This is a genomic window from Bowmanella sp. JS7-9 (genome assembly GCF_004329715.1).
Lineage (GTDB): Bacteria > Pseudomonadota > Gammaproteobacteria > Enterobacterales > Alteromonadaceae > Pseudobowmanella > Pseudobowmanella zhangzhouensis.
Map to the genome: position 1 here is coordinate 344474 of NZ_JXSY01000018.1, position 57671 is coordinate 402144.

54 protein-coding genes (2 of these 54 running past the window's edge) are annotated in these 57671 nt (G+C 51.2%); 37 read left to right on the forward strand and 17 right to left on the reverse strand.

The genetic code is table 11. The features are described from left to right. From TK45_RS11045 to TK45_RS11105, 13 genes are all read left to right on the forward strand, one after another. Positions 1-130, forward strand: partial view of a TRAP transporter large permease subunit gene (locus TK45_RS11045; RefSeq protein ID WP_131258714.1) — the 3' end only. 1241 nt of this gene lie to the left of the window's left edge; only the last 130 of its 1371 coding nucleotides appear in the window; its start codon lies beyond the left edge, outside the window; it ends in the stop codon at positions 128-130. Positions 131-144: 14 nt separating this feature from the next. After that, on the forward strand, positions 145-1236 hold the full coding sequence (locus tag TK45_RS11050; RefSeq protein WP_131258715.1) for a TRAP transporter substrate-binding protein: 1092 nt from the start codon (positions 145-147) through the stop codon (positions 1234-1236). A gap of 72 nt (positions 1237-1308) precedes the next feature. Continuing rightward, a complete protein-coding gene (fabV, locus tag TK45_RS11055) occupies positions 1309-2484 on the forward strand; it encodes an enoyl-ACP reductase FabV (protein ID WP_131258716.1) in 1176 nt (391 codons plus the stop codon). A gap of 466 nt (positions 2485-2950) precedes the next feature. Continuing rightward, on the forward strand, positions 2951-4285 hold the full coding sequence (locus TK45_RS11060; RefSeq protein WP_131258717.1) for a Na(+)-translocating NADH-quinone reductase subunit A: 1335 nt from the start codon (positions 2951-2953) through the stop codon (positions 4283-4285). 3 nt (positions 4286-4288) lie between these two features. Next, complete coding sequence (locus tag TK45_RS11065; RefSeq protein ID WP_131258718.1) at positions 4289-5494, forward strand: NADH:ubiquinone reductase (Na(+)-transporting) subunit B; 1206 nt, start codon at positions 4289-4291, stop codon at positions 5492-5494. Beyond that, positions 5484-6242, forward strand: a complete 759-nt coding sequence (locus tag TK45_RS11070) for a Na(+)-translocating NADH-quinone reductase subunit C (RefSeq protein WP_131258720.1) — start codon at positions 5484-5486, stop codon at positions 6240-6242. The genes TK45_RS11065 and TK45_RS11070 overlap by 11 nt, the downstream gene beginning before the upstream one ends. 3 nt (positions 6243-6245) lie before the next feature. Then, the gene (locus TK45_RS11075; protein ID WP_131258722.1) at positions 6246-6878 is read left to right on the forward strand and encodes an NADH:ubiquinone reductase (Na(+)-transporting) subunit D; all 633 of its coding nucleotides are present in this window, start codon (positions 6246-6248) and stop codon (positions 6876-6878) included. A gap of 3 nt (positions 6879-6881) precedes the next feature. Beyond that, positions 6882-7490, forward strand: coding sequence for an NADH:ubiquinone reductase (Na(+)-transporting) subunit E (gene nqrE, locus TK45_RS11080; protein WP_131258724.1), 609 nt, complete (start codon positions 6882-6884; stop codon positions 7488-7490). Positions 7491-7505: 15 nt separating this feature from the next. Then, positions 7506-8744, forward strand: coding sequence for an NADH:ubiquinone reductase (Na(+)-transporting) subunit F (nqrF, locus tag TK45_RS11085; protein WP_131258726.1), 1239 nt, complete (start codon positions 7506-7508; stop codon positions 8742-8744). A 54-nt stretch (positions 8745-8798) separates the two neighbouring features. Further along, positions 8799-9812, forward strand: coding sequence for an FAD:protein FMN transferase (locus TK45_RS11090; protein WP_131258727.1), 1014 nt, complete (start codon positions 8799-8801; stop codon positions 9810-9812). Positions 9813-9815: 3 nt separating this feature from the next. Further along, the gene (nqrM, locus tag TK45_RS11095) at positions 9816-10049 is read left to right on the forward strand and encodes a (Na+)-NQR maturation NqrM (RefSeq protein ID WP_131258729.1); all 234 of its coding nucleotides are present in this window, start codon (positions 9816-9818) and stop codon (positions 10047-10049) included. 85 nt (positions 10050-10134) lie between these two features. Beyond that, entirely contained in the window at positions 10135-11199 is a 1065-nt protein-coding gene (gene dinB / locus TK45_RS11100) for a DNA polymerase IV (RefSeq protein ID WP_131258731.1), read from the forward strand. 72 nt (positions 11200-11271) lie between these two features. Beyond that, positions 11272-12825: a leucyl aminopeptidase family protein gene (locus TK45_RS11105; RefSeq protein WP_131258732.1), complete on the forward strand. Its 1554-nt coding sequence runs from the start codon at positions 11272-11274 to the stop codon at positions 12823-12825. On the opposite strand, the gene TK45_RS11110 is transcribed toward TK45_RS11105, so the two are convergent. Next, a complete protein-coding gene (locus TK45_RS11110) occupies positions 12822-13613 on the reverse strand; it encodes an acyl-CoA thioesterase II (protein ID WP_131258733.1) in 792 nt (263 codons plus the stop codon). The two genes, TK45_RS11105 and TK45_RS11110, sit on opposite strands and share 4 nt — an antisense overlap. 174 nt (positions 13614-13787) lie before the next feature. Between TK45_RS11110 and TK45_RS11115 the strand changes: the two genes are divergently transcribed. The 3 genes from TK45_RS11115 to TK45_RS11125 all read left to right on the forward strand — a co-directional run bounded on the left by TK45_RS11115 (position 13788) and on the right by TK45_RS11125 (position 17440). Next, the gene (locus TK45_RS11115; protein ID WP_131258735.1) at positions 13788-15188 is read left to right on the forward strand and encodes a sugar porter family MFS transporter; all 1401 of its coding nucleotides are present in this window, start codon (positions 13788-13790) and stop codon (positions 15186-15188) included. A 5-nt stretch (positions 15189-15193) separates the two neighbouring features. Next, on the forward strand, positions 15194-15847 hold the full coding sequence (locus tag TK45_RS11120; protein ID WP_131258737.1) for a lysoplasmalogenase: 654 nt from the start codon (positions 15194-15196) through the stop codon (positions 15845-15847). 93 nt (positions 15848-15940) lie between these two features. Next, entirely contained in the window at positions 15941-17440 is a 1500-nt protein-coding gene (locus TK45_RS11125; RefSeq protein ID WP_131258890.1) for a S10 family peptidase, read from the forward strand. Here TK45_RS11125 and TK45_RS11130 read toward each other — a convergent pair. After that, positions 17437-17817, reverse strand: coding sequence for a GFA family protein (locus tag TK45_RS11130; RefSeq protein WP_131258739.1), 381 nt, complete (start codon positions 17815-17817; stop codon positions 17437-17439). The genes TK45_RS11125 and TK45_RS11130 overlap by 4 nt on opposite strands. A gap of 130 nt (positions 17818-17947) precedes the next feature. Between TK45_RS11130 and TK45_RS11135 the strand changes: the two genes are divergently transcribed. Beyond that, positions 17948-18751 carry a class III extradiol ring-cleavage dioxygenase gene (locus TK45_RS11135; protein WP_254426594.1) on the forward strand — a complete coding sequence of 268 codons (804 nt, stop codon included), beginning with the start codon at positions 17948-17950 and terminating at the stop codon, positions 18749-18751. A gap of 36 nt (positions 18752-18787) precedes the next feature. Beyond that, complete coding sequence (locus TK45_RS11140; protein WP_131258741.1) at positions 18788-19006, forward strand: DUF1653 domain-containing protein; 219 nt, start codon at positions 18788-18790, stop codon at positions 19004-19006. Here TK45_RS11140 and TK45_RS11145 read toward each other — a convergent pair whose 3' ends face one another. Continuing rightward, positions 19007-19996, reverse strand: a complete 990-nt coding sequence (locus tag TK45_RS11145; RefSeq protein WP_131258743.1) for a serine/threonine dehydratase — start codon at positions 19994-19996, stop codon at positions 19007-19009. Positions 19997-20077: 81 nt separating this feature from the next. Here TK45_RS11145 and TK45_RS11150 point away from each other — a divergent pair, with 81 nt between their 5' ends. Next, positions 20078-20776, forward strand: a complete 699-nt coding sequence (locus TK45_RS11150) for a tRNA1(Val) (adenine(37)-N6)-methyltransferase (RefSeq protein ID WP_131258745.1) — start codon at positions 20078-20080, stop codon at positions 20774-20776. A 46-nt stretch (positions 20777-20822) separates the two neighbouring features. On the opposite strand, the gene TK45_RS11155 is transcribed toward TK45_RS11150, so the two are convergent. The 3 genes from TK45_RS11155 to fldB all read right to left on the reverse strand — a co-directional run bounded on the left by TK45_RS11155 (position 20823) and on the right by fldB (position 23170). Then, positions 20823-21236, reverse strand: a complete 414-nt coding sequence (locus TK45_RS11155) for a phosphate ABC transporter substrate-binding protein (protein ID WP_217350826.1) — start codon at positions 21234-21236, stop codon at positions 20823-20825. A gap of 10 nt (positions 21237-21246) precedes the next feature. Beyond that, entirely contained in the window at positions 21247-22416 is a 1170-nt protein-coding gene (locus tag TK45_RS11160) for a hypothetical protein (RefSeq protein WP_131258746.1), read from the reverse strand. Positions 22417-22651: 235 nt separating this feature from the next. Beyond that, complete coding sequence (gene fldB, locus TK45_RS11165; RefSeq protein WP_217350831.1) at positions 22652-23170, reverse strand: flavodoxin FldB; 519 nt, start codon at positions 23168-23170, stop codon at positions 22652-22654. 188 nt (positions 23171-23358) lie between these two features. Here fldB and TK45_RS11170 point away from each other — a divergent pair, with 188 nt between their 5' ends. The 6 genes from TK45_RS11170 to TK45_RS11195 all read left to right on the forward strand — a co-directional run bounded on the left by TK45_RS11170 (position 23359) and on the right by TK45_RS11195 (position 30853). Next, entirely contained in the window at positions 23359-24606 is a 1248-nt protein-coding gene (locus TK45_RS11170; protein ID WP_131258750.1) for an EAL and HDOD domain-containing protein, read from the forward strand. Positions 24607-24776: 170 nt separating this feature from the next. Then, the gene (gene xerD, locus TK45_RS11175) at positions 24777-25706 is read left to right on the forward strand and encodes a site-specific tyrosine recombinase XerD (protein WP_254426595.1); all 930 of its coding nucleotides are present in this window, start codon (positions 24777-24779) and stop codon (positions 25704-25706) included. 81 nt (positions 25707-25787) lie between these two features. Further along, positions 25788-26504 carry a thioredoxin fold domain-containing protein gene (locus TK45_RS11180; RefSeq protein WP_165490764.1) on the forward strand — a complete coding sequence of 239 codons (717 nt, stop codon included), beginning with the start codon at positions 25788-25790 and terminating at the stop codon, positions 26502-26504. A 25-nt stretch (positions 26505-26529) separates the two neighbouring features. Next, on the forward strand, positions 26530-28242 hold the full coding sequence (recJ, locus tag TK45_RS11185; protein WP_131258753.1) for a single-stranded-DNA-specific exonuclease RecJ: 1713 nt from the start codon (positions 26530-26532) through the stop codon (positions 28240-28242). An 86-nt stretch (positions 28243-28328) separates the two neighbouring features. After that, positions 28329-28742 carry a hypothetical protein gene (locus TK45_RS11190; protein ID WP_131258763.1) on the forward strand — a complete coding sequence of 138 codons (414 nt, stop codon included), beginning with the start codon at positions 28329-28331 and terminating at the stop codon, positions 28740-28742. A 65-nt stretch (positions 28743-28807) separates the two neighbouring features. After that, entirely contained in the window at positions 28808-30853 is a 2046-nt protein-coding gene (locus tag TK45_RS11195) for a TonB-dependent copper receptor (RefSeq protein WP_131258765.1), read from the forward strand. A gap of 41 nt (positions 30854-30894) precedes the next feature. On the opposite strand, the gene TK45_RS11200 is transcribed toward TK45_RS11195, so the two are convergent. From TK45_RS11200 to TK45_RS11230, 7 genes are all read right to left on the reverse strand, one after another. Further along, positions 30895-33702 carry an insulinase family protein gene (locus TK45_RS11200; protein WP_131258767.1) on the reverse strand — a complete coding sequence of 936 codons (2808 nt, stop codon included), beginning with the start codon at positions 33700-33702 and terminating at the stop codon, positions 30895-30897. A gap of 74 nt (positions 33703-33776) precedes the next feature. Then, positions 33777-34442, reverse strand: coding sequence for a glutathione S-transferase family protein (locus TK45_RS11205; RefSeq protein WP_131258769.1), 666 nt, complete (start codon positions 34440-34442; stop codon positions 33777-33779). Between the two features lie 10 nt (positions 34443-34452). Then, positions 34453-35313 (reverse strand): TraB/GumN family protein, encoded by an 861-nt coding sequence (locus tag TK45_RS11210; protein WP_131258771.1) that lies wholly within the window; start codon positions 35311-35313, stop codon positions 34453-34455. Between the two features lie 76 nt (positions 35314-35389). After that, positions 35390-35806, reverse strand: coding sequence for a Holliday junction resolvase RuvX (ruvX, locus tag TK45_RS11215; protein WP_131258774.1), 417 nt, complete (start codon positions 35804-35806; stop codon positions 35390-35392). A 10-nt stretch (positions 35807-35816) separates the two neighbouring features. Continuing rightward, positions 35817-36371 (reverse strand): YqgE/AlgH family protein, encoded by a 555-nt coding sequence (locus tag TK45_RS11220; protein ID WP_131258902.1) that lies wholly within the window; start codon positions 36369-36371, stop codon positions 35817-35819. 53 nt (positions 36372-36424) lie between these two features. Further along, positions 36425-37375 carry a glutathione synthase gene (gshB, locus tag TK45_RS11225; RefSeq protein WP_217350827.1) on the reverse strand — a complete coding sequence of 317 codons (951 nt, stop codon included), beginning with the start codon at positions 37373-37375 and terminating at the stop codon, positions 36425-36427. A 91-nt stretch (positions 37376-37466) separates the two neighbouring features. Next, a complete protein-coding gene (locus TK45_RS11230) occupies positions 37467-38213 on the reverse strand; it encodes a hypothetical protein (RefSeq protein WP_131258776.1) in 747 nt (248 codons plus the stop codon). A gap of 139 nt (positions 38214-38352) precedes the next feature. On the opposite strand from TK45_RS11230, the gene TK45_RS11235 reads away from it, so the two are divergent. The 10 genes from TK45_RS11235 to TK45_RS11280 all read left to right on the forward strand — a co-directional run bounded on the left by TK45_RS11235 (position 38353) and on the right by TK45_RS11280 (position 49303). Continuing rightward, a complete protein-coding gene (locus TK45_RS11235) occupies positions 38353-39471 on the forward strand; it encodes a sensor histidine kinase (RefSeq protein WP_165490765.1) in 1119 nt (372 codons plus the stop codon). Next, positions 39468-40109, forward strand: a complete 642-nt coding sequence (locus TK45_RS11240) for a response regulator transcription factor (RefSeq protein ID WP_131258782.1) — start codon at positions 39468-39470, stop codon at positions 40107-40109. The genes TK45_RS11235 and TK45_RS11240 overlap by 4 nt, the downstream gene beginning before the upstream one ends. A gap of 78 nt (positions 40110-40187) precedes the next feature. Continuing rightward, positions 40188-41414, forward strand: coding sequence for a hypothetical protein (locus tag TK45_RS11245; RefSeq protein WP_131258785.1), 1227 nt, complete (start codon positions 40188-40190; stop codon positions 41412-41414). Between the two features lie 62 nt (positions 41415-41476). Next, positions 41477-42862 (forward strand): SH3 domain-containing protein, encoded by a 1386-nt coding sequence (locus tag TK45_RS11250; RefSeq protein WP_131258788.1) that lies wholly within the window; start codon positions 41477-41479, stop codon positions 42860-42862. After that, complete coding sequence (locus TK45_RS11255; protein ID WP_131258791.1) at positions 42859-43962, forward strand: dipeptide epimerase; 1104 nt, start codon at positions 42859-42861, stop codon at positions 43960-43962. The genes TK45_RS11250 and TK45_RS11255 overlap by 4 nt, the downstream gene beginning before the upstream one ends. Further along, on the forward strand, positions 43950-44711 hold the full coding sequence (locus TK45_RS11260) for a L,D-transpeptidase (RefSeq protein ID WP_131258794.1): 762 nt from the start codon (positions 43950-43952) through the stop codon (positions 44709-44711). The genes TK45_RS11255 and TK45_RS11260 overlap by 13 nt, the downstream gene beginning before the upstream one ends. A gap of 2 nt (positions 44712-44713) precedes the next feature. Beyond that, complete coding sequence (locus tag TK45_RS11265; RefSeq protein WP_131258797.1) at positions 44714-46300, forward strand: sodium:solute symporter; 1587 nt, start codon at positions 44714-44716, stop codon at positions 46298-46300. Beyond that, complete coding sequence (locus tag TK45_RS11270) at positions 46297-47190, forward strand: BadF/BadG/BcrA/BcrD ATPase family protein (protein WP_131258800.1); 894 nt, start codon at positions 46297-46299, stop codon at positions 47188-47190. The genes TK45_RS11265 and TK45_RS11270 overlap by 4 nt, the downstream gene beginning before the upstream one ends. Continuing rightward, a complete protein-coding gene (gene murQ / locus TK45_RS11275) occupies positions 47190-48128 on the forward strand; it encodes an N-acetylmuramic acid 6-phosphate etherase (RefSeq protein ID WP_254426596.1) in 939 nt (312 codons plus the stop codon). The genes TK45_RS11270 and murQ overlap by 1 nt, the downstream gene beginning before the upstream one ends. Continuing rightward, the gene (locus tag TK45_RS11280; RefSeq protein ID WP_131258802.1) at positions 48125-49303 is read left to right on the forward strand and encodes an exo-beta-N-acetylmuramidase NamZ domain-containing protein; all 1179 of its coding nucleotides are present in this window, start codon (positions 48125-48127) and stop codon (positions 49301-49303) included. Before murQ ends, TK45_RS11280 begins: the two co-directional genes overlap by 4 nt. On the opposite strand, the gene TK45_RS11285 is transcribed toward TK45_RS11280, so the two are convergent. Beyond that, positions 49277-50122 carry a MurR/RpiR family transcriptional regulator gene (locus tag TK45_RS11285; protein ID WP_131258805.1) on the reverse strand — a complete coding sequence of 282 codons (846 nt, stop codon included), beginning with the start codon at positions 50120-50122 and terminating at the stop codon, positions 49277-49279. The two genes, TK45_RS11280 and TK45_RS11285, sit on opposite strands and share 27 nt — an antisense overlap. Before the next feature lie 163 nt (positions 50123-50285). Next, positions 50286-52115, reverse strand: coding sequence for a glycoside hydrolase family 3 protein (locus TK45_RS11290; protein ID WP_254426597.1), 1830 nt, complete (start codon positions 52113-52115; stop codon positions 50286-50288). Positions 52116-52618: 503 nt separating this feature from the next. Here TK45_RS11290 and pbp4b point away from each other — a divergent pair. Together pbp4b and TK45_RS11300 are read left to right on the forward strand one after the other, a co-directional pair. Further along, positions 52619-55201 (forward strand): penicillin binding protein PBP4B, encoded by a 2583-nt coding sequence (pbp4b, locus tag TK45_RS11295; protein ID WP_371414272.1) that lies wholly within the window; start codon positions 52619-52621, stop codon positions 55199-55201. Beyond that, complete coding sequence (locus TK45_RS11300; RefSeq protein WP_131258808.1) at positions 55191-56759, forward strand: serine hydrolase; 1569 nt, start codon at positions 55191-55193, stop codon at positions 56757-56759. Before pbp4b ends, TK45_RS11300 begins: the two co-directional genes overlap by 11 nt. Before the next feature lie 36 nt (positions 56760-56795). Here TK45_RS11300 and TK45_RS11305 read toward each other — a convergent pair whose 3' ends face one another. Further along, the gene (locus tag TK45_RS11305; protein WP_131258811.1) at positions 56796-57524 is read right to left on the reverse strand and encodes a 16S rRNA (uracil(1498)-N(3))-methyltransferase; all 729 of its coding nucleotides are present in this window, start codon (positions 57522-57524) and stop codon (positions 56796-56798) included. Positions 57525-57527: 3 nt separating this feature from the next. Continuing rightward, positions 57528-57671, reverse strand: the final stretch of a protein-coding gene (locus TK45_RS11310; protein ID WP_131258814.1) for a M48 family metallopeptidase. Its footprint extends 639 nt past the window's final position; only the last 144 of its 783 coding nucleotides appear in the window; the start codon falls outside the window, past its right edge; its stop codon occupies positions 57528-57530.

The window sequence follows — 57671 nt, forward strand, 5'->3', positions numbered from 1 at the left end:
GGACGTTAAGACCGCGGATATCTATCGCGGTGTTGTACCCTTTGTTGTTATTCAATTGCTGTTACTGGTGGGCCTAGCGGTTTGGCCCGAACTTGCCACCTGGCTGCCGGACTATCTGCAGCAAGGCTAGATGGAGATATCAATATGAAATCCTGGATTGTAAAACTTACCGCAGTCACCTCCCTGCTAGGATTGGTTGCTTGTGGGCCGCAAGCAACGGAAAAAGCGGCACAAGCAACGCCGCAGCAAACCTATGAATGGAAAATGGTCACGACCTGGCCAAAAAACTTTCCCGGTCTCGGACGTGGGCCGGAAACGTTCGCTGAATATGTAGACAAAATGTCAGGTGGTCGCCTTAAAGTAAAAGTGTATGGCGCAGGTGAGGTAGTGCCCTGGGATCAGGTATTCGATGCGGTATCCGCCGGTACCGTGGAAATGGGGCACTCTGCCGGTTACTACTGGAAGGGTAAAGCGCCGGCCGCGCAACTTTTCGCGGCGATTCCGTTTGGCATGAATGTGCAGGAAATGAATGGCTGGTTTCATTATGGTGGCGGGATCGAACTGTGGCGGGAAACCTATAAACCATTTGGCGTAATCCCATTCGCAGGTGGCAATACCGGCGTGCAGATGGCGGGCTGGTTTAAAAAAGAAATTAACAGTATTGAGGATTTACAGGGTCTGAAAATGCGTATTCCCGGTCTCGGTGGTGAAGTACTGAAAAAGCTCGGTGGGGTGCCGGTCGCCATGTCGGGCGGGGAACTGTTTACCGCGCTGCAAACCGGTGCCCTAGATGCAACGGAGTGGGTAGGTCCATATAATGACCGCGCCTTTGGCCTGTATAAAGCAGCCAATTATTACTATTACTCCGGTTGGCATGAGCCGGGCACGGCGCTGGAATTTATCGTCAACGAAAAAGCCTACAACAGCCTGCCGGATGATCTGAAAGCCATCGTAGAAGTCGCCACCAAAGCCGTCAATCAGGATATGCTGGATGAATACACCGCACGCAACAGTGAAGCGATGCACAGCCTGCAAACTGAACACAATGTAGATATGCGTCCTTTACCTGCAGAAGTCATGGCGCAATTGAAAGCTGCCAGCGATGAGGTGTTGCTGGAACAGGCCGCAGCTGATGCGCAATTTGCCAAAGTGTTGGCGTCTTATCAGGCATTTCAGCGTTCAGCGTCGGCTTATCACAAGATTTCAGAGCTTGAATATTACAAAAATCGCGAGTAATTCTGCTCGTCCGAGTTGTTATCAGCTAGTGCGCCGATAGAATGGGCGCACTTTTTTTTCAGGAAGAACTAAATGATTATCCAACCGAAGATCCGAGGTTTTATTTGTACCAACGCGCATCCGGTGGGTTGTGCCGCCAATGTGGCCGAACAAATTGCCTATGTTAAGCAACAGGGCGAAGTGGCAGGCCCTAAGCGTGTGCTGATTCTGGGCTGCTCGACCGGTTATGGTCTGGCTTCCCGCATTGTGTCTGCATTTGGTTGTGGTGCTGATACCCTCGGGGTGTGCTTTGAAAAAGAGCCGTCCGAGCGCAAAACCGCCACGGCCGGTTGGTACAATGTGGCTGCGTTTCACCAGGAAGCAAAAGCAGCAGGCTTGTATGCACGCACTCTTAATGGCGATGCCTTCTCTAATGAAATGAAAGCCGACGTCATTGAGGCGATCAAACAGGATATGGGGCAGGTAGATCTGGTGATTTACAGCCTGGCAGCCCCGCGCCGTACCGACCCGGTGAGCGGCGAAGTGTATAAATCTACCCTGAAACCTGTGGGTAAGGCTTACACCACCAAGACCTATGACACAGACAAAGATCTGGTGCATGAGATTTCTCTTGAGCCTGCGAACGAAGAGGAAATCTTCAATACCGTTAAAGTCATGGGCGGGGAAGATTGGGAGTTGTGGTTACAGGCTCTGAATGACGCCGGTGTCCTGGCCGAAGGCTGTAAAACCACAGCTTATACCTATATAGGTAAAGAATTGACCTGGCCAATCTATGGTCACGCTACGATCGGTAAAGCGAAAGAAGATCTGGACCGTGCTGCGGCACAAATTAATCAGCGTTATGCGGATAAAAAGGTGCAGGCTTATGTGTCGTCGCTGAAGGCACTGGTTACTCAGGCCAGTTCCGCAATTCCGGTGATGCCGCTGTATATCTCGCTGATTTATAAGGTGATGAAGCAGGAAGGTACCCATGAAGGCTGTATAGAGCAGATTTATGGATTGTTTAACGACAAGTTGCTTGCCGATGCGCCAGAAACTGATGAAGCCAAGCGCTTGCGGATGGATGGTAAGGAGACCAACGATGCGACTCAGGCAAAAATCAAAGCACTGTGGGATCAGGTCACGCAGGACAATTTCCACGAGTTAAGCGATTACGCAGGGTATCACCATGAATTTCTGCGTTTGTTCGGTTTTGATGTGGCAGGTGTTGACTACGAAGCCGATGTATCACCGTTGGCCGATTGGTAAAAACTCAGAAGTCATCTATTACTTCTTTACGAAAAGCAGGCTTAGGTCTGCTTTTCATTTATTTACCAGCTTTTTACATAAAAAAGCGTTTAAACAACAATTTGCGTAGCGAACAGGCGAGCATTGATGCTAAAATTCCGTGCTTAAGTCAATCCTTATAAAACTATCGGGCGATGGAATGCTGAGCGATTTTATGCGCACGGTGTCGCCGATTAAAAACATCAGCACCAAGGAATTACGAATAACACAAGGCGTGTCACATGACCCGACCTGATGTTGTTGTGAGTGGTGGGTAAGGATTGAGTATCCCCCGACGCACCGCCAGACGTGCATCGCACTGAATGGCCGGACGGCGCGGGAGACGCTGAAATGCGGAGAACCTGTAGACGTATTCCGGTAGCGCCGGAATAAAGCAGGCCTGAACAGAATTCGGTTCTTTTTTATTTTCAGAGTAGTGCAATTGCATATGATAAAAATCAAACATGGCTTAGACCTCCCAATTCAGGGAGCGCCTCAACAGGCCATCCAGGACGGTAACGCGGTCACCCGTGTTGCAGTGTTGGGTGAAGAATATGTTGGTATGCGCCCCACCATGCACGTGCAGGTGGGTGATGTAGTGAAAAAGGGTCAGGTTCTTTTTGAAGACAAAAAGAACCCTGGCGTGAAATTCACTGCACCAGCAGCCGGTACCGTAACTGAAGTCAATCGCGGTGAGAAACGCGTTCTGCAATCAGTGGTCATTGAAATCAGCGGTGATGAACAGGAAGTATTTCCTGCGTTCGCCGATGTAGCCAATGCTGATGCTCAAGAACTGCGTACTGCGCTGGTAAACAGTGGTCTTTGGACCGCACTGCGTACCCGCCCGTTCTCAAAAGTAGCTGCGGTTGATGGCAACCCTCACTCAATCTTTGTGAACGCCATGGATACTAATCCTCTGGCGGCGGATCCTGCGGTCATTATCGCAGCGCGCAAAGACGACTTTGAGCGTGGTTTGCAGGTACTGAACAAACTGACCAGCGGAAAAGTGTTCGTCAGCAAAGCCCCGGGCGCGTCTGTGTCAGTCGGTCAGGCGAAGGTTGATGTAAACGAATTCGCGGGCCCACACCCGGCCGGATTGGTTGGCACACATATCCATTTCCTCGACCCGGTTGGTGCGAAGAAAGTTGTTTGGCATATCGGTTATCAGGATGTGATTGCATTCGGTGCATTCGTTGCGACCGGTAAGATTGACTCAAGCCGCGTTGTTGCGCTGGCTGGCCCAATGGCGAAAAACCCACGTTTAGTGAAAACCTTGCTGGGTGCCTCATTGGAGCAACTGACGGCGGGTGAACTACAGGACGGTGACGTGCGCGTTATCTCTGGTTCTGTACTGCACGGTCAAAAATCTGCAGGTGTGCACGCCTATCTGGGTCGTTATCACACTGCGGTTGCTGCACTTGCCGAAGGTTATGAGAAAAAGCTGTTTGGTTGGTTAGCGCCTGGTTCAGATATGCACTCGGTAACACGTGCTTACTTAGGCCACCTGAGCCCTAAACGTTTGTTTAATATGACTACCAGCACTAATGGTTCTGATCGTTCAATGGTACCAATCGGTAACTATGAGCGTGTTATGCCGTTGGACATCCTGCCGACTCTGTTGTTGCGTGACCTGATTGCCGGTGATACCGACAGCGCGCAAGCCATGGGGTGTTTAGAGCTGGATGAAGAAGATTTAGCACTGTGTACCTACGTTTGCCCGGGCAAATATAACTACGGCCCAATTCTGCGTAGCGTGCTGACCACCATCGAGAAAGAGGGGTAATCCATGAGTTTAAAAGATTACTTAGAGCGTATTGAGCCGAACTTTGAGCCAGGTGGAAAATACGAAAAGTGGTATGCCCTGTATGAAGCGGCAGCGACCATTTTCTACACCCCGGGTAAAGTGAATAAATCCACTACCCATGTAAAAGACAGTATCGATCTGAAACGCATCATGATTATGGTGTGGTTGGCGACGTTCCCGGCCATGTTCTATGGCATGTTCAACGTGGGTCAACAGGCAAATCTGGCGGTATTGCAAGGCTTTGGTCTGCCAGATATGTGGCAGGCTGGTTTGTTTACTGCGCTGGGCGGTAGCCTGGGAGCAGAGGCAGGCTGGGCCAGCATGTTCCTGTATGGTGCGTGTTTCTTCCTGCCGATCTATGCCGTAACCTTTATCGTCGGTGGTTTCTGGGAAGTGTTGTTTGCGTCTGTGCGCAAGCACGAAGTTAACGAAGGTTTCTTCGTGACCTCAGTGCTGTTTGCCCTGACATTACCGGCTACCATTCCGCTGTGGCAGGTTGCGCTGGGTATTACTTTCGGTGTGGTGATTGCCAAAGAAGTATTCGGTGGTACCGGACGTAACTTCTTAAACCCTGCACTGGCAGGTCGTGCATTCCTGTACTTTGCTTACCCTGCACAAATCTCTGGTGACGCTATCTGGGTTGCCGCAGATGGTTTCTCTGGCGCCACTATGCTGGGTCAGGCGGCCGCTGGCACGATGGACTATGCGAACATGGATCTGTGGTGGAACGCCTTTATGGGTAACATCCAGGGTTCAGTGGGTGAAGTCTCTACCCTGATGCTGGCAATCGGTGGCTTGTTCATCATTTATCAGCGCATTGCTTCATGGCGTATCGTGCTGGGTACCTTCTTCGGTATGGTGCTGTTTGCTTCATTGCTGAATATGTTTGCGTCTGAGACAGGTAACCCGATGCTGGCAATGCCTTGGTACTGGCACTTAGTCGTAGGTGGCTTTGCCTTTGGTATGTTCTTTATGGCGACTGACCCGGTATCTGCATCATTTACCAATTCAGGTAAATGGGCATACGGGCTGCTGATTGGTTTCATGACCGTGATGATTCGCGTACTGAACCCGGCATTCCCTGAGGGCATTATGTTAGCCATTCTGTTTGCTAACCTGTGGGCCCCGTTATTCGACTACTTCGTCGCGCAGAGCAATATCAAGCGGAGGATCGCTCGTGTCAGCTAAGAAAGAAACGTTCGCAAAAACCCTTGGTGTGGTGCTGGGGGTGTGTCTGGTCTGTTCGGTAGTCGTTGCTGGTTCGGCTGTTGGACTGCGCTCTGTGCAGGAAAAAAATGCTCAGCTGGATAAGCAGACCAATATACTTGAAGCCGCAGGTTTACTGGCACAAGCCAAGGGCGACATCGCTGCTACGTATAACAAGTATGTAGAAGAGAAGTTTGTTGATCTGGAAACTGGTGAATATGTTGATGCGCCATACCCGGATTACGACATGTTTGGTCCAAAGGCGCGTAAGCAGGAAAACAGTATTAAGCCATTGCCTGACACTGCTGGAATCAACCGACGCCCTAATGTGGCCAGTGTGTATTTGGTTAAATCCGATCAGGGTGAACTGCAACGCATAGTATTGCCTGTTTATGGTAGTGGCCTGTGGGATCTAATGTATGCATTTTTATCATTAGATGCCGATGCACAAACCATTCGCGAGCTGGTCTATTATCAGCAAAAGGAAACCCCTGGACTGGGGGGCGAAGTGCTTAACCCTAGCTGGAAAGCGAAATGGGACGGTAAGCAAATTTTTAACGGTGACGAGGTTGCTATTACCGTCAAGAAGAATGCCGGTGAGAATAATCCTTATGCAGTAGATGGACTCTCAGGCGCTACATTGACCAGCAATGGAGTGGATAACCAGTTGCAATATTGGCTGGGCGAAAATGGCTTTGGTCCATACCTGAAAAAGATGAAGCGAGGCTAAGTGATGGCTGATACTAAAGAAATGAAAAAGGTATTGTTCGGGCCGATCCTGGACAATAACCCGATTGCCCTGCAAATTTTGGGTGTGTGTTCTGCCTTGGCAGTAACCACAAAGCTGGAAACAGCGTTGGTTATGTCGCTGGCACTGACTTCAGTGACGGCGTTTTCTAACCTGTTTATTTCATTGATTCGCAACATCATTCCATCAAGCGTACGAATCATCGTGCAGATGACCATTATCGCGTCGCTGGTAATCGTTGTTGACCAAATCCTCAAAGCCTACAGCTATGAAATCTCTAAGCAATTATCGGTGTTTGTTGGCCTGATCATCACTAACTGTATCGTAATGGGTCGTGCGGAAGCCTTTGCAATGAAGTCGCCACCTATGATGAGCTTCCTGGATGGTATCGGTAACGGTTTAGGTTATTCATTCGTGCTGGTGATCGTAGGTATCGTCAAAGAACTGTTCGGTTTCGGTACTTTGCTGGGCTTTGAAATTCTGCCTTTGGTACAAAACGGCGGCTGGTATCAGGCTAACGGTTTGTTGATTCTGCCATTCAGTTCTTTCTTCCTGATCGGAGGCCTGATTTGGGTTATCCGTACCTTCAAGAAAGAGCAGGTTGAGGCGAAGGAGTAATCAATGGAACATTATATTAATCTGCTGGTACGTGCCGTTTTCGTCGAAAACATGGCACTGACCTTCTTTCTGGGTATGTGTACTTTCCTAGCCGTGTCCAAGAAAGTAAAAACTGCCATGGGTCTGGGTATCGCGGTTGTGGTGGTATTGACCATCTCTGTACCGGCAAACCAGGTTATCTACTCTACGTTCCTGGCGCCGGGTGCACTGGAATGGGCTGGCTTTCCTGATACTGATCTGAGCTTCCTGAACTTCCTGACCTTTATCGGCGTTATTGCTGCATTGGTACAGATTCTGGAAATGGCACTGGATAAGTATTTCCCTGCTTTGTACAACGCGTTAGGGATCTTCTTGCCACTGATCACGGTAAACTGTGCCATCTTCGGTGGTGTTGCGTTCGCGATTCAGCGTAATTACGATTTTACTGAAAGTATTTTCTATGGTTTCGGCAGCGGTATGGGCTGGGCAATTGCTATTGTTTTGCTTGCTGCAGTGCGTGAAAAACTCAAATATGCCGACATGCCGGATGGCATTCGCGGCCTGGGCTCAGTATTTATTACTGCTGGCCTGATGGCACTGGGCTTCCAGTCATTCTCTGGCATTTCTCTGTAAGCGAGGCGAGTTAATATGTTTGATAACCCAACTGAGATTTACCTGGGCGTTGGCATGTTCATCGCCATCGTTGTGGTGTTGGTGATGATTATCGCTTTCGCCAAGTCCAAACTGGTCCCTACCGGTGATGTGACTATCCTGATCAACGACGATCCAAATAAAGCCATTACCGCGCAACCTGGCAGTAAGCTGCTGGGCGCACTGGCCAATGCTGGCATCTTCGTATCCTCTGCCTGTGGTGGCGGTGGTTCATGTGGTCAGTGTCGAGTACATATTCATGAGGGCGGCGGTGAAATCCTGCCAACCGAGCTGGACCACATCTCTAAGCGTGAAGCCCGTGAAGGCTGTCGCTTAAGCTGTCAGGTCGCTGTGAAGCAAGATATGAAGATTGAGCTAGAAGAAGAAATCTTCGGCATCAAGAAGTGGGAATGTACCGTTATCTCTAACGACAACAAGGCCACCTTCATTAAAGAGCTGAAATTAGGCATCCCGGAAGGCGAAGACGTACCTTTCCGTGCCGGTGGTTACATTCAGATCGAAGCGCCAGCGCACCATGTTAAGTACAAAGAGTTCGATATTCCTGCCGAATATCGTGGTGACTGGGAACGTTTTGGTTTCTTCAACATTGAGTCAAAAGTTGATGACGAAACCATCCGTGCTTACTCCATGGCCAACTACCCGGAAGAGAAAGGTATTATTATGCTGAACGTGCGTATCGCTACGCCGCCGCCTAATAATCTGAGCCTGCCAGCCGGTAAGATGTCGTCTTATATCTGGAGCCTGAAGCCCGGTGACAAGGTGACAATTTCTGGTCCATTCGGTGAATTCTTTGCCAAAGACACTGACGCAGAAATGGTATTCGTCGGTGGTGGTGCGGGTATGGCGCCAATGCGTTCACACATTTTCGACCAGCTGCGTCGTCTGAAGTCCTCTCGTAAGATGAGCTTCTGGTACGGTGCCCGTTCTAAGCGCGAAATGTTCTATGTAGAAGATTTCGATATGCTGGCGGCCGAAAATGACAACTTTGAGTGGCACGTGGCCTTGTCTGATCCTCAGCCAGAAGATAACTGGGAAGGTTACACAGGTTTCATCCACAATGTGTTGTTTGAAAACTACCTGAAGGATCACCCGGCACCTGAAGACTGTGAGTTCTACATGTGTGGACCTCCTATGATGAACGCTGCGGTTATTAACATGTTGAAAAACCTGGGTGTTGAAGACGAAAACATCCTGTTGGACGACTTTGGCGGCTAATCAGTCGTGTTAGAAAAAGGGCAGTTAACTGCCCTTTTTTAATGGAAGTAAAAAATGAAAACCTTGTTGAGTGTTTTATTCATTGTTTTTTTTGCGGGCTGCACACCGGCCCAGCAGGCTCAGGTCAGTATTGAAGGGCGAACAATGGGCACGACCTACCATATTAAGTGGGTCGCAGAACCTGACTCACCAGCACAAAGCGTATTACACGCAGAAATCGATGCGGCGCTGGTGCAGGTAAACAAAGAAATGTCCACCTACGACCCGACCTCCGAGCTGTCGGTATTCAATCAACGTCCTGCGTTTGAACCTATGCAGGTGTCTGACGGGACGGCCACGGTGATTCGCGAAGCGATTCGTCTCGGTGAGTTAACCGGTGGGGTATTGGATGTGACGGTTGGCCCGTTAGTTAATCTGTGGGGGTTTGGCCCCAACGCGAAGCCTGAGAAAGTACCCAGCGATGAACTCATCGCAGAAACCAAGGCGCGCACTGGCCTGCAGTTTCTGCAATTAGACGATCACACGCTGACTAAGCTGCATGACGATTTGTATGTGGACTTGTCTACCATCGCCAAAGGCTGGGGAGTGGATGTGGTGGCGGAGATCCTTGCCAGCCACAATATCCACAATTATCTGGTAGAGATAGGCGGTGAAATGCGTCTGGCAGGGCGTAAAGCCGATGGCAGTGAGTGGCGCGTAGCGGTGGAAAAGCCGGTTACGGCAGAGCGTGCGGTACAGGAAATTATCAGTGTGGGCGATAATGGCATTGCCACCTCAGGGGATTACCGTAATTACTTTGAAGAAGACGGACTGCGATATTCACACCTGATCGACCCCACTACGGGCAAGCCAATTCAGCACAATCTGGTTTCCGTCACGGTGGTGCACCCGTCGTGTATGACGGCAGATGGTCTGGCAACCGCTCTGATGGTGATGGGCTTTGATCGGGCGCTGGAATTCGCCGCACAACAAGATCTCGCGGTATTGTTGATAAAGCGGGAAAATGGCGAATTTCACGCGTATAATAGCCCCCGATTTGAGCCCTATTTACGTAAGCCAGGTAGTTAACCCGTGAGTACTTTTGTTCTGACCTTTGTTGCCTTTGTCGTTGTGATTGTGATTATGGCCGTTGGCTATATGATTCAACGTAAATCTATCTCCGGAAGTTGTGGTGGGTTAGGCGCACTGGGCATCGAAAAGGCCTGTGATTGCCCTGAGCCTTGTGACCGCAAGAAAGCCCGTCTCGCCCGTGAGCAGGCTCGTGCCGCCAAACTCAAAGAGTGGCAGGACAATAAAATTATTTAACTAAAAAGCCGCCATCAGGCGGTTTTTTATTGATTATTTTTCAGCACCCTGCAAAATAACTGTATGTAAAAACAGTGTTTGTCCAATGCGCAAGATTATCCACATCGATATGGATTGCTTCTACGCCGCGGTAGAAATGCGCGACGATCCCTCGTTGCGTAATGTGCCTATTGCGGTGGGCGGTTCGCGCGAAAAACGTGGCGTGATCAGTACCTGTAATTATCAGGCAAGAGCCTTTGGGGTGCGCTCGGCGATGCCGACCGGACAAGCACTCAAATTATGTCCGCAGCTGGTACTGGTGAAAGGCCGGATGGACGTGTATCAGCAGGTATCTCGCCAGATTCGCGCTATCTTCGCCGACTATACCGATAAAATCGAGCCCCTGAGCCTGGATGAAGCGTATCTGGATGTCACAGACTGTACGCGACATCAGGGCAGTGCCACCCGCATTGCCGAGGAAATCCGCCAGCGTATCTTTCATGAGACCCAATTGACTGCCTCGGCTGGGGTCGCTTCCTGTAAGTTTGTCGCCAAGATCGCCAGCGATGAAAACAAACCCAATGGCCTGTGTGTCATCACCCCGGCCATGCATGATCAGTTTGTGCGCCAGCTCCCACTGAAAAAAATTCCCGGAGTGGGAAAGGTCACGGCGGATAAGCTGGCATCCATGGGCTTGCACACGTGTCAGGATGTCCGTGATTACCCACTGGAAAAACTCCTGCAACGATTTGGGAAATTTGGACCTGTGCTGTGGGAGCGTAGCCATGGGATTGATCAGCGCAGCGTCAATAATCAGCGCCAGCGCAAATCGGTCGGCGTTGAAACCACGCTGGCGGAGGATATTGCCAGTTTTGAGGAGTGTTGGCAGGTGGTGGAGCGCTTGTTTCCTAAGTTACAGCAACGTCTGCAAAAGGCCACCGGCTCTGCTGCCATCCACACCCAGGGATTGAAATTAAAATTTTCTGATTTTCAGCAAACCACGGTAGAGCATCGCCAGACACAGCTAAATCAGGGCTTTTTTGATGGGCTGTTGCATGAAGCCCTGACCCGTCAACAGGGGCGACGTATCCGATTGGTCGGTATCACCGTAGGGCTGCCGACACAGCACGCCAGTGTGCAGTTGGATTTACCTTTGGATTCAGATAATTAAACGCATAGTGGAGCAGATTTTGCTACTTTATGCGTACACTACATGCCGCTTTTATCCTTGCAGGAGATTCCTATGCCATTTCCCCGCGCGCAAGCCTTTGATTCGAACGCTCATTGGTCGACGCTGATTGAACAATATGATGCCGTCATTTACCTTGGGCCCGAAGGGCTGCTTAGTCAACACCCGCAACTGACGGAAACCTTCGCCACTGTGGCACAGATCGATCAACGCGTTGGCAAGCAGGTTGTGCTGGTGCATGCCGCGGCAGCACCTGGGCAGCGTCTGGTGATCGCCCCCACGGGGCCTCTTGAGCGTGATTATGATGATGTGCGTCGCTATGCGGATGCCGCCGAAAAAGCAATTCGTGTTGCCTGTGACGCGGGCAGTCGTCGTCCGGCGTTGGTCGTGGTGAAGCCGGACAGCCTGAGTCAGTATCAGCATGCTGCCCAAGTGGCCTTTCTGGCTGCGTGTCAGGCGCTATGGCAACCGCTGGAAGCTCGTGAACGCTTGGTCGAGGCGGAAATTGAACCGGTTGAATTCATTGGCATGCAAGGCGTCACTGAGGACGAGGCCAATTGGCTCAATGCAGTGGAAGAGGGTCGGCGCTTGGCGCGGGATCTGTGTGGCACCAATCCCGAGCGTATGAGCGCCATTCGCTTCGCTGAATACTGTGTGGAAGCGTTTAAGGATGTGCCGGTACAGGTTGAAGTGCTGGGGCCAGAGGACAATATCCAGCAAACCTATCCGCTGCTGTTTTCTGTGGCACGCGCCTCAATGGATGTGGCCAGACATCACCCGCGTGTTGTACGTTTGCACTACAAACCCGAAGGCACGGTGAAACAAACCCTGCTATTTGCCGGCAAGGGCGTAGTGTATGACACCGGTGGGGCGGATTTAAAAACCGACGGGCATATGGCTGGCATGAGCCGCGACAAAGGCGGTGCCGCCGCTGTGGCCGGTTTTGTGAAAACCGTTGGGCGACTGGCCCCCAAGGGACTGGAAGTGATTGCCGAATTGGGGCTGGTACGTAACAGTATCGGCGCGGACGCGTTAGTGGCCGATGAGATTATACGCTGCCACGCGGGCGTGGATGTGCGCATAGGCAATACCGATGCGGAGGGGCGGCTGGTGTTGGCCGACTTGCTGTCGCATCTGCGCGAAGATGCGTTGCAGCGTGAACATGTGGAATTATTCAGTATCGCGACCCTGACTGGCCATGCTGCCCGTGCGGTTGGGCCTTATACCGCGTTGGTGTCGAACGGACCTGCGCACGCCCAGGGTAAGGCGACTCGCCTGTCTGCTATTGGCGATAATTTTGGCGATCCGTGCGAGATTTCCCGATCGCGTAGGGAAGACTTTGCGTTTGTGGCACCACGCAGTGCGGCGGATGATGTGCTGTCCAGTAACAACGCTGCGTCAGCCGTGACCGCGCGCGGCCACCAGTTTCCGCAAGCGTTTCTGACCATTGCGTCCGGGCTGGATAAGCATGGGATTAACAGCCAGCACCCGCTGGCTTATACTCATATCGATATTGCGGGCAGTGGTGTACAGGGCGGGGACTGGCAACATGGTAAACCGTCCGGTGCACCGGTATTGTGCCTGGCCGCCCGTTACCTGCTGGACTAGTCGAAAATACCAGCCACCTGACGGCTCAGCGCAATCAGCTCGCCGTCAGGATCCCACAACTGTGCTTCGGTATGCGCATAACCATCCGCAGCTTGTACGGTTTGCACCTGATAAGCCAGCCAGCTTTCTGGTGCAATGGGCCGGTGCGGATGCACAAATTCCAGATTCCAACTCATGCTGGACGCAGGCGCAGGCCAACGCAACATTTGTAACGGCGCAGGTGGCCAGGCATCAGCCAGCGCGATAATGTGCGCGTCGCTAATTTGTGCTGGCGCTTTAGTAAAACGCATCCAGCCATGCAAATGGGCGTGCTTACTACCGGTAAATGGCATTTGCCCTTCTTCTACTGCCAAATCCATGTGCTTCAAAAACTTCGGCGTGACTTTGGGAATCTGCGGAATGAACTTGGCTTTTTTCGGCAGGGCCATGTTATGGCTGTAAATGGCCGGCACACTGATTTTCGACTGGCGTTCACCGGCGAACAGCGCCACACCTAACACTGCGACTTTGCCATTCTGCATCGCACGCGCGGTCATTTGTATGGCATTTTTACCTTCGCGCAGTAACTCTGTCTCGATGCTAAAGGGCACTTCGGGCTCTAGTGGGCCGACGAAATTGATGGTCAGTGAGCGCAGGAAACGTGTCGGCTCAACCTGTTCGCGCATGGCCTGGTACACCATGGCCGCACTGATCCCGCCAAATGCGGTGCGTCCCTGGGTCCAGTCTTTGGGTAAGATTAACTCGGCCGGGTTATGCGCAACCTGGTGCAATAGTTCGTCAATATGCATGAAAAGTCTCTTCTGGTCGGATGAGTTAGGTTATATCGGGGTCGGTGGCGGATGTCCAGTCAGCAGGTGAAATCTGTAAAAATTTAACAAACTGGTTACATACGTTTGTATGTTGTGTTTAGCTACACAGCCTGACCTAATGTGCACATAAAAATATAACAACAGGAGCAAGCTATGGCACTGGACACGTCTCAACATAATCATGGATTTATCTTTTTTATCGCTGTCGTGGCCACCATTGGCGGCTTTTTGTTTGGCTTCGATAGTGGCGTAATTAACGGCACCGTCGATGGCCTGAAAATGGCTTTCAACGCAGAAGATATCGCCACCGGATTCAATGTGGCCAGTATGCTACTGGGCTGCGCAGTCGGTGCGTTTTTTGCCGGCTGGCTAGCCGACCGTTATGGACGGCGCAATATGCTGCGAATCGCCGCGTTGCTGTTTATCATCAGCGCCTGGGGCAGTGGCATGGCCGGTTCCTCGCTGGAGTTTATTATCTATCGGGTGCTGGGCGGCCTGGCTGTCGGCGCCGCATCGGTCATGTCGCCGGCGTATATCAGTGAAGTTGCACCTGCCCATTACCGTGGACGCTTATCCTCGGTGCAGCAAATTGCCATCATCGCGGGTTTATTTATTGCCTTTGTCAGTAATTACTTACTTGCTCAATATGCCGGTAAATCAACTGATGTTTTATGGATGGGCTACGAGGCATGGCGCTGGATGTTCTGGATGGAGCTGTTCCCTGCGGTAGTGTTTTTACTGGCGCTGCTGTTTATTCCGGAAAGCCCGCGTTATTTAGTGGCCAAAGGTGAGCAAGCTCAGGCAGATACTGTATTGGGCCGCTTGTACGGAACGGTTAATGCCGCACCAAAGCGGGCGGAGATCGAGCAATCTCTGAATCAGGAACATGCCCCCAGGCTTGCTGATCTGATGGACGCCGGAAGCGGTAAATTGCGCAAGATTGTCTGGGTTGGGGTTGGATTAGCCACATTCCAGCAGTTGGTCGGGATCAATGTGGTGTTCTACTACGGCGCGGTGTTATGGCAGGCGGCAGGTTTTGCCGAGTCGCAGGCACTGCTGATTAACATCATCTCTGGTGGTGTCAGTATTGCGGCGTGCCTTATCACTATCGCGGTAATCGATAAAATCGGTCGTAAACCCCTGCTGTTGCTCGGAAGCATCGGCATGGCGGTATCGCTTGCGGTAATGGTGTGGTGCTTTTCCAATGCTCAAGTGACCAGCAATGGCCTGCAACTGGGGGCAATGGGCACGCTGACATTGATTGCTGCTAACGTGTACGTGTTCTTCTTCAATATGTCTTGGGGGCCGGTCATGTGGGTAATGCTGGGTGAAATGTTCCCTAATCAAATTCGGGGTTCCGGTCTGGCAATCAGTGGCCTGTTTCAATGGGGCAGCAACTTTGCTATCGCGATGACCTTCCCAATCATGCTGACCGGTATTGGATTAGCGGGGGCCTATGGATTCTATGCGCTGTGTGCACTGGTCTCTGTGTGGTTTGTCGTGCGCATGGTGCATGAAACCAAAGGTAAAGAACTCGAGCAAATGCAGGGATAAGCCGGATGACAACACTATCACGTTGGTGGCTTGTGCTTTGGATAGGCGCAGCAACCAGCTATCTGTTGTGGCCGGCGTTACTGCCGGCATCGTTTCACGCACTGCATAAAGCCTTGCCCATCGGCATGTTGCTGGTGTGGGGCGCCGTGCAGTCAGGCGGTAAACTGCGCCTGTGGGTGTCGTTGGCGATGTTGTTTAGCATGATGGGCGATGTGCTGCTGGCGTTGCCGTTTGCTAACCATTTTCTATTCGGGCTTGGTGCGTTTTTGTTGGCGCAACTGACCTACGTGAAAATCTTCAGTGCTTTTGTGCAAAGCCAGTGGCGCAAGCCGAAACTGCTCGCGACCCTTGGATACCTGGTGTATTGCGCAGCGCTACTTAGCTGGATCATGCCGCAAGACAGCGTGCTACGCGTAGCGGTGAGTGTCTATGTGCTGGTGATAGCCTGCATGGCGATTTTATCGGTGTGGTTGTTGCCAACAGGTGGATTAATCGCAATCGGTGCCGCGCTGTTTGTGGCGTCAGACTCGATGATCGCCATCAATCGTTTTGTCGCCCCATTCGAGGGGGCTGATTTACTGATCATGCTTAGTTATTACCTGGCGCAACTTGCGCTGGTGACCGGCATCATTCGTTTATATCGGCAATCGGCAGGTTAAACGGCCTTGGCTATTGGTCTGCTTCGCGTATGCTGTTGAAAAGTCTTTAAAAAGGAACAGGTTATGGGAATCGCTCAGCGTATCATCAGACTGATGGCAGGCAGCTTAGTATGTTGTTCATTGTCAGTCGTCGCAGATGACACCGCGAACATAAAAATCGACCCAATAAGTCAGGTCATTACACAGCACAAAACGACGATTTTAGGTAACAAGATCAGCTACCAGGCCACCACCGGTACACAACCTGTGTGGGACGAACAGGGTAACGCAACGGCAACCTTGTTTTATACCTATTACCAGCGTACCGATGTGAAAGATGTGACTCGCCGGCCACTGATTATGTCCTTCAACGGCGGGCCTGGCTCGGCGTCAGTATGGATGCATATCGCCTATACAGGTCCGCGGATCCTGAATATCGATAGCGAGGGCTATCCGGTCCAACCTTATGGTGTACAAACGAACCCGTATTCGATCCTGGATGTAGCTGACATCGTGTTTGTGAACCCGGTAAATACAGGCTATAGCCGCGTATTACCGGACAAAGACGGCAAAATGCCGGATAAAGATAAACAAAAATCGATGTTTTTTGGGGTGAATGCAGACGTCAAATATCTGGCCGGCTGGCTAAACACGTTTGTCACACAACACAATCGCTGGTTAAGCCCCAAATACCTGATAGGTGAAAGCTACGGCACTACCCGGGTGTCGGGGCTGGCGCTGGAGTTGCAAAACGCCCAGTGGATGTATCTCAATGGGGTGGTATTGGTATCACCTACAGAATTGGGCCTGAAACGTGAAGGGCCGGTAGAAGCTGCGAATCGCTTGCCCTATTTCGCCGCGACCGCCTGGTATCATAAGAAACTACCGGCTGACCTGCAGGCGCTGGATTTAGATGATTTGCTCCCTCAGGTCGAGGAATTCACCCTGAACCGATTATTGCCGGCACTGAGTAAGGGCGGTTTTATCGACGCACAGGAAAAGGCTGACGTACTTAAGCAAATGGCGCGCTATTCAGGGTTATCTGAAACCTTTATTGCCGGGCAGAATCTGGATGTCTCAACCTGGACGTTCTGGAAGGAATTATTGCGCGATGAGAGCAAAACCGTTGGTCGCCTGGACAGCCGCTATTTAGGTATAGATAAACAGGATGTAGGTGATAATCCGGATTATTTCGCCGAACTGACGGCTTGGTTACACGCCTTTACGCCAGCGATTAATTATTATCTGCGTGAAGAGCTGAACTACAAAACTGATGTGAAATACAACATGTTTGGGCCTGTGCATCCATGGGAGCGCGAAGGCGATAAAACTGGCGAAAATCTGCGTCAGGCTATGGCGCAAAATCCATTTTTGCAGGTGATGGTGCAAAGCGGATATTACGACGGTGCCACCAATTATTTCGATGCTAAATATTCAATGTGGCAGCTCGATCCCAGCGGCAAAATGCGTGAGCGCCTGTCGTTTAAGGGTTATCGCAGTGGGCATATGATGTATTTGCGTCGCGAGGATTTGCAAAAATCTAATCAGGATCTGCGCGAGTTTATTCAGGGCTCTTTACCTGCACCTGGCTCGCCGGCGCAGTACCCGCGCTAATCCTGACTCTTATGCGCCAGACTGGCGGCATTTTGCTCCCAGTTCTGGCCATCAAATTCCACTATATCGATATGTTTCGGACGGGTATCCAGACAATTCAGGTTGATATCGATACCGTCAGGATTTGAACGGGGCGTATAGAAAGGTTTTACCCCACAGACTTTACAAAAGGTGTGTTTTGCCACCCCGGTATTGAAGGTGTAGATAGTCAGGGCGTCTGCCCCAGTCAACAAGGTAAAGCGACTCAGCGGGACAATCAGGTGTAAAAAGCCACTTTTACTGCACACCGAACAATTACAGCGCTCCGCTTCAATCTTCTCTGGTGCCTCAACGGTAAACGTGACGCGACCACAATGGCAACTGCCGTTGTACAACATGTTGACTCTCCCCTTTGCTACACGTCGCTCAGCATATGCAAATCCATTGGCTATCGAAAGGTTTATCGAAATTTTTCAAAAAGACCTGCCGCTAACGCTGGAGTAAGCTGGAAAAAATGACCGGAAAACAATGACGATGCAAACAGCAGATATTTTATTTATTTCCCACGGCGGTGGCCCGTTACCTCTACTTGGCGATGTAGGCCATCAGGCATTGGTATCCTGCCTGCAACAGTTAGCCTCGCAACTCAATCGTCCTAAGGCGGTCATTGTGTTTAGCGCCCATTGGGAAAGCACCCCGGTGCGGGTCACGACATCTGCTAATCCTTCGCTGTTATATGATTATTACGGATTTCCGCCAGAGTCTTACGCTATCCAATATCCTTGTCAGGGAGAACCTGAACTGGCCGCGCAGATTTTAAGCCAGCTCAAGGCGCAGGGTATCGATGCGGACGCAGAAACTGAGCGCGGGTTAGATCATGGGGTATTTGTACCGATGAAAATTATGTATCCCGACGCGGATATTCCCTGTGTACAGGTATCACTGCGACAGGATTTGTCGGTTGAGTTTCATCTGGCGCTGGGTAAAGCCTTGCAGGGCATGGATCTGAGCGATGTACTGGTGCTGGGTTCGGGTTTCTCATTCCACAATATGCGCGGCTTTTTTGAACCGGGTAATCAGACGATCAATCAAGCCAACCACGCGTTTGAGCAATGGCTGGAAGCGGCCATGGCAGAATCCAATGAAGAAGCTATGCAGCACTGGCAGCAGGCTCCGGGCGGTGCGCTTTCTCACCCCCGTGAGGAGCACCTGATCCCCTTATTTGTGTGTGCCGGTTTGGCAGGACGTCCTTATGATCAACACCTGAGTGTTGACGTATTAGGCAAACAGGCCAGTCAGTATCTGTGGCTGGCCTGCGGGGCGCCGAATTAGGGTATACTGGCGGGCTTGTTTATCAGGAATAAAACTATGTCTCACACCCTCAAACCCGGCACTTATCGTCATTACAAAGGTAATTTGTATGAGGTCATTGATGTCGCCACTCACAGCGAAGATGAATCCAAATTGGTTGTATACCGGCCGATGTATGGAGAGCGTGGCCTGTGGGTCAGGCCACTGTCGATGTTTTGTGAGTCAGTCGAAGTGAATGGCGAGTCGCTGCCGCGTTTCGAACGCATTGACGACTAGTTACAGAATGGGCGGTTGTTGCAAATAATCTTCCGCCCAGATCAACTGATGTTTCGCCTGGTCTATATTCCCGCCGGACAGCATCAACAGCACCGTCTTCTGTTCGTCTTGTTGCATACACCATGAGGCGACCGCGGCCATGGACATGGCCGACGTAGGCTCTACCTGAAGTTTCAGCAAATGGGTCAGCCATTGGGTCCAATAGGCGATTTGTGCTTCATCTACCTGATAGAAGTCATCCAGTTGCTGCAGATAACTAAACGTCAGCTCGCTAACCGCTAACGTAGCGGCGCCATCGGCCAGCGTTGCAGGAGAGGCGGCCAGGCGCTGAATGCTGCCTGCTGCCAGTGACATGGCGGCATCATTGGCCATAGCGGGCTCGGCGCCGATAACCTCACAAGCCGGAAATACTTCCCGGGCAGCGATCAGCGTGCCGGACAATAAACCGCCACCGCCACAGGGGGCAAAAACCGCATCCAACTGTTCAATCTGACTTGCCGCTTCTAGCATCGCCGTTCCCTGACCCGCAACAACCTGTGGGTGGTCGAACGGTGGGATCCAATAGCATCCTGGCTGTTGCGCCGCCTCTGCCACCAGTCTATCGGCTTCCATGCGGGTGGCGCAGCGTATCAGCTCTGCGCCGTAATATTCGGTGGCTGCTGCTTTTACAGCCGAAACATTTTGCGCGGTATAAATGGTCGCCTGAATGCCAAATAAATTGGCCGCCAGTGCCACCGCCTGCGCATGATTACCTGAACTATTCGCCACCACCCGCTCAGGTAACTGGCCATTTTCCTGTAACCACGCCAGCGTATTGAGCGCGCCTCTTGCTTTAAACGCACCGGTGCGTTGCAGGCATTCCGCCTTAAACAAAATGCGATGGCCCAGCCAGTCATTGAGCATGCGTGATTCAAAAATTGGGGTGGGGAGCAGGTAAGGTTGTAAACGCGCCAGAGCGTGGCGTACATCATCGAATTTAACGGCTGCCATTTGGTTTATTTTATTCGTTACAATAGCGGGCAGTATGCCGCGCATTACACTGCGAGTCAGCTTTTTAAGGAAATATCCCGAATGTCAGGTGGATTCCGGTTTAAACAGTTTTTTGTCGCCCATGACAACGCCACTATGAAGGTGGGCACCGATAGTATTTTGCTCGGCAGTTGGGCGGAGGTGCCTGATAGTGGGCGTTGTCTGGATATCGGCACAGGTAGCGGTATTTTGGCGTTGATGCTGGCGCAGCGTAGCGCCAATTTGTGCGTGACTGCACTGGAATTGGATGAAGTCAGCGTGCAGGTGGCGCGGCAAAATACACTCAATAGCCCCTGGCCAGCGCGCATTGAGGTATTGCATGAGCGTTTGCAAAGCCATGAAGCACTGCAATACGACTGTATTGTCGCCAACCCGCCTTATTTTCCAGCCGCCGCTGAACACGCGCAACATCAACATATGGCGCGCCATCAGGTGGGGTTAAGTCTGCATGAGTTGGCGCACCATGTTGGGCGCTTGTTGGCCGTTGACGGCATATTTTCGCTGGTACTGCCGCTGACACAAGGCGATGAATTTATCGCGCAGGCGTTGCATCAGGGTTTACATGTGCAGCGTCGGTTGAATATCAGCGCCACATCTGGCAGTGAAATTCGCCGGGTGTTAGTTAGTTTTGGTCGTGCAGCATGCGACCCAGTCATCCAATCCCTGCACATTTATGATGAAAACCGACAATACAGTGCGGCTTTTCGCCAACTTTGCCGGGCGTTTTACCTGAATTTCTGAATAAAAAAGCCGCCATAAAGGCGGCTTGAGTTTACAGAGTGTCACACTAGAGTTTCAGTACCACTTTTACCGAACCGTCTACTTTCGATGCATCGATGTAGCCAATCAGGTTTGGATTGCCCGCTACCAACGCTTTCGCTTCTTCGTCACTGGCCGCATCTTTCGGCGGTGTACCTTTACCGGTGAACACCAGTTTTGACCAATAGGCTTTCATTTGCGTGCTGGACTTGTTCAGAGCCTTCTCATTGAACTCATCACCGATCGCGCCGCCCTGGTTGATGGGCACCGCAGGCGCGCCACCCGGAAAGGACTTGTCCTTACCCAGGAATAATTTAGAAATATCATCCTGAGTGATGGTATCTCCGTTCGATGGGTGCACGATAATGGCGATTTCTGCCAGCACTGAGGCACTGAACAGCAATGAGGTGGCGATTGCCAAAGCTTTAATTTGCGTCTTCATAGTTGCCTCCTCAGAATACGCTGACCAGACCAATCTGGAATAATTTCACATCTTTACCCAGCACATCGTCTTCGGTATTGGTGAACTCGGCTTTAAACGCGACCGACGGGTGGAAATCCCAGCGTATACCTAACGTGTAAAAATCCTCATCCACATCCAACGTGTTCTGTACCAGCTGCGTGCCGCCAGCCAGGGCGTCGAGCGCTGTACCCGTTGGGAACGGCACATTGTATTTAGGAACTAAAAACTCGCTGGAGTCTTTATTATTGCCGTAGGTGGCATGTAGCATCACACTGTCCATACGCTTACCGACCGACACGTACCAGCTGTCCTGATCGGGGAAGATGGTTTTACTCAAATCCAGCTTAGTGATTTCACCGACAATGACCCAGTCGTTGTAATCGATTTGCATACCAAATTCGGCGAAAGTGATTTTGTCATCATCGATGCCAATCTCGTCGGCAATAACAGCGTAGGGTGTCGTTGCCCAGCCAGCCTGTAACGCGGCTATCTGACTTACGGCTGTTCCTGCCGGGGCTTCGTTAAGCGGAATATAGGCGTTTGCCTGGAAATAAGCGCCGCGTAATGTGAGCCAGTCATAGTTCCAGGTCAGAGATCCACCGAACAAGTCACTAAATTTGGTATCTAAGGTGGTGTCGTTAATTGGGGTATCTTTATCATCATTGATACCGTAGATCATGTGCCAGGTAACGAAAGAATCGCCTACCGTAGTGCTATAAATTGAACCGATACCATCGAAGGTATCAAACGGCGCGTCATACACTGCTTGTGGTGGGCGTAACCAGTGGTAGGCGTATGAAACGTCCAGGTAGTCTGAATACAAATACATAGGTGCGCGCTGGCGACCAAACAGTAAACGCCAGTCTTCTGTGGCGTCGTAGCTTAAATAGGCCCACGCGAATTCCGGATCCCAATCGTCACTGCCACGTGCCATCATTTGTACGGTGGCGCTTAGCCCATCGCCTAAATCCGAGTTTGCCTGAATGGCAAATAATGAGCCGGTGGATAAGTCAAATTCATTGTCGTAGCCGCGAAAAACCTGGTCGTCGCCTGAGGTTTTACCACCAACAACTGTGGCAAAGCCCGAGAAGTTGATATCTGCCTGTGCACTGAACGCGAGCACCGAAGCTAGCGCAGTGGCTATGATGGATTTTTTCATACTGTGTCCCATAACGAGTGAGTAACAACGTTTGTCTGTTGCATGTACGAGGCGAGATTGATTTTGGCTCAAATTCGCCTGGTAGCGAATCATCCGTGACGACTTTCCTTGGCAGAACAAACTTATGTTAAGTGTGACGTTAAGTCACGACTTAGCCGCAAGTGTAGCTATCACAAAGAATTTTTCCAATAAAGCAGGTGATGTAGGTCAATCGTTCAGTTAATTTTTAAACGATTCAGTCCAATAACGTGGCTTCCAGTTGATGAATCCATTCGGCAATGCGTGAATCGGTCAGTTCATATTGATTTTCTTCATCCAGGCTCAGGCCCACGAAATGAGTTTGACCCTCGTTGAGTGCTTTCGAGTGGGTAAACTGATAGCCCTGATTTGGCCAATGACCTATCACAACCGCACCGGCCGCAACGACTTCATCGTGCAGCATGCCCAGCGCATCCTGAAACCAGTCGGTATAACCCAATTGATCACCCAGTCCGAACAGGGCAACGACTTTATCGGTGAGGTCTAATCCACTGATTTCATCCCAGTGAGATTCCCAGTCTTCCTGCAGTTCACCAAAGTCCCAGGTAGAAATGCCCAAGATCAATACGTCATAGGTGAGGGTATGGCTAAGAGGAGTATCTTTAATGTTAAATAGCTCAATATTCAGGCGCTGACTGGCCTGCTGGATTTTCTCCGCAGCCATTTCTGTGTAGCAGGTGGTAGAGCCGAAAAACAAACCGACATTCAAAGCGATGGATTCCGTAAATTAAAGGATTTGGTTGGGTATTTTGCTTGCGACACCACGACAGATCCAGTTTTTCAGGCAACTTGTAGGGATTTTGTTAATTTGAGTTAGGTGATGTTCGGGTCTGCGGGTATAGTGCCAAAGAGAATATGAACAACGCGCGGGAGCGCACAATTCGGTGGCAGAGGTTGGATAACATGTTTGCGTATGTAGCAAGGCAGCCCATTTTAGACAACAACATGGAAGTGCAGGCGTACGAGCTATTGTTTCGTGACGGCAAGAATAACTGTTTTCCGGATGTTCTGCCCGATGAGGCGACTTCAAGCATTCTGGCAAGAAATTATCTGACACTGGGGCTGGAAGAATTCAGTGGCGATAAACGTTCATTTATTAACTTCCACAAAGATTCACTGCTCAACGATTTCACCAGTATACTGAATCCGGAAAAAACCGTGGTGGAAATTGTTGAGACCATTCCTACCACAAGGGAAATGGTCGAGGCCTGCAAACGCATTAAAAACAATGGCTATACCCTGGCATTGGATGATCATAATTTTGACCCGCGCTGGGATGTTTTTTTGCCGTATATCGACATGCTCAAGGTCGATACCCATCGTACGCCAATAGAAACCATCGCCCAGCATTTGCCAAAATTTCAGCGTGCGAATATCAAACTGGTGGCAGAGAAAGTCGAAACCCGCGAAGAGTACGAAAAACTCAAACCCTATGGCTTCGATTTGTATCAGGGCTATTACTTTGCTAAGCCACAAATCATTAAGTCGCGCAATTTGCCAACTTCTAAGCTGGCAATGCTGCAACTGATGGAAATTACCGCACACGCCGGCTTTGACTTACAGAAAGTGAATGACATCTTTGAGAAAGATGTGGGCTTGTCATATATGTTGTTGCGCTTTATCAACAACCCCCTAATCAACAAGCGCTATGAAATTACCTCTATACGCCATGCGTTAAATTACATGGGTGAACTGGAGTTGAAGAAATTTATTTCGCTTGTGGCGCTGGCGCGTATTAGTGATGACAAGCCGTTTGAACTGTTGCATATGTCGCTGGTTCGGGCGAAGTTTTGCGAATTGCTAAGCCACGAGTGTAAGGACAAAGACAATCCACCTAAAGGTTTTCTGGTTGGCCTGTTCTCATTGCTCGATACGCTGCTGGATCAGGATATCAATACCGTGATTGGTAAATTGCCGGTGGATAATGAAATTAAAGATGCCTTAATGAGTAAAGAAGGGCGCTTGACCACCTATCTGCATACGGCCAAAGCGTTTGAAAGTGCCAATTGGCTGAATTTGATTCGTTTTTCCAAGCAAATGGGTGTAGACCAACGTCAATTGCATAGTTTGTTTAATCAAGCCATTGTATGGGGAAATAATATTCGCCAGGTGGTGTCGAACCACTTCCCGACAGCGCGAGTATCTGGTTAGGTTGTGCACCTAAGATAGGCCAGTCAAACCATTTGAATAAATTGTGAGCAAGGGACTTGCCACAATACGACCAACCGCTAATTCTGCTGGTTCAAATTCGGCGGCACAGTGTTCCGAAGCGGACAGAGCCTGCTAACATGGTCGTATATGCAAAATGGAGAGATTGCAAAATGGATGTGCGTGCCTCTAACCTTTCAGTGACTACCGTCATGTCGAATAATCAATTACTGGTCGATCAATTTATTGATGCCGTATGGCTGGAAAAAGGGCTGAGTGAAAACACCCTGCAATCCTATCGACGTGACCTACGCCAATTTAGTGATTTCCTCAGTGAGCAATCTATCGACCTGAAAGATTTTGATGATCAGGCCGTCAATCAGTATCTGGCGCTACGCTACGATGAAGGCATGAAGGCTCGCAGCATGGCACGCTTTCTCAGCAGTTTACGCACCTTTGTACAATATCTGCTGCGCGAAAAATTACGCCACGCAGACCCGTTGGTTCAGATTAAAAATCCCAAGCTACCTAAGCCATTGCCAAAAACGCTGACCGAAGAGCAGGTTGATGCGTTGCTGGCTGCCCCTACCGCGCAGGATGCGGTGCAATTGCGGGACAAGGCGATGTTAGAAGTATTGTACGCAACAGGTTTGCGGGTTACGGAGTTGGTTGGTTTACGTATGGATCAGCTTAGTGTGACCCAGGGCATGGTCAGAATTACCGGCAAAGGTGGCAAAGAACGTTTAGTCCCCCTCGGTGAACAGGCCCTTGACGCCATTGATGTGTATTTACGTAAAGGGCGCGGTATGTTGCTCAAGAGTGATTGCGCTTGGCTGTTTCCCAGCAATCGCGGCAAGATGATGACACGTCAGACGTTCTGGCATCGGATTAAATATTACGCACAGGTGGCGGGTATCAGTAGCGAGTTATCACCGCATACTCTTCGCCACGCCTTTGCCACCCATTTACTCAACCATGGTGCAGATTTACGTGTCGTGCAAATGCTATTGGGGCACAGTGATCTGTCTACCACGCAAATTTATACCCATGTGGCGACCAGTCGTTTACATAAAGTCATTGGTGAGCATCATCCCAGAGGCTGAACTTCAGGTTTAATTCACATACAATGAGCCAATATGCGGTGTCAGCCGGTCTTATTTTCGGCAACCAAACTCGGGAGTAGTATGAAGAAGTTAATCCTATTGATTGCCAGTGTGTTCTGGTGTGTGTCGGCCGGTGCGCAACTGGTTACCGATAATGACGATGTATTACGCGACTTATTCGAAAATCAGCTGGGCCTGGCGGTTAGTGAGATTAACCCGGCGGCTATGCCCGGCCTGCGTGAAGTGATCACCTCGCAAGGTGTATTTTATGCCACCCCGGATGGTCAGTACCTGCTGCGCGGGCTGATGTATAACCTGACGGAAGGTCTGGTTAATGAAACTGAAAAAACCATGACCCGGGTGCGTTTAGCGGGAGTGGCGTCATTTGCCGACAGCAAACTGGTTTTTCCTGCCAAAGACGAGAAATACAAAATTACTGTGTTTACCGATACCACCTGTACCTATTGTCGTCGTATGCACTCGCAAATTGATGAATACAATGACTTGGGTATTACCGTCGAATATATGGCCTTTCCCCGTTATGGCACGGAACATCCCTCGTTTAATGAGCTGGAGTCAATCTGGTGCGCAGATAAACCGCAGGAAGCCATGACTAAGGGGATGGCCGGGCAAAAAGTTAAACCCAAACAATGTGATAACCGTCTTGCAGAACAATATGCCTTTGCACAAAGTGTCGGCGTGAACTCTACGCCGGCAATCATTGCCAAAGATGGCAGCCTGATGCCGGGTTATTTACCTCCTAAACAATTACTGCAAACACTGCAGAAAATTAAATAACACTTTTTCGCCCTAATACTCACCTATGCAAATTGTTCGTCGACCAGCGCCAGACAGGGTAGACCTGTCTGGCGTGGTGCATCCCCGCATTGCAGATATTTACGCCAGCCGCGGCATTAAACATAGCGGTCAGCTGGACACTTCATTGCAGGCACTGACCCATTATCAACAGCTCAAAGGTATCGGGCAGGCGGCGTCTGTGTTGGCTGACACCATTGAAACCGGTAGACGCCTGGTGATTGTCGGCGATTTTGACGCAGATGGTGCCACCAGTACCGCACTGTGTATGCTGGCATTGGCGCGCATGGGCTGTCAGGGTCATCAGTATCTGGTGCCTAATCGCTTTGATTTTGGTTATGGCTTATCACCGGAAATCGTCGATGTAGCCGCACAAATGCAGGCCGAAGTGATTATGACAGTGGATAGTGGCATTGCCTGTCTGGCCGGCGTGGAGCGGGCTAATCAGTTAGGTATCGATGTGGTGATTACCGATCACCATTTACCTGGCGAACAGTTACCAGAGGCGAAAGCCATCGTTAATCCCAATCAACTGGGCTGCGATTTTCCCAGCAAACATCTGGCCGGCGTCGGGGTCGCATTTTATCTGATGCTGGCCCTCAAGGCAGAACTGACCCAACGGGGTTGGTTTACCCAGCGGTCTGCACCGAATCTGGCGGAATTACTGGATATTGTCGCGGTCGGTACCGTCGCGGATGTGGTGAGATTAGACGATAACAACCGGATTTTGGTGCATCAGGGCTTACAACGTATTCGTAGCGGCCGTTGCCGCCCGGGGATTATTGCCCTGATGGAGGTGGCCAATCGTCAGGCATCCCGTTTGACTGCCGCAGATCTGGGCTTTGTAGTGGGGCCGCGATTAAATGCCGCCGGTCGCCTGGATGATATGGCGTTGGGCATCGAGTGTTTGTTATGTGATGACACATATCAGGCACGTGAGATTGCCAGTCGCTTAGATGGATTGAATCGTGAGCGGCGCGAAATTGAAAGCGGCATGCAGCAGGAAGCGATTAAGGCGCTGCAATCACTGGCGCTGACTGAAGACAGTGTCCCCCATGGTATATGCCTTTATCAGGCAGATTGGCACCAGGGCGTGATCGGCATTCTGGCCGGACGAATTAAAGAGCGCTATCACCGCCCAACCATCGCCTTTGCCCATCAGGATGATGACATCATTAAAGGCTCGGCGCGCTCGATTCCCGGACTGCATATGCGCGATTTGTTAGATGAAGTGAATACGGCGCATCCGGGATTAATCAGTAAATTCGGTGGCCATGCCATGGCGGCCGGATTGTCGTTGCCGGTGAAAAATCTGCCTGATTTTGAGGCGGCGTTTAATCACACCGCGAAGAAATTACTCGGCGATACACCGCCACAGCGGCAGATTCTGAGTGACGGGCAACTCAGTGACGCTGACTTGTCGTTGGAATTTGCCCGATTACTGAAACAGGCAGGGCCCTGGGGACAGGGATTTGAGGAGCCGTGCTTTGACGGTTACTTTGAACTGCAATCTCAGCGCGTGGTAGGTGAAAATCATCTGAAGATGCAGGTGAAAACCGAAACCGGATTGTTGCTCGATGCCATCGCGTTTAATGTGGACCGCGATCATTGGCCGAACGCGCTGGCCCACCATGTTCATCTGGCGTACAAACTGGATGTGAACGAGTTTCGCGGGCGCGTGTCGGTGCAATTATTGGTCGATGCGCTACTGCCAGCTTGATGCTTATCAATAATTGTCGTTGAAATGCTTTGCCGGTGGTTGTTAAGCAGGTAATCTGACCCTGTCAGTCATCACGGTTTTGTAGTTTGCTTTCCAGATTTTTATCTTTCCTGCTGTTATGTGCCTTGGCCGCCAATGGATTATTTGGCGCCTGGACTAATGGCCGGATGCTGGAGCTGGCTTCATTCTATGCCAGCGAGCATGTGGAGCTGATCTGTACCGGTCGCGATATGCGCTGGATTGATCCTCTCGCCAGTGCCGACGCGGGTCACTTTGTGTTTGTCGATGCGCCTGAGGAAGCACCGGCCAGCCTGCAGGAACCGGGCTGTCAGCTAGCTCTGTGGCAGGATCAGGTTAGCGAGCTCTATTCCGTTCACTCACACACCTCCATACCCGTGCTGGTGCATGGGGAATTTGCGCTGCTTAGCGCGGATGTGCGGGTCGCCGCTTATTCAAGGGGATTATCCCGCGCCCCACCAACCTTTCTTTTTATCAGTTAATTCATCACAAATTAATTCACGCGGCGCGGCCGCGCGGGCTTCGTGCCTGATAAAAAGGAACAATTATGCGCTTTGTATTTTCCCCGCTGACGCTGGCATTGCTGGCAGCCGGCGCTCATGCTCAACACACCACTGATATCACACCAACAGAGAATAAAGATCCGGCAGTTGAGCGGATTGTGGTCACCTCCGAACATATGCTGGAACCCGGTCAGGTAGTCACCGATCCTAAACAGCCTCGTCAGCCATTGCCGGCCAGCGATGGGGCCGATTACCTTAAAACCATTGCCGGATTTAATTTGATTCGCAAGGGTGGGGTCAGCGGTGACCCGGTATTTCGTAGTATGTCCGCTTCCCGTCTGACCATTGTTAACGATGGCACAATGTTGCTGGGGGGCTGTAATAGCCGCATGGATCCGCCAACCGCCTATATTAACCCGCACAACTATGATGTGATCCGGGTCATCAAAGGCCCACAGAGTGTGCTGAACCTGCCTGCAACCGCCACCGTGCAATTTGAACGTCAGGAGCAGCCGATGCAACAAGCCGGCATCGAGGGCGATGTGAGTCTGGTTATAGCCAGTTTTGCGCGGCGTGAATTGAGCACGGATCTGCAGGGCGGCAACCAACAAGGCTATGTGAGATTTACCGGCTCTTATGCAGAAAGTGACAACTACCGCGATGGCAAGGGTAATGTGGTCAACAGTCATTATCAACGTCAGGGAGGTAGCGCAGAGCTGGCCTGGACGCCAACTGAAAACAGTGTGTTGGCTATCACGCTGGCGCAAAGTGCTGGTGAAGCCGCCTACGCCGATCGCAGTATGGATGGTAGCGAATTTGATCGCAGCCAGTGGGGTGTCCGCTTACGGCAGGACGACATCACCCCCTGGTTATCACGGCTGGAAGTAAACTGGTATCAAAGTGATATTGATCATGTAATGGATAACTATTCGCTGCGTACCTTTACGCCCAGCATGATGCTGCCAAATCCCGCCGCGATGAATCCGACTCGCACCACCGATGGTGGCCGATTACAGGCCACGCTTACCCCCGCTGATGGGTGGCAACTGCGCCTCGGCGCAGATACCAATGACAATGTGCATACCAATCGCATGAGCATGAATCAGTTGATGATGCCCCATCAGGACAAGCCGCACCTGTCAGACGGTGAATTTAGCCAGTGGGGCGTGTTTATTGAGAGCGATTATCAGCTCAACCCTGCACGCAGCTGGCATCTGGGCATTCGTCGAGACGATTGGCAGGCGATTGACCAGCGTTCCATGCTGATGAAAACCATGACCGTGTCGGTGATGAATCCGACCTTTGCAGATGTGCGTGAAGACATCCTCACCAGCGGATTTATCCGCTTCGAGCAGCAGTTTGCCGACAGTGCAATGTATGCCGGTTGGGGCCGGGCGGCACGTTTCCCCGACTACTGGGAATTATTAGGCAAGGCCAGAGGGAGCCAAACCAGTCCATCGGCGTTTAATATTGCGCCGGAAATAACCCATCAATGGGACATGGGCTGGCTGGGCAAGACAGACAGTCTGCAATGGGATGTCTCGTTGTTCTACGCCAACTATCAAGACTATGTGTTATTGGATCAACAAAGCATGATGGGACCGGAAACGGTGCGTAACATCGCGGCACACACCTACGGCGGAGAAGCATCGCTGAGCTGGCAAATAGATCAGGCGTGGCGGGTGCAAAGTGCTTTATCTGTCAGCCGCGGCATGAATGACACAGACCGTCGCGATTTGGCACAGCAGGCCCCCGCTGAGCTGCGAATCGACCTCGGCTATACCTCTGGCCAGTGGCAATGGGGCGGTGTGTGGCGCCTGGTCAGGGCTCAGCGGCATATTGCCAAGGGGCAGGGGACTATCGTGGGGCTGGATACCACTCCCACCGCCGGGTTTGGCGTGGTTTCCGTTAATGCCAGTCGCACAGTAGCATCCAACTGGCGGCTAAGTCTGGGTATCGATAATTTACTGAATAAATCTTATCAGGAAGCGCTCAGTCGCAGTGCGTCGTTGATCCCAGGCTTTGTCAGCGAGGACAAGGTGAACGAACCGGGTCGCACATTGTGGTTAAAGCTGGATTATTCAATCTAGGCGGTAAAATTGATCGGCGTGAAGCAACAGCCTCACGCCGGTTAATGCGCTTCGTTTAGCGACGTTATCTGTTTGGCGTCCGTCAACTGGATAAACGGCGTTTGTTGGAAGTTCGCCCCCCGCAACTGAATCAAATAACGGGTGTGTCCGGCGTAGCTGTCATACAGGGCCAATATGTCCTGTAGCGTGACGCTTTGTACCGCGTTTATCAGGCGCTGACGTTGATCAAACTGCAGATGGTCTTGTTGCCAGTCACGTAAAACCCGGCTGAGCGCTACTGTGGTACTGGTTGGCGGCATTTGCAGATTGGCTAGCAAACTGGCGCGGGTGGTGTTCAGTTCATCGCTTGATAGTGCCTGTAACTGTGCACGAAAATCCTCTTTAAAGCGCTCTACCGCCGCAAATGTTGTGGTGAGATCGCTATTTGCCGATTGCAGATAAAAACCACTAAACAACTGCTGTTGAATGGGTAAAGTGAAATATCCCAGCGAATAACCCAGTTGTTGTTCTGTGCGCAGCACCCGAAACATCGCGCCATTAATTAGCTGACTTAAGAGTCGTGATGTTGCGTCCTGTTCCACACTATAGGGCTGGGTATAGGCATCCAACCAGGCCGTATCATTAAGCTCAGCATCCTGTTGCCAACTTAGCGTTGTGCCCGGTGGCAGGGAAAGCATCGGCGATATATAGCGAGGCTTATCGGCGTTCGCGACGCTGAGTCGGGTATGAATGCTGTTCGCGATATCGAGGGAATAATTGCCAAACATCAACACACGCAAATGATAGTTTGACAGTAATTCGGTGAGCTGGCGTCGCAAATCGTCAACCGATACCCCATCGAGTGCCTCACGTAATGCATCGCGGTCAAATTCATCGCGACTGATCAGGCGCGACAGTGTCGGCATCAGTTGGTCAATCAACATGGCTTTGTCTTCGTTTTGCCATTCTTCCAGCAGGGCCGCTTTGTGATTAGCTAAATGAGCAGGCTCGAAGCGCATGGAGTGCAAACGCGTCAGTAGCCGGTCCAGCAGTTCTGGCTGTCGCTCACTAAAGCCGGCCAGTTCAATATTCAGGCCATTATTGATACCCACAGACAGGCTCATGCCCGCGGCGATGGCTTCGTCATATAAATCGGTGGTCTGGCGACCGAGTGCGCGACTGAGCAAACTGGCCACCACATAGGACGTTGGGCTTTGCTTGGTGATGTCGCTATTGAGTTCGATCAGGATATGGCCTTTAGGCTCTTTGAACGTCCCGTTTTGCATTAACACCATGCTACCGTCAGGGTCATTTTGCAGGATCTGCGGCGTATCGCTGAGGGGTTGATGCAATGTAAATTCACCCGGCATCAGGGTGTTGAATGCCGGCAGGGAGAGCGTCAGTGAGCGTGCCTGCTGTTGCCAACTTTGAAGCTGTGACGGGGTAATTTTATGTTGGCTGTACTGTCCCGGGAAATGCTCAAAGTGTTGGTTTGCCTGCGCTTGTGGGCTAATCAGGGTGATACGTGCATTGTCCAGCGTCATTTGCGCCAGAACGGCGCGGATCCGCTGTGGTTCGAACTGCGCAAACTGATAGGGAGACACCAACACGTCCCGGGCGGGGTAGTTGTGCAGCTGAGCGGCCAGATGCATGGCCAGCTGGGCATTATCTGACTCGGTTAAAAAGCGGAAATTGTTTTGCAGTGATTGGCGCAGCTCATCGGCATAGGCTTGCTGGATCCCCTGTTGTGAGATCAATTGCAGGTAATTAAACACGGCGCCGACAATCCGCTCTGGTTGTTGTGCTCCGGCCAGGGTGAGATCGGCGAAAATGCTGAAATTGCCTGCGTTACCATATTGAGCCGGTTCCACATCCGCATACAGGGCCTCAACCAGTCCTTGTTCGCGCAACGTGGCGGCCAGAGTGCCGGGCATTTCGCTGTTGAGCAGGTAGGTTATGTAGTGGTTGGGTTTATAGCGATATTCTGCCTGATTGTTATTAATCACAAACGAGATACGCAACTGACGCATGTCTGCCTGAGGCTGGTAAGTCAGCCATTTAGCCCCGGTGTTTGTGTCTAATGCAGGCGGTAAAGGCGTGCTATGACGCTCCCGGCCTGATGGGATGGGCGTAAAGAAACGTTCAGCCAGTACGATTTGCTGATCGAGACTGCGTGGGCTGATTAGCACGGCCTGCATTTGATTGGCGCGGTAATAGGTATGGTAAAAGTCCACCAGTGCCTGATGTAAGGTGGCATTTTTGCTGTCCTGTAGGGTTTGCAGGTTACCCCAGCTGAACCGATGCGCCGGGTGCGCTGGTGCCAGCGTCCGCTCATCCAGTCTGGCCAGAATCACCCAGTCATCGCTGCGTTTCATCCGCCATTCAGCGTCTACGGCATGACGCTCTTTGTCTGTATATGCAGGATCCAGCGTCGCCTGCCAGAAGAAGCGTGAAAACCGATCCAGTGCCAGTTCGAAACTGGCATCATCCACAGAGACCATAAAATTAGTTTGTTGATTATCTGTGTAGGCGTTGAGGTTGCCGCCACTTTGATTAACAAACTCAGCGTAGTCGCCGGCTTGAGGATATTTTTCAGAGCCGAGGAACAACATGTGTTCCAGTAAATGGGCGAGTCCCGGAAACTCGGCTGGCTCATCGAATGAGCCTGCTGCAACAGACAATGCAACGCTGGATTTTACTGCATCAGGATCGCTGATTAACAACACTGACAGGCCGTTTGGCAAGGTATGCAGTCGATAGCTGCGGCTATCATTGGGGCTTTTTACAATGTCTGGTGGTGGAGACTGACAGGCAGACATGCACAGTGAAAGCAGGCTGACTAATGCCACTAAAACAACACGGCTAATCATTTATTCGTTCCGTCGATTCACTGCAATCTAGATAGGAGCCAGATAGTAACCGGCCAACGCGCACAAGTCATGGGTTAGGCGACAATTTCACCCACGTGGTAGTGAGTCAGAACCTCATTTTCTTTGCTACTTTGGTGCGCCCATTGTCGCATGGCAGGCAAATTCAGTAATTTCTTGCAGTATTGCTGCGCATGCGGGGATAGTGGCAAATCGTAGGATTGGCAACGAAATGCCACCGGTGCAAAGAAGCAGTCGGCAATACTGAATTGATCGAATAACCATCCGGTGGCGCTGTACGCGGCACATTCCGACCAGATTTCGTCAATTCGTTGCAGATCCTTACGCAATGCCTCAGTCATTTCAACCGAGCGATGCTCGCGCACATTCATCGGGCATTGTTGGCGTAATGCCATAAAACCACTATGCATTTCCGCACATAAGGAGCGAGCCTGAGCCCGTTGCATGGGCTCATCCGGCCAGCCGGTATTTTTCAGAAATACTTCGCTGATGTACTCGCAGATAGCCAGAGAATCCCAGATGATACTGCTGTTATGCAGTAACACGGGCACTTTTCCCACGGGTGAATAGCTCTGCAGCCGATCGCGCAGGCCTTGCGGAGTGAGGGACACTGACGTTTCCTCGAAGTCGATATTAAAGTGAGTCAGCAATAGCCATGGACGCAGCGACCAGCTGGAATAATTTTTATTGCCAATAACCAGGGTGGGGGCGGCGGGTAACATGCGGTCTCCGTTAATGGACTTCTTCGAGCTGGTAACCCAGCTGCAAAAATTGATTTAATAAGCCATCCGGTCCGCTTAAATGCAGCGCACCAACCATTACAAACTCTATTTCATCGGTGGTTAAATATTCTTGCAGCGTTGGCATCCATGCATCATTACGATTTTTAATGATGACGTCATACACCTGTGGAAACGTCTGGCGCATATCGGCCAGCAGATCCTTATCCATGCGTTGGAAATTTCCCTCACGCCATGCGCTGGTGACTATCGCCAGTGTTGCCGGCAAATTTTCCACGTCATCCAGGGTATAACGCATAAAGGCATCTTCATTGCCTTCGCCCATGGAGGCCAAAAAGCCCAGCTGTTGCATCGGAGTTTCTAAAAATGCGACCTGTTTGCTTTCTTTGCGTGCTTTGCCGAGAAAATAGCTGTCCACCCCCTGTTGACCAAAGCCAAGGCGCTGGGACTCTCCAATGGTAAGAATCACTGCCAGCATTGCTGGTTTAAACGGTAGCAATTGTTCCACCGCCATGCCGCGCTGGGTCATAAAGTTGATCACCGCCTGACTGGTCTCGGGACTGAGTTTATCGCGAAATGTGCTGCCGTCCTGATAGGTCAGCATTTGCATCATTTTACCCTGCATATCCGGTTGCTGCAGTTCCTGCTCATCCGCTTCAAAAACAAAAATGTCAGCATTTTTGTAAGCATTTTCAAATGCTTGCGGTAACGGGAAGTCACTCTTTTGCAGCAGGTGCATTGTGCCGCCAAGGTAAAGTGAGTGCTCACCTTTGCTGACTTTCCACACTGGCGACTCGGCACATAAGTGCGCGCTGAATAATAAAAGGGAGAGGGTAGATAAGACCGTTTTCATATTCCGTTCCCTGGTATACGACTGGTCGTAGAGTAATCAATCTGGTCAAAATTTACCAGTGACAATTTTGCGTCAATCAGCCTTCATCCATGTAGCTCTGCAGGATGATACACGCAGCCACACTGTCGACTTTCTGTTTGCCAAGTTTTTTAAAGCCGCCCAGTTCAAACAGGGTGGCGCGGGCATCGGCGCTGGTCAGGCGTTCATCACAGTGTGCGACCGGCAAACCAAAGCGACCATGCAAGCGGCCGGCGAATTTTCGTGCCAGGTCCGTAAGTGGTTGATCGCTACCATCCATATTCAGCGGTAGACCCACTACCAGCTGGTCGGGTTGCCAGGTTTTGAGCAGATTAGCTATCAGATCCCAATCTGGGATCCCATCGCGGGCTTTTAACGCATCCAGCGGTGCGGCTGTACCGGTAATACGCTGCCCGACCGCGACGCCAATACTTTTGGTGCCAAAATCAAAACCTAACAGGGTGTTACTACTCAACGTGATGTCCTTATGCGTTACCGGCACTGGCCAGTTGCCAGGGCTCAATTCCCAGTTTGTGCAGGGCTTTGTCCCATTTCAGGTGAACGGGTGTTTCAAAAAGTAATTCGGTATCCGCTTCCACAATCAGCCAGGAGTTTTGTTGAATTTCACTTTCCAGCTGTCCAGCGCTCCAACCGGCATAACCGAGCGCGACAATAGTATTTTGTGGGCAGTTATCTGTGGCTAAATCTTCCAGAATATCCCTTGATGTGGTGACCATAATGTCTGAATTTAAAGACAGACTAGAGCTGTACCCAGGTTTTGGGGTGTGCAGGATAAAGCCACGCTCCTGATTGACCGGCCCGCCTGCCATTACCAGATGCTCACCACGCTGTTGGTCAATCGGACCTTCGATCTTGGTCAGGTGTAATAACTCTTTGACTGTCATACCGGCCGGCTGGTTGATCACAATGCCCATGGCGCCCTGTTCGTTGTGCTCACAGATATAGGTCAGTGACCGCTTGAAAAACGCATCCTGCAGGCTGGGCATAGCAATCAGAAAATGGTTTTCCAGACTATTCATCATCAAATCTCGTTGATTAACACCCCCAGAGTATGGGGGTGAGTCGTCAGTTTTCAATGTGATAAACGTTTTTCAATGGCGTCAAACAGCTTGGCCATGATGCTGATGGGGTACGCCGCTTCGATTTCGCGCACGCAGGTGGGGCTGGTGACATTTATTTCCGTGACGCGGTCACCGATGACATCCAGACCGACGAAGATAAGACCTTTTTCAACCAGCAAAGGTGCGATGCGTTCTGCCAGTGCCCGGTCTGAGTCGCTGAGCGGCTGTGGTCTGGCACTGCCACCTGCGGCCAGATTACCGCGGTTTTCGCCCTGCTTGGGTAACCGTGCCAGGCAATAGGGCATGACCTCACCATCGACGATGAGCACACGCTTGTCGCCTTCACTGATTGCCGGTAAGTAACGTTGAATCATGGCATACCGGTTACCGTGAGCCGTAAGGGTTTCGATAATCACGCCGAGATTATTGCCATCGGCTTTGACCCGGAAAATGGCACTGCCGCCCATACCATCGAGCGGCTTACAGATAATATCCTGATGTTCGGTATGAAAGGCGCGAATAGTATCGCTGCAACGGGTGACAATCGTCGGTGGACATAAATCGGCAAACCATGTGGCAAACAGTTTTTCGTTACAATCGCGCAGGCTTTGCGGTTTATTCACCACTAACGTGCCAGCTCGCTCGGCCAGTTCGAGAATTTGGGTGGCGTAAATAAATTCCTGATCGACCGGTGGATCTTTGCGCATCAGGATGACATCCAGCTCACTCAATGGCATCACCTGAGTGTCACTGAGGGTATACCAGTCGTCAGTATTGTCGCGCACGCTGACTTCGCGCAATTTACCCATGGCTACGCCGTTATCGATGTAGATATCGGCCATTTCCATATAAAACAGCTGATAGCCGCGGCGCTGTGCCTCTAGCAACATGGCAAAGCTGGTGTCTTTTTTGGTATTGATGTGGCTGATGGGATCCATCAGCATCCCGAGTTTTATACTCACAGGTTGGCCCGCTATCGGATATCGTTGTGCTCAATGTAAGGCCTGTACGGCAGGAATCAAGTCCTGCCGTGAGGTGAATATGCCTGGTAACTCAGTGATTCATGGCGAGTTGTGGGCGGCGACGCTTGGTAAAGCGATAAATAGCCCACCAGCTTAACGGTACCCCAATCGCACTGGGAATAATCCAGCTGGCCAGTTGCAACTCCGGAAAACCCGCCAGCAAAGTGCGACCGCCAAAGGCAAAGAATGCCGTATAGGCTGCAACCCCGGAACCTGTCACTGCACTGATATGTTCGGCTAACCAGGCTTTGGCTGAGGTTTGCTTACGAAACACATACCACAGGGTATTGAAGCCGTTAAATAGCGCGATGGGCGCGAAAATTTTACCCAACATAAAATTACCCTCAATGGCCTGTTGCAAGCCCAGCGCCCCGGCAACGATCAGCGCCATCGGTACACTCAGGTAACGCAGGTTACGCAGCGGGGCTCGACTCTGTTTGCACTGTAATACCGCGTTGGCGTGACGAATATTGTGCCAGGACAGCAGGCTTAACATCAGCAGAAACATGGACTGGCCATGCATCACTCGTTCGAACCGCTCTGCGCTGCTAAAACGCTCCAGCAGATGTCCGTTAACTTCGTATGGGAAACTCAATACCAGTAACGAGGCAACCACGCCGCTGATGGCGGTAAAGGTCATGGCAAAGGTAAACCAGCGTCCCGCTTTGGCGTGTAACGGGCCACCTTTGCGGCTAAATACCGGTAACCAAAACAACAGCAGCGATGCGCTGCCGGTAACAATGTGTCCTTTAACAATCAGGCTGTGTAGCAATTCCATAATCATGCTCCTCATTCAAGTTGCAGCCAGATTAGGTCATTGCAGATGGATAAATCAGTGCCAGAAGTCACGACCTGAAAAATGACTTTTGGCCTATTGGCTTGCGTCCGTTTTCACGCATAATGGGCAAATGAAGTATTTGAAATCATTAACAATTGAGCAGCTGGTTGCGACACTAACCTGGAGTCTGGTAAGTGGCTCCGCGGTCTATTTCGGTATTCAGCGCTTCGGATTTGACCACTGGCGGCTGCATCTTAGCATGCTGTTGATGGGCTTTATTTTATTGGCGTTTTTACGCGTTACCTCCCACAAGCCGCTCAGCAATGCAGGACGTTATGCGCTGCTGGCCGTGCATCTGGTGTCAGCCTTCGGGCTTTACTGGCTGTTGCCGTTTAATCACCTGGCTATCTTTGTGGTGTTGTGGTCTGCAGTGGTGCCGTATTTTCTGCCATGGCACTGGTGTGTGCGACTGTCACCGCTTGTGGCCGCACCCCTGTGGCTGAGCTTTGGCTACTATTGGGAGCAGCAAAATGCCTGGCTCAGCGCGTTGCTGTTCTGGACGTTTAATCTGTTTGCCATGGCCATGAGTCGTGCTTTGATCCGGGAAGCGGATGCCAGACAACAGGCCGATGAGCTTAATCGTGAGTTGTTAGCCACGCAGTCGCTGCTGGAAACCGCCACCCGGCAGGGCGAGCGCTTGCGCATTGCGCGCAATATTCACGATTTACTCGGTCATCACCTTACCGCCCTGTGTATTAACTTGCAGGTTGCTCAGCACAAAACCAGCGGCGAGGCGCAGCAACAGGTCAGTCGTTGTTATTCGCTGGCAAAATTACTGTTGAGTGATGTACGTGAAGCGGTGTCGGATATTCGCGAAAATGCCGATCTCAAGTGGCAAAACGCGATTGAGGTGATGTTTGCTCAGGTGCCGATGCTTAAGCTGGATTTGCAGGTGACACCGCACACGGAAGTGAACGATCTGGGTCAGGCGGAAACTTTGCTGCGCTGCGTACAGGAAAGTCTGACCAATACATTGCGCCATAGTCAGGCCTCGCAGATGTGGCTTATCCTGACACAGACTGCTGAAGGACTTGCCCTGACCATCAAAGATGATGGCCATTGCCCGGCAAACTGGCAGGAGGGTAACGGTTTGACTGGCATGCGGGAGCGTGTTGGCGCAGTTGGCGGCACGATCTCCTTTAGTGGTGATGCACAGGGATTTGTCACACAGATTAATTTGCCGGAGTGCACTGTATGATCAACGTGATGTTAGTGGAAGATCAGATGCTGGTGCGCGAAGGGATACGATCGCTGCTTGGCTTGTCCGATCGGGTCAAGGTTGTATGTGAGTGCAGTGACGGTAGTGAGGTCGTCGATGCGCTCGCGACCCATGATGTCGATGTGATCCTGATGGATATTCGCATGCCCAAACAAAATGGTATTCAGGCATTGCAGGCGATGCAGACCACCGGCCTGACACACCCGGTGATTATTCTGACTACCTTCGATGACCATCAGTTGGTGATGCAGGCCATGCAATATGGGGCGCGGGGCTACCTGCTCAAAGATGTATCGCTGGACACCCTGGTCGAAGCCATCGTTGATGTGCAGCAAGGTAAAACGCTGATTCAGCCCAGCGTCACTGAAAAAGTCCTGCAGGGATTGCGTGGTCTGCCTACCGAATTTGAATCTTTTGATCAGCCCGAGGCACTATCCGAAAAAGAATGTGAGGTGCTGCGTTTGATTGCTGCCGGATACAGTAATCAGGAAATCGCCGAAGCCATGTACAAGTCCACTGGCACGGTAAAAAATCAGGTGTCTGCGATAATGGCTAAATTGGGCGTGCGCGACCGCACCCGGGCAGTATTAAAAGCGCTGGAACTGGGCTGGTTATAAAAGCAGCATTGCGTTCTGCAAAAATCCAAGTAGTCTGTGAATAAAATATTTCCAAAAATAAAGCTTGGGGGAATAGTTATGCGCAGCATATTGGTAGGTTGTTCGTTGGCGTTTGTCAGTCAGTTGCTTTGGGCGAATGCTGAATTTGATGAAGCCAGATTAAGTCTGAGCCCACCGCAACCCGCTGATCACTCCACGCCATTTATCAGTTGTCCGGTTACCTCGACCGAGCGGCAGGACTATACCAGTAGTGCCCAGGCCCAATACCAGCAATCAGGATGGGAACAACGCATCAGCCTTGCACGGGACTTTTTCCCGACACAGGAGGATAGCCGCATTCTGATGATCGACATTGCCCGGCGCGAGGGCGAGCCGGTCTATCGATATTTGTCTGATGGAAAAGAAGATCAGCTTTACGAGCCCTGGAGCTCTTCAAAAATCATGGCCTTCACCGCTGCGGTCAGTCGGCTGCGACGTGACACATCGGCATCACCTGTTTTGGTCGGGCAGGTAGCGCTGGGAGATCTGATTACCAGTCTTAATTCCTACGCATCGTCCGGTTTGGCGGACGGTGACTCAAACGCGATCGCTACCTATTTTCTGAATGTCGCCGGGCGGGATGAAGCGACGGCGTTGCTGCACGATAATTGGTTAAAGCTGGCCAATCCGGCCGTTCGTCTGCGCGGTGCTTATGGCAGCGTGGCGTTTGCGCCAGAGCCCAATGTGTGGTTGGCCGGGGGACAATCTCATAAGCTATCAGCGTATCAGCAAAGTAGCGATGATCCCGGATTTCAGCCGTATCGATGTGATACGTGTGGCTTAACCGGCAACAAACCGCAGACGACCCTGGCTCAGGCAGAGGGATTACGACGTTTAGCGATGTTCGATGACGAGCCTCAAACCCGTCCGCCCGGCTTGACGCGCGCAGATATCCTCACCCTGCTGTACGGTGATAAGCCCCATCTTGATGGGGGCATGATGGCTGGTATTAGTCAGCTCATCCATACCGGATTGGCCACGCATTTACCCACAGTGGGGGATGCGAAAAGTAAATTGGATGCCGTGGCACCGGGATGGCGTGTTTGGCAAAAAATTGGTTGGGGGCCGAGCGAAACCCGCGGGGCGGGGGAAATGGTGATGCTCGCCCATATTTGTTTGCCGGCTTATCAGGGAGGCAGGGCGGTGACTCTTGCTGCACAGGCAAGTTATCCTGATGCGACGGAGGCGTCGGTGTATCAGGCTGCCCGCATACTGCAACGCAGACTTGACGATGCCTTTGGACGTTGGTTACGAATTGAACATTGAAGACTTGTAAAAATAAAATATTCCAACATAATCAATCAAAAACAAATAAAGAATTATAGTTAATGTCTAACCGTACTGTTGCCTGGTGGCTAAATCTTGCTGCGCTGCTGTTGTCCTGTGCAGGGCACGCGGCTGAGAACTCGTTAAAAACAACAGATGTTCCGTTAGTGAAAGAGAGCCATCTTCGGGCATCTCATTGGATGGGGAATGCTGAGAGTGTGCTGATGACCACTGAGCAAATACAAGCTTTTAACCAACAGTTATTCCAGCATAATCCATATATGCAACAACCCCTGCAGTTGCCGGATAGCCTGAGTCGTGAGCAATTGCTGGCAAAAATTGAATCTATCAGTGCTATTCCTTCCAGTGCGCGTTTCTACCCGGATGGTCGGCAGTTGACGGAGCAGGACTTTGCTAATTATCGCGCCATGTTGAATCTTGCTGCGGTCCAACAGCACAACCCGATTCAGTTTGGATTAGTGGTCAGGCGCAGTGCATTGCGCACCTTTCCCACCTCAGACAGGGTGCTGAACAGTGAAATGGATGCCGATCTGGATCGTTTTCAGGAGTCGGCTGTATTTCCTGCGGAACCGGTGGCCATATTACATCGCAGTGGTGATGGTCATTGGCTGCTGGTACAAAATTATCACTATATCGCGTGGATGCGTGCCACAGATGTTGCTATAGGTGAGCGCGACGAGATACGTCAATACCATCAACAATCCGATACATTGGTGATCACCGGTGCGCGGGTATTTACTGCCTTTGTGCCGCAACAGCCGCAAATTTCGCAAGTGCAGTTAGACATGGGGGTCAGGATCCCACTGGTGCAGGATGTGCCGGTCGACGTGCATGGTCAGAATCCCTATGCCAGTTATGTCGTATCCCTACCGGTGCGCAATGAGTTCGGACGTTTGGTTTTTGCAACAGCGCTGATTGGTAAAACCCAGGATGTCCATCGGGGATACCTGCCTATGACCCGGGATAATATCTTAGCGCAGGCATTTAAATTTCTCGGCGAGCGCTATGGCTGGGGGCACGATTATAATGGTCGTGATTGCACCGGATTCATCGGTGAAATATATAAAACGTTCGGTCTGCTAATGCCGCGCAACTCCGGGCAACAGGGGCAGGGTGAATACGGGTTAAACTGGCGTTTTTCGCCCAACAGCGCCGAGCGTGTCACCCAACAACTGAAAGCCCTGCAAGTCGGTGATCTGATTTATATACCCGGCCATGTGATGATGTATATCGGTGAGGAAGATGGCCAACCCTATGTCATTCATGATGTTAAAGGCCTGGCCTATCCGCTGGCCAATGGTGAATTCTATCGGGGCACGCTCAATGGCGTGTCGGTTACACCTGTTTTACCGCTGCATCTTAGCCCGACTACCCGATATATTGACCGCGTATACGCCATCAAACGTTTAATGGACGTTACACCATGATTATCCGCAAGCTCGAGTTGGCGTGGCTGCGGGTGCCGCTAATTACGCCTTTTAAAACCGCCTTGCGCACGGTAGACGCGATTCACGATCTCGTGGTGATTTTACATGGTGACGGCGGGAAGCGAGGATTCGGTTCTGCGCCATCCACACCATTAATCACTGGCGACACCCACGCGTCGGTCATTGCCGCCATTGAACAGGTATTGGTAAAAGTGGTGGTAGGTCGCGATATCGCAGACTTAACCCTGCTGTGCCAGCAAGTTCAGTGGGCTATGCCGCACAACAGCAGTGCCAAGGCCGCGCTGGAAATCGCCATGTATGATCTGGCTGCGCAGGACATGGGCTTACCACTTTATAAAATGCTGGGTGGACAACATCCCCAACTGACCACGGATATCACCATCAGTGTCGATCATCAGGCTAAAATGCTGAGCGATTGTCAGGCCGCACTGGCGAGAGGCTTTACCACCCTGAAAATAAAGGTCGGCCGCGACAGCCAGCAGGATTTGGCCAACATTCTGGCAATTTATGGGTTGGTCGATGGACGCGCCAGCCTGCGACTGGATGTCAATCAGGGGTGGACAGAAGCGCAAACCATTGCACATATGCAACAGTTGGAAGCCGAGGGGGTTGAGCTGGAATTGGTCGAGCAACCGGTGGACTATCGGGATATCGAGGGCATGGCAAGAATCTGCCGTGCTATATCCACGCCTGTGATGGCAGATGAAAGTGCGTTTTCTGTGGGCGATGTGCAGCGCATCATTGCCCTTCAAGCCGCAGATATTATTAACATCAAGCTGATGAAAACCGGTGGGATCAGTCAGGCGATTGCGATTGCAGAATTGGCTCATGAGCATAATTTACCCTGTATGATGGGCTGTATGCTTGAAGGCAGTATCGGTGTGGCCGCCGCGGCGCATTTGGTCAGTGGCTACAGTGACAGTATCAGCCTGATCGATTTGGATGGCCCTACGCTGGGCAGATTTGACCCGGTACTGGGCGGTGCAAGCTTCGATAATGCCAGCATTGAATTGAGTGACCAGCCCGGACTGGGTATTGAACATATTCAGGGATTGGAGGAGTTTAGATGTTTCGAATAGGGTTCTGGCTGCTGTTATTGGGCCTGCAGGGTTGCGTGGGGCACGGTTTGCAGCATAACCAGACGATGCTCACTGAAACCGGTCAGCTCGTGGTGGTCGTCGCCGACCATTGGGATTCACCCGTTGCGCAAATGTATACCTTTCAGGCAAATGGGTCTGGCTGGCAAGCGACAGATATAACAGGTGACGTAAATATTGGTCGCAATGGCCTGGCCTGGGGGATAGGTTTGCATCCGTCACAAACGGGATTACACAAGCAGGAAGGTGATGGCCGTGCGCCGGCAGGAGTCTTTGCATTAGGTGATGCGTTTGGCTATCTGCAATCAGTTAATACCGGGCTGAATTATGCGGCTATGCAAGCAGGGGACTATTGCATCGATGTGAACGGCTCGCCCTATTACAACCAAATTGTGAATCAACAATCGGTGGGTGATGCGGTCGTGGCTGAGTCAACCGAACCTATGCGTCGGGACATTCATAAACAGCAGAATATTTATAAAAAAGGCATTGTGGTTCAGCACAATCCGGCCAATTTATCTGGCCAGGGCAGCTGTATATTTATGCACTTGTGGTTTGGGCCGAATGTTGCGACAGCAGGCTGCACATCTATGCCTGAAGCGCGCATGGATGCATTGTTACATTGGCTGGATGCCGGTCAGAATCCTCGTATGGTGCTATTGACACGGGATGCCTATCAAAATCGGCGAATTATTTGGGGCTTACCCCAATTGCCTGGAGATGAGAAGTAACCATGCAGCATTTCACAAGTCTCGATTATCTGGTTTTTGCCGCATACGGTTTGCTGTTACTGGTTAGTGGCTGGTGGTTTAGTCGTGCCCGGGCTGTCAGTAGCAGTGACTATTTTTTGGGTGGCAAGACCATGCCGACCTGGATGGTGGCCATTTCTGTGCTGGCCACGTCGCAATCTGCCGCAACATTTCTGGGTGGTCCTGATCAGGGCTATCAGGGCGACATTAGCTATTTAGCGACCAATTTGGGTGCGCTTGTCGCCGCACTTTTTGTTATGCGTTTTTTGATCCCACGCTTTTACCAACTCAAAGTGTTTACCGTCTATGAACTATTGCAACAACGCTTTGGCAGTGCGGCTAAAACGCAGGCTGGCCTGATGTATCTGTGTGGACGGGTATTTGCCAGCGGAGCCCGCTTATATATGGCGGCTTTGGCGGTAGCGATGATCTTATATGGCAACATTCAGCCAACTTCAGTGATGGCTGCCATTGGTATTCTGGCGATTGTGGGTTTGTTATATACCGTTATCGGCGGTATTCGCAGTGTGATTTATTCGGATGTTATTCAGTGTGCAGTTTACGTGTCCGCGGCGTTGGCTGTGGTTTATTACCTGTTGACGAATATTCCACTGACGTTCAGTGAGATGCTTGATGCATTGCAGCACACCCCGCAAGGCACGTCGAAGCTTGCGTTGATCAAGACCAGTTGGGATACCTCGCCGGCTGGCGTATTTAATTTGTGGTCGGTATTCACTGGCTTTGTATTGCTCAATATTGCCGCGTTTGGACTGGATCAGGATATGACTCAGCGGGTACTGACCTGTAAAAACGCTCGGGAGGGCAGTAAAGCCATGTTGATGTCGGTGATTCTGGTGATCCCGGTGATGGCGTTGTTTATTCTGATCGGGTTATTGCTCTATCTGGTTTACCAGCGTCCTGACCTGATGACTAACGGCAACGAGCCCGTATCTCAGCTATTCGAAGGCGAGAAAATCACCATATTTATGTATTACCTGCTGCACGAGATCCCAGCGGGCATTAAGGCGCTGGTGACAATTGGCATCATTGCCGCCGCGTTGTCGACCCTCAACAGTGGCCTCAACTCCATGTCTTCGGTGTTAATTCAGGATCTGTATCGTCCATGGCGCGCGCGGCAGGGTAAGGCGTTGGACGAATCGCAGGCGGTGTTTGCCGGGCAATGGGGCATGGTATTAATGGCGCTGTTACTTGGTTTGATGGCGGCACTGTGTTTTTACTGGCAACGCTATACCGATATGCCGTTACTGAATTTTGCCCTGAGTGTCATGGTGTTTTCCTACAGTGGTTTATTGGGGGTGTACTTTACGGCGTTATTCACGCGTCGTGGCAGCCCCCGCTCAGTGTGGCTGGCGTTGTTGGCGGGATTTCTGTCAACCCTGTTCTGGCAGCCCTATGTGCAGGCATTGTTGTTACCCGAGCACTGGCAAATGAATATTGGATTTACCTGGCAACTGTGTATCGGCACGCTGGTGTCGTCGACCGTATGTTTACTGGGCTGCAGCGAAAGTGCTAGCATCCGTCGCCCTGCAGGGAATGAGGTAGTCTCATGACAAACCATAACACATTAATTTTAGGTATAGATGGCGGTGGCAGTAAGACGCTGGCGCGTTTGTGCGAACCTGACGGCCAGATAGTGGCAGAAAAAGTCGCCGGCCCCTCATCCCTGACCAACAACCTCGACAGCGCCTGTACTTTGTTACGCCGATTGATTGATGAACTGTGCCTGGAAAACGCGGTTAACCCTGCGCAATTGCATGTAATGGCCGGTCTTGCCGGCGGTGGCAGCACATCCCGGGTGAAGCATTTACTGGCTCAGTTGCCGCAGGATCTTGCATCTGTACGCATCGCCACGGATGCGACGACTTCGTTATATGGTGCAAACAATGGCAAACCTGTGTGTATCGTTGCACTGGGTACCGGATCTGTGGCCGCACGATTAAACAAAGATGGCACCGAAACCTTGCAGGGCGGCTGGGGATTCATCGCCGGCGATGAGGGTAGCGGTGCAAAATTGGGCCTCAGTGCCGTAAAAGCATTACTGCGGGAGATTGATCGATATCAACGCCCTTGCAGCGCTTTGGGCAGAGCGATTGCATCAGTGACGGGGGATAGTCGTACGCAATTACTGGGCTGGATTGCCGAGGCGAACCCTGCCAGATACGCGGCATTGGCTCCACGGGTGTTGGCCGTCGCAGATCTGTGTGCGGCAGCACAAGAAGTGGTCGCCCAGCACGTGAACGCAGTAGTGAATATGATCAATGATATCTGCGAAGGGAATAATTACCCTGTGACCTTATTGGGTGGACTTGCCAGCGCTACTTACGCATGGTTACCCGCGTCTGTGCAGAATGTATTAACAGATCCTGTCGGCACCTCTTTGGATGGGGCGTGCTGGCTGGCAAAGCAGCAGCTGCTGTCACAACCTTCTCAGGTGAGCTAATGATGCAAAAAACCGCAACCCGTGACGCCTTGATTGAACAGCTTGGGCATATTGTTTCCGAGGGACAAAATCCTGATACGTTGGATATTGATCTGCTTGATACCCATGCACTGCTGGTCAAATTAAATCAGGAAGATTTTAAGGTACCTCAAGCGGTAAAGGCTGCACTGCCGCAAATCGTGCAGGCAGTGGATACGATTGTCGATGCCCTGAAAAGCGGCGGCCGTCTGTTTTATATTGGCGCTGGCACCAGCGGCCGTTTGGGGGTGCTGGATGCAGTTGAATGTCCCCCTACGTTTAGCGTTTCCCATGAACTGGTGCAGGGCGTGCTGGCGGGTGGTGAGAAAGCCATGTTTAAAGCGGTAGAAGGCGCAGAGGATAACGGCGATTTGGCTATTCAGGATCTGCGTGGCAGAGAGCTGACGGCGCGGGATGTGGTAGTAGGCATTGCCGCTAGCGGTCGCACACCCTACGCCATTGCAGGCGTTGAATATGCCGCTTCGCTGGGCTGTCGCACCATTGGTATCAGTTGTTCACCGGATTCTGCATTAGGCCAGGCATCCCATATCGATATTGCGGTCGTCGTTGGACCTGAAGCATTGACCGGCTCTACCCGAATGAAGTCCGGCTCTGCCCAGAAAATGGTGCTGAATATGTTAACCACCGCCAGCATGATTCGTCTTGGCAAAAGCTACCGTAATCTGATGGTGGATGTGAATGCCAGTAATGAGAAGTTACGTGCCCGGGCGGTGCGGATTGTCATGCAGGCAACCGATTGTGACAAACACACCGCCAATGAGGCACTGGCCGAAGCCGATAATAATGCCAAGCTCGCCATTTTACTGGTGTTAACCGGGGTCGGTGCTGAGCAGGGTAAGAAGATGTTACAGCAGGCTAATGGCTTTTTACGTCAGGCGGTAGAGAGCAACGGCCGATGAGAGGCTGCATCGGCATTCTCTGTGTCTGGCTGTTAGCGTTATGTCAGCCGGTTACGGCGCGTCCTGCTATTGAGATTGGGGCTGAGCGTAGTGCACTGTACCTGCCCATGCTAAAGGGCAAAGTGGGGCTGGTGGTGAATCAGACCTCGCGGGTTGGACAGCAACATTTACTGGACTATTTACTGGCACAGGGTGTGGATGTTCGCATGGTGTTTGCGCCTGAACACGGTTTTCGTGGCGAAGCCGATGCGGGAGCGCACATCAGTGACGGCGTAGATGAACGCACCGGCGTGCCTATCGTGTCGATTTATGGCCAGAATAAAAAGCCCGGCAAGGATGTCATGTCACAACTGGATTGGGTGATATTCGATATTCAGGATGTCGGGGCACGCTTTTACACTTATATCAGCTCGATGCATTACATGATGGAAACCGCCGCGGAAAATCATGTGCGTTTTATGGTGTTGGACAGACCCAATCCAAATGGTAGTTATGTGCGCGGCCCGATCCGTGAGGACGCCTTTACCTCATTTGTGGGGATGCATCCTATTCCGCTGCTGCACGGCATGACAGTGGGAGAACTGGCACAAATGATTAACGGTGAAGGCTGGTTGGCCGGGCACGTTCAGGTTGATCTGACCGTGATTCCTATGCGCCACTATCAACGTTCGCAACCCTATTCCTTGCCAGTGTCCCCAAGCCCTAATTTGCCAAATGATAGCGCAATTGCCTTGTATCCTTCATTGTGCCTGTTTGAACCCACAACGGTTAGCGTTGGACGTGGTACGCCCTTTCCGTTTCAGGTTATTGGTCACCCGCAGGTTGCTTTAGGACCGTTTGAATTCACCCCTGTGTCGGGCGCTGGCGCGGCTAAGCCGAAATGGCAGGACACGGCATTGCAGGGTATCGATTTACGCCAGTCATCTATTCATGGGCTGGATCTGACTTTGCTGGTATCCACTTACCAAGCCATTACAGCCAAAGGCTTGCCGTTTTTTACCTCAGAAAGCTTCTTTGACAAGCTGGCGGGTACCGACAAACTGCGTAAAGCGCTGGTTGCCGGGCAAAGTGCCGGCCAAATCGAGGCTAGCTGGCAGCAGGGCGAAGCGCACTTTATGCAGCAACGGCAACCTTATCTGTTGTATGACTTAATTGCGTCTGAAATCGCCAATTAACTGGTTAGTTTTCTCCAGCATCTTACGGCCTGTTCGTGATGATTGCGTGATAGCGATAAACAGAATATCGATCACAAATTCCTGAGCCGTGCGGGCCAGAATCGAAGATAAACGTACGGACTCTTTCTCCGCCACAGAATACAGTTTCACGCTGGCACAATCTGACACCGGGTTTGCTGCATACTGGGTGATACTGACGACAGGGCAGTCGTTGGCCTGAGCCTGCTGTACGGCTTTAATTACCTCGCGCGTTTGACCTGACTCTGAAATCGCTACGACCAGATCGTCCTTACCAAACGTCGCCACATAGGCCAACTGAGCATGGCCGTCTGGCTCTGCAATGGCCGCCATGCCGAGCTTTTGCAGCTTGTAAGAAAAGTCTTTACCAACCAGTGCTGACCCCCCCAATCCGATGATCAGAATACGCTTGGCAGCTTTGAGCAAGCTGACAGCCTGTTCGAAAGCCTCGGCGGTATTGAGGTTTTTGGTTTCAGTCAGCACCGCCATCTTACTTTCCAGTAACTTGGCGGAAATTTGCGCTAGTGAGTCATTCAGGGTGACCTTGCTATGCAGGCGCACATCACCAGTTTCGCTGTTTAGTGAGTCTATAACGCCGAGTTTGAATGCAGGGTAGCCTTTAAAGCCCAGTTTTTGTGCAAATTTAACAACGCTAGACTGACTGACCCCGGCAATGCGCGCTAATTCCACTGACGACAATTCACGAATGACGTTGGCAGAGCTTAAGGTAAAATCTGCCAGTCTGGCTTCACTGTCCGAAAAGGTATCCCGTAATGCTTTGAGTTTGACAAATACCGACATATGGCGCCTTTTTTTAATAATTTATTATTCGCTAATTTAACTACTATTCGTGACAGTTTGATGGCATATCTCCAGTAAAATAAGCCTTAGCCACTGATTTATTGCTGCAATTTTACACAGTTATTAATGTTTATGAATATTATATTGAGTTATTTGATGGTTATTATTCCTGCGTTCTTTGCCAGCTAACCGGAGAGGTACCATGCGCTTGTATCTCGCCAAACAACACTTTTGCAAGCGCCAGATAACTGGGATTGGCTTCAGGGATGTGTGGATCCCGTATGCGGTAGTCATAACTGGTTAAGACAGCATCAACCAGGCCATTGAAACGTTCTGTCTGATAGGGCGTACGCAGATTAATCAGCACCACAGGTTTTCCTGCTGTTTTAGCTCGCTGCATCCATTGCTGTATGCTTTGCCATTGATCTGCTTTGCTGGCGCGCTGGCGCCAGTTTTCCAAATCATCCATACCGCCCAATTCCGCCAGGGTTTGTGCCGGGAATACGTCAGCCACAATTAATGCATCAGCAAATGCTGCAGGTGGTGTAGGTTGCTTTTCTTTGTTTGCGATTGACGCGCAGCGAACCTCAAGACCCGGACGGGTGCGTGCCATCGCCGCTTGCATTGCCTCACATTTTTGCTGATCCGGCATGAGTAAATCTAACGACTTAAGCGCAGGTGATAAAGGCAATACGCCCTTGTTGAGATTCATCGTAATCGCCGCATCGGCAATATTTTGCTCCAGTAGTCGGCTCTGTTGGCGGTTCAGTATTTGATTGGCGTTTGCTACCTGAGCATCGATTGGATTGGCATTAAATCTCAGGGCGGATTTGGCCGTAGAAATGCGTGCCAACGAGGCTGTCAGTTCATCGGCAGACAGTCGCTTGTCAGTATAAGCATCCGCTACGGCTTGCAGAAATTGCTTAAAATCACGGATATCTTGCGGTGTGCGAATGGTGTAAGGCATTAACGCAATGTCAGCGCCCGCTGCAAATGTCTGAATGGTTGCCTCGACTGGTGAGAAAAACTGACTGATACCAGCCATATCCAGTGCATCGGTAACAATTAATCCTTTGAATCCCATCTCATCGCGCAATAAATCGGTGAGGATTGCCCGTGACAGTGTCGCTGGTAACTCAGTGCTTATACCGTCTTTATTTACAAAGGTGCGAGGTTCCAGCGCCGGGTATTGAATATGTGCGGTCATAATCATGGCTGGGTTGCCTTGCTCAATCGCATAACGAAAAGGCAACAGATCAATGTTTTCAATGCGTTGTCGGTCATGTTCAACTCGCGGCAGTCCGATATGACTGTCGACGCTGGTATCACCGTGACCCGGAAAGTGCTTCAACGCACTGAGTACACCTGCTTGTTCAAAGCCCTGGGATTGGGCCAGGCCAAGCCGCGCAACCAGTTTGGGATCTTCTCCGTAGCTACGCACATTAATAACCGGGTTGTCTGGATTGACATTCACATCCAGCGTTGGCGCGAAATTCACATTGAATCCCAGCGCACGAAGCTCTTCACCAATCACATTGGCACTGGCTTTGGCTAAAGCGTTTCCGTGTGTGGATTCACTGGCACCCAGCGCCATATTGCCGGCAAATGCAGTACCCACTCCGGCCGGCAATCGCATCACGCGGCCACCTTCCTGATCGATAGCAATAAAAAGCGGCCCGTGGCCAGCCACTTTTGCCTGCTGTTGCAATTGATCATTCAGACGCACAATTTGTTCAGTGGATTGCAGATTTTCGGCGAACAGAATCACGCCCCCGATACCTGTGTCGCGAATTAACTGTGCCAATGGCAGAGGCAAGTCAGTGACAGGCTGGGTACATTTTTCGCCTTCTGCGATGCCCTCAGGGCAAAAGTAACGAACGTCCAGCATGATCTTTTGTGCTACGGGAATTAAATAAGGCTGCTCGTCTGTGCTAACACAGCCAGACAGTCCTGTGAATGCAGCCATCGATGTCAGAATTAGGTGTTTATTCATCATCTCAGAAACTAAATTTGCGCGGCAGTTGCGCCGCATTGTAGGGAGTTAACTGGCAAATACCAGTGACTTAGCGCTTAACACCAATGAGCTATGGCAGACTGTATGGAGCTTATCATCTGTCCTGCCGACGCGTCTCGACTCTGTCAGCACGGAGCTGGATGGAAATGGATGGTTCCTGTTCACAATGTCTCCTGGTGTGTTTCTCATCGCTCAATGGGGTTGCGCACCACTTTGGTTAATTAACCAGCTGGGCAAAAATTAATCAAGAATAATTTATGACTTTTAATAAACTTATTGTAAATTAAATATTCTAACTCATTGTCGCGATAATTAACCAAATGAGTATTGGCATCGGGCAGGAATGTCTGTTGTTTGCAAATTCGTTAAGTTGATGAAATAAAAGGTTAAGTGGTGAGTTTTTGTGGTGCGGCCAAGCGCGGGGTCAGGCACCCTGTTAAAAATAAAGTATTCATAGCGTAGATTAACTGGGGAACATACAAGTGAGACAACTTGTGATAAACCACTCGGGATTTTGGCGTCTGATTAGCTCAGTGGTAGGTGGCGCCGGATTAATATTAGCCGGTTGTACGTCCTTACCAATGGAATCGATGCCTTCGGCCAATTTCAGCGAGCGGGTCAAGTTTTTGGTTTTACATTATACCGCGATTGATTATGCCGATAGTCGCCGGGCTTTAGTGGATGCTGGCGGGCTGAGTGCCCATTATCTGGTGCCTGAAAGTGGCGACAGCAGTTACGCCGAACAGGAACTAAAAATTTATAAGCTGGTGGATGAAACGCAGCGCGCCTGGCATGCGGGCAATAGTTTTTGGCAGGGTCGTGAGGATATCAACGACCAGTCCATTGGCATTGAAATCGTCAATGTGCCTACCTGTGTCAGTGATGCCAGACCACAGCCGGAGATTGAGTCTTCTCACACTACTGCTTTGGTGGAAACGCCGGATTCGCCCTTGCCGACAGAAGACCCTTATCTACCCGATGTCGCTGAGCCTGCTAAGTTTGTGGAGGTCTCGCCAATTCCTGCACCTGAACGCAAGCTATGTGTTTATCCGGATTATGACCGTAAACAGATTGCACTATTAATTGACTTGATACAGGGAATTTTGGCCAGAAATCCGGACATTGGTCCGACCCAGGTGATTGGCCACGCGGATATTGCCCCGGGGCGTAAGCAGGATCCCGGTCCTCGTTTCCCGTGGTTTGAACTCTACAAAGCGGGTATCGGCGCCTGGTATGAACAAGAGACGGTACAACGCTATTGGCAACAATTTTCCAGTGCACCTCCCTCTGTTGGGCTGATTCAGTCAGCGCTGCGCGCCTATGGCTATGAGATCGCTGAGACAGGTATCTATGATAAGCAAACCACGGATGTGATAGACGCATTTCAGATGCACTTTTTGCCCTGGCAGGTAAGTGGCCGTGCTGATGCGCAAACGGCGTCCATTCTGTTTGCCTTGCTCGAACGTTATTTTCCATCCAAAGCGGAAAAATTATTTGCACGGTACCGTCCACAGGATAGCGCGCCAGCGCAGCTCTCTTTGCGCTTTGGGCAAATTGATGAAGTGTTTCCCGAGCCGGAAGATCAGCGCAGTGAGCGGCAATTGGTTAATGATAAGCGTCCATTTTTTGCCTACGCCGGTCGTGGGGAGTTAATCATTGATAACCGGGATGCAACCTCAGCAGAGATTCTGATCAATGACCAACTGATTAATATCTCGACTCCCTTATCGCCCCATCAGCATTACCGCTATGATTTGGGGCGCCGCACTCGTGATGGTGTCAATACGTTGGAGGTTCGCAATGTGCAGCCAGAGGGGGCTAGCCTGACGATTAGAGTTCCTTATCCAACCCTGGCGGCCAAGACAAGTAACGATAAGCGTTTTGCCAAAGTTGATGCGCTGATCAAACAGGAAGTCGCCGATGGTTTTCCCGGCGCGGTGCTGATGGTCATGCAACACGGCCAGATTATTAAGCACAGTGCCTATGGCTATCAACGCAAGTACGCCGATGGTGGCTCACTACTCCCACAGCCCGTGCCAATGACAGAGGACACGCTGTTCGATTTAGCATCCAATACCAAAATGTTTGCGACCAATCTGGCATTGATGAAACTGGTAAGCGATGGACGCCTGGATGTCAGCCTGCCAATTAGCCATTACTTACCTGAGTATCGTGATAATGGCCGGGATATTCGTCTGGTCAGGGATTTACTCACCCACAGCGCGGGATATGCACCTCAGGTGGGATTTCATACCCCGGATAACCCACTGGGCAAGCGTTTCTTTTCCCATGATGGGGATAAAACCCGCCGCTTACTAACTCAACATGTGCCTTTTACTTCGGGGCGCGGGCAGGGGCATGTATATAGCGATACAGACTATATGCTGCTTGGTGTGTTGATTGAGCGCATTGCCGGCGTGCCACTGGATGTGTATGTGGAGTCGCAGATTTACCATCCGTTACACCTGCACCATACGATGTTCAATCCGGTATCGAAGGGAATCATGCCGTCCCAGGTCGCAGCAACAGAAATTCACGGTACAACCCGCGCAGGGCGTGTTGAGCATCCGGGTATTCGTCATTATGTGTTGCAGGGCGAAGTACATGACGAAAAAGCCTGGTATGCCATGCAGGGCGTGGCGGGGCATGCCGGTTTGTTTTCTAACGGGGAGGACATGGCGGTGTTGTGCCAGTTACTGCTTAACCGTGGTGGCTATGGTCAGCAGCATATTTTCGACCCGGGTGTATTGGATATGTTTTTAAGCCCGGAAGTAGACAATGCCACATACGGTCTGGGTTGGCGTCGGGCTGGCAATGGGCAACAACGTTGGCATTTTGGCGCCTATGCCAGTCCGCAGGCTTACGGACATACTGGCTGGACGGGCACTGTGACCGTGATAGACCCTGCATATGATCTGGCGATTGTGTTACTGAGCAACCTGCGCCACAGTGACATCGTAGAAGACGAAGAAGGCAACGCTGAATTTGTCGGCAAGCAATTCGAAACCGGCAAATATGGCAGTATCGTGACCCTGATTTATGAGGCGCTGCTAAATGGCAAATAAATATAAATGGTTGTGGCGTTGGCCTGTTTTATCGGCTGTGCTTTGGTTGGTCTCTGCAGGCTGCGCGTGGGCGACGGGCATGACAGATGCAGAACTGGATGCGCTGGTGGAGCGGGCCAGACAGACGTTTAATGTGCCTGGCGTGGCGGTAGCCGTGGTGCATCAGGGGCGTGTTGAACATGTTAAAGCCTATGGTATTCGCGATATCGACTCAGAACAGGCCGTCGATACCCAGACTTTATTTAAAATTGCCTCATTGAGTAAGGCGTTTAATAGCGCGGCACTTGCCACCCTGGTCGATGCCGGCAAGCTGGATTTTAATGCGCCGGTGCGCGCCTATTTACCCGATTTTACCTTGTACGATCCCTGGGTAACCGAACAATTCACGCTGGTGGATATGCTCACTCATCGCAGCGGTCTGGGGCTCGGTGCCGGTGATTTGATGTTATGGCCAGAGCCATCGGGATTCCGTCGCAGCGAGGTGGTGCACAACCTGCGCTATCTGCCCGGCGATAAAACCCAGTTTCGTACGAAATACGCCTACGACAACTTGTTGTATATCGCCGCAGGACAAGTGCTGGAAGCCGTCAGTGGGCAAAGTTGGGAAAGCTATGTAGAGGAGCAATTGATGCGCCCGTTGGGCATGCAGCATTGTGTGGCAGGCGATATCCCCACAGAACTGCAGAATAACGTGGCTACCCCGCACAAAATGGTTGAGGGAAAACTTGCCAGAGTCGTGCGAGAGACTGCGCCTGGTCCATCCGTGTCGGCACCGGCAGGCGGGATCCGCTGCAGTATTGCGGATATGGCAAAGTGGACCCAGATGTGGTTGGGACAGGGCAAGGCGCTGCTTTCGGCACAAGTGAAACACCAGTTGTGGCAGCCATACACCCTGATGTCGGTCAGTGAGCGGGAACAGCAACAGGATAATACGCACTTCGCAGCGTATGCATTGGGTTGGCGACTGCATGATTATCACGGTACGTTGCGGGTACATCATACCGGCGCACTGGCCGGAATGCGGGCGCATCTGAGCTTATTTCCGGAAAAGCAATTGGGCATTGTGGTGCTAATTAACCAAGGATCGACCAACGCCCGGCAGGCCATCATGCAAACACTTGCTAATGCCTATCTGGATGCCCCGCAGCAGGACTGGATTGCCTACTACCGGAATAAAGAACTGGCGCGCGCCAGCAATACCAGTGCTCAGCGCGAGTCGGTCGATGCCAGTTTCCCGCTTACCACAGTGCAGGAATATCTGGGGGATTATCAGGATAACTGGTTTGGTAACGTGTCTGTCACGTCAGAGCAGGGTAAGTTGATTTGGCAATCCGCGAAGATGTCACGCCTGCGTGCTGAACTGCAACCGGTCGCGCAAGATAAATTCTATGCCTATTGGCACGATCGCAGTATGCATGCCGATAGTTGGGTTATTTTTACCCGCGATGAACAGGGCAGGATCAAGGGAATGCAGATGGTGCCCTTCGATGATATTGACTGGAGTTTTGACTTCCAGGATCTGGATTTACGTAAAGTAAACAAAAGCGCAGCCAACTAGCTGCGCTTTTTTAATTTTGTTAAGTGGTTTTACCGCTTATAAATCACCGAAATGGCTTTGCAGGATGCTGATACTGGTCAGCGCGGCGGTTTCAGTTCGCAAAATGCGTGGACCAAGCAACACCGCATCGAAGCCTGCCTGCTCAGATTGATACACTTCCTGATCGGTGAGGCCGCCTTCTGGCCCAATCAGTAACCGGCAACCGGCCTGCGGCATGTGAATATCACTGAAACGCTTCTCCGAGCGGGGATCCAGTGTCAGGCGTATCTGCGAGGTAGATTGTGCCAGCCACTGGTTTAACTCAACGGGCGGATGTAACACTGGCAGCACGTTGCGCCCAGATTGCTCACAGGCACCAATAATAATCTTCTGCCATTGCTGGTGTTTTTTCTCCCAGCGCTCGGCGTTGAGTTTGATATTGCAGCGTTCGGTGATAAGCGGGGTAATTTCTGTCACGCCCAGCTCCACCGACTTCTGCAATACGAAATCCATACGGTCACCTTTGGAAATCCCCTGTCCTAAATGTATTGCCAGCGGGGACTCCGGGCTTAAACCCAGTTTGGCTTCCACCCGTGCGACGATCTTGCGTTTTTGGACATCAATGACCTGAGCAGGATAGTCATTACCATCGCCGTTAAACAGCACCAGAGGCTGACCGTTACGGATTTTAAGTACGGTAGCGAGGTGATGACAGGCATCTTCGCTGAGCTGAATATCAGTTTCAGCAGCCAGCAGATCGGGGTGGAAAACTCGGATTACGCGCATGGATTATTCACAACGTGGACGGTTACTACTACGCAAACTCAGGGCAACAGGCATATGCTCCTGCAGTTTCTCAATACGGCTGGCGGGCGCCGGGTGGGTTGATAACCACTCCATGGGGCGCTGACCACCACTGGCCGCATCCATATT

Excerpts from the sequence above, each read along its gene's own strand:
- TK45_RS11050 (WP_131258715.1), top strand. The coding sequence starts at position 145 with ATGAAATCCTGGATTGTAAAACTTACCGCAGTCACCTCCCTGCTAGGA.
- fabV (WP_131258716.1), top strand. The coding sequence starts at position 1,309 with ATGATTATCCAACCGAAGATCCGAGGTTTTATTTGTACCAACGCGCAT.
- TK45_RS11060 (WP_131258717.1), top strand. The coding sequence starts at position 2,951 with ATGATAAAAATCAAACATGGCTTAGACCTCCCAATTCAGGGAGCGCCT.
- TK45_RS11065 (WP_131258718.1), top strand. The coding sequence starts at position 4,289 with ATGAGTTTAAAAGATTACTTAGAGCGTATTGAGCCGAACTTTGAGCCA.
- TK45_RS11075 (WP_131258722.1), top strand. The coding sequence starts at position 6,246 with ATGGCTGATACTAAAGAAATGAAAAAGGTATTGTTCGGGCCGATCCTG.
- nqrE (WP_131258724.1), top strand. The coding sequence starts at position 6,882 with ATGGAACATTATATTAATCTGCTGGTACGTGCCGTTTTCGTCGAAAAC.
- nqrF (WP_131258726.1), top strand. The coding sequence starts at position 7,506 with ATGTTTGATAACCCAACTGAGATTTACCTGGGCGTTGGCATGTTCATC.
- TK45_RS11090 (WP_131258727.1), top strand. The coding sequence starts at position 8,799 with ATGAAAACCTTGTTGAGTGTTTTATTCATTGTTTTTTTTGCGGGCTGC.
- dinB (WP_131258731.1), top strand. The coding sequence starts at position 10,135 with ATGCGCAAGATTATCCACATCGATATGGATTGCTTCTACGCCGCGGTA.
- TK45_RS11105 (WP_131258732.1), top strand. The coding sequence starts at position 11,272 with ATGCCATTTCCCCGCGCGCAAGCCTTTGATTCGAACGCTCATTGGTCG.
- TK45_RS11110 (WP_131258733.1), bottom strand. The coding sequence starts at position 13,613 with ATGCATATTGACGAACTATTGCACCAGGTTGCGCATAACCCGGCCGAG.
- TK45_RS11115 (WP_131258735.1), top strand. The coding sequence starts at position 13,788 with ATGGCACTGGACACGTCTCAACATAATCATGGATTTATCTTTTTTATC.
- TK45_RS11120 (WP_131258737.1), top strand. The coding sequence starts at position 15,194 with ATGACAACACTATCACGTTGGTGGCTTGTGCTTTGGATAGGCGCAGCA.
- TK45_RS11125 (WP_131258890.1), top strand. The coding sequence starts at position 15,941 with ATGGCAGGCAGCTTAGTATGTTGTTCATTGTCAGTCGTCGCAGATGAC.
- TK45_RS11130 (WP_131258739.1), bottom strand. The coding sequence starts at position 17,817 with ATGTTGTACAACGGCAGTTGCCATTGTGGTCGCGTCACGTTTACCGTT.
- TK45_RS11135 (WP_254426594.1), top strand. The coding sequence starts at position 17,948 with ATGACGATGCAAACAGCAGATATTTTATTTATTTCCCACGGCGGTGGC.
- TK45_RS11140 (WP_131258741.1), top strand. The coding sequence starts at position 18,788 with ATGTCTCACACCCTCAAACCCGGCACTTATCGTCATTACAAAGGTAAT.
- TK45_RS11145 (WP_131258743.1), bottom strand. The coding sequence starts at position 19,996 with ATGGCAGCCGTTAAATTCGATGATGTACGCCACGCTCTGGCGCGTTTA.
- TK45_RS11150 (WP_131258745.1), top strand. The coding sequence starts at position 20,078 with ATGTCAGGTGGATTCCGGTTTAAACAGTTTTTTGTCGCCCATGACAAC.
- TK45_RS11155 (WP_217350826.1), bottom strand. The coding sequence starts at position 21,236 with ATGAAGACGCAAATTAAAGCTTTGGCAATCGCCACCTCATTGCTGTTC.
- TK45_RS11160 (WP_131258746.1), bottom strand. The coding sequence starts at position 22,416 with ATGAAAAAATCCATCATAGCCACTGCGCTAGCTTCGGTGCTCGCGTTC.
- TK45_RS11170 (WP_131258750.1), top strand. The coding sequence starts at position 23,359 with ATGTTTGCGTATGTAGCAAGGCAGCCCATTTTAGACAACAACATGGAA.
- xerD (WP_254426595.1), top strand. The coding sequence starts at position 24,777 with ATGGATGTGCGTGCCTCTAACCTTTCAGTGACTACCGTCATGTCGAAT.
- TK45_RS11180 (WP_165490764.1), top strand. The coding sequence starts at position 25,788 with ATGAAGAAGTTAATCCTATTGATTGCCAGTGTGTTCTGGTGTGTGTCG.
- recJ (WP_131258753.1), top strand. The coding sequence starts at position 26,530 with ATGCAAATTGTTCGTCGACCAGCGCCAGACAGGGTAGACCTGTCTGGC.
- TK45_RS11195 (WP_131258765.1), top strand. The coding sequence starts at position 28,808 with ATGCGCTTTGTATTTTCCCCGCTGACGCTGGCATTGCTGGCAGCCGGC.
- TK45_RS11200 (WP_131258767.1), bottom strand. The coding sequence starts at position 33,702 with ATGATTAGCCGTGTTGTTTTAGTGGCATTAGTCAGCCTGCTTTCACTG.
- TK45_RS11205 (WP_131258769.1), bottom strand. The coding sequence starts at position 34,442 with ATGTTACCCGCCGCCCCCACCCTGGTTATTGGCAATAAAAATTATTCC.
- TK45_RS11210 (WP_131258771.1), bottom strand. The coding sequence starts at position 35,313 with ATGAAAACGGTCTTATCTACCCTCTCCCTTTTATTATTCAGCGCGCAC.
- TK45_RS11220 (WP_131258902.1), bottom strand. The coding sequence starts at position 36,371 with ATGAATAGTCTGGAAAACCATTTTCTGATTGCTATGCCCAGCCTGCAG.
- TK45_RS11230 (WP_131258776.1), bottom strand. The coding sequence starts at position 38,213 with ATGGAATTGCTACACAGCCTGATTGTTAAAGGACACATTGTTACCGGC.
- TK45_RS11240 (WP_131258782.1), top strand. The coding sequence starts at position 39,468 with ATGATCAACGTGATGTTAGTGGAAGATCAGATGCTGGTGCGCGAAGGG.
- TK45_RS11245 (WP_131258785.1), top strand. The coding sequence starts at position 40,188 with ATGCGCAGCATATTGGTAGGTTGTTCGTTGGCGTTTGTCAGTCAGTTG.
- TK45_RS11250 (WP_131258788.1), top strand. The coding sequence starts at position 41,477 with ATGTCTAACCGTACTGTTGCCTGGTGGCTAAATCTTGCTGCGCTGCTG.
- TK45_RS11255 (WP_131258791.1), top strand. The coding sequence starts at position 42,859 with ATGATTATCCGCAAGCTCGAGTTGGCGTGGCTGCGGGTGCCGCTAATT.
- TK45_RS11260 (WP_131258794.1), top strand. The coding sequence starts at position 43,950 with ATGTTTCGAATAGGGTTCTGGCTGCTGTTATTGGGCCTGCAGGGTTGC.
- TK45_RS11265 (WP_131258797.1), top strand. The coding sequence starts at position 44,714 with ATGCAGCATTTCACAAGTCTCGATTATCTGGTTTTTGCCGCATACGGT.
- TK45_RS11270 (WP_131258800.1), top strand. The coding sequence starts at position 46,297 with ATGACAAACCATAACACATTAATTTTAGGTATAGATGGCGGTGGCAGT.
- murQ (WP_254426596.1), top strand. The coding sequence starts at position 47,190 with ATGATGCAAAAAACCGCAACCCGTGACGCCTTGATTGAACAGCTTGGG.
- TK45_RS11280 (WP_131258802.1), top strand. The coding sequence starts at position 48,125 with ATGAGAGGCTGCATCGGCATTCTCTGTGTCTGGCTGTTAGCGTTATGT.
- TK45_RS11285 (WP_131258805.1), bottom strand. The coding sequence starts at position 50,122 with ATGTCGGTATTTGTCAAACTCAAAGCATTACGGGATACCTTTTCGGAC.
- TK45_RS11290 (WP_254426597.1), bottom strand. The coding sequence starts at position 52,115 with ATGAATAAACACCTAATTCTGACATCGATGGCTGCATTCACAGGACTG.
- TK45_RS11300 (WP_131258808.1), top strand. The coding sequence starts at position 55,191 with ATGGCAAATAAATATAAATGGTTGTGGCGTTGGCCTGTTTTATCGGCT.
- TK45_RS11305 (WP_131258811.1), bottom strand. The coding sequence starts at position 57,524 with ATGCGCGTAATCCGAGTTTTCCACCCCGATCTGCTGGCTGCTGAAACT.